Consider the following 56832-nt stretch of genomic DNA (forward strand, 5'->3'; position numbering starts at 1 on the left):
ATATATGCTTTTTTGTTCTTCGTTTCCAGTTTGATAATATCGTTCGACCGTTTCAAAATAGTGAAGCGGGAACAGGAGCCTTGCAAATAATAAACGCCAACCAAATGAGGACAGCGAGTAATTCCGTTCATAATCTGTAACAAATTGAACGATTGTTTGATCCCAGTCTTTCTTTTTTTCAATCATCATATAGCGAATCCATTCTGCTATATCTCGAGTTGGGTGATCATACACCCAATCAAAAGGAAGTTTGAGACGCTTCGTTTGATGCCATAATAAAGGTGTGAATCGTTCTTGGCAAATTGTCGCTGCATCCGTTAGTTGCGGCGTATCATCCATTTCTGTATCAACAACATATTGAATGGCATTTTCTGCAACTCCTAAGTAATACGGGAAGGATTCAATAAACAATTGATCGAATACGTCTGTAGGGTGGTTCATCACTTGTGATTGCCAAAACTTTTCTAACTGATCGAGTCTCTTTTCCCATAACGCTTTCCATTCACCAATGCGGCTTAATTGCTCGATTTCTTCTGGAAAGAATGCACCTCTTTTATGGAATATAGAAAGTTCACTTCCTAATGACGTAGCATGTCGTTCTAACGCTCGCATACCTTTTAATAAGCAGTAATTTTGTTCTTCTATCTCACTTACATAGTAGCCGTGTATAGTTGGAACGAAAGTCGCTACAGTTATATCCCCTTGCTGGTTCATATAGTCACTGAGCTTTTTCATCTCTACAAGTACTTCTTCCTCCATTTCTCCAATTGGAACAAGTACATAAATTTTGTTGCGAATCCAAAAGCTTTTATAGGGGCCAAGGGGGATTAATTCTTTAACATGCATGTGATAATGCTCATAAATATGCTGAATCATCGCAGTCGCCACCTATGGTTTTTCTTTATATATATGAGCTTGTGCTCGCCTTTCATTCCTATGCACATGATAAAGCAACGAAACGTATACAAATACTAAAAAGAAAAAAAGGTGATAAACATGAAAGAATCAAATCAACTACAAGAAAGAGCATTACAACTATTACAAGAACGTGGTGTAACAATTGACGATATTGCTGAACTTGTTCATTTTCTTCAAAAAAAATATCATCCAAATTTAGAGATGTCAGAATGCCGTTACAATGTAGAACGTGTACTATCAAAACGTGAAGTACAAAACGCACTGATTACTGGTATCGAGCTTGATGTCCTTGCTGAAAAGGGAATGCTAAGTGAACCGTTACAAGATATTGTAAAACGTGATGAAGGCTTATACGGAATTGATGAAGTTATCGCACTTTCTATCGTGAACGTGTACGGCTCTATCGGTTTCACGAACTTTGGATATATTGATAAATTAAAACCTGGTATTTTAGAATACTTAAATGATAAATCAACTGGAAAGGTGCACACGTTCCTTGATGATATCGTTGGCGGAATCGCTGCCGCTGCTTCAAGCCGTTTAGCGCACCGAGCTGAGCACTCAGAATAATAATGTTTTCTAGGCCGTCAGTTTCATTCTGACGGCCTTTCGTATTCCATAAGCATAAATTCTCTTCCGCGACTCAAAAAAATAGTCCCTTGTTTAAATCCGATATTTTTATATAACGTAATCGCTCTTGTATTAAATGTCGCTACGCTTAATCGAAACATTTTTGCATTAAACTCTTTCGTGGCAAATGCTATTCCAGCTTGGAAAAATTCTTTCCCCATTCCTTTCCCAGTTAACGCCGGTTTCATACCAAGTCCGATATCAATCAAATCTTCTCCATCATATAAATTAGCATCTCTTCCACCTGGTACTTGTGCATTTTCTCCAAAACAAAAATAGCCGATGAACTCTCCTTGATCGTCACAACAGCCATAATACGTTCCATCTAATAGCTCTTCTATTACTTCTTTCTCGCCTGAAAAACTATATAAACTATAAGGTTCCTCGTACGTCCACGTATTTATCTTCTTTGCTTCTTCTATCGTTAACTTATGTATATCCACTTTCTCTTTCCCCCTATTATATTTCTATTAACAATATTCGATATTCATCTTATAATTCATCTTTCTCAATATATTTTTTAAATTTATCGCTTCATTTTTATGGAAGATTTTTCTTATTATGTTACGATTAAACAGAATCATTACAAATAAGGTGGTGACAATTTGAATTACTTTTCTTATCTCTCCTCGGAAGAACGGCAAAATTTTTTCTATAAAGAACCTCTTAGTTTTTCAAAAAATATAGGGAAAGAACAACTAGCTTACGCACTAGGCGCCACACTATATACTCCTGGCACGAAAGAAACAATTGCGGAAGATATAATTAGAAAGAAACATGTGGATGCTACCTCAATTATTCTTTGTCTAGAGGACGCTATCAGCGATGAGGAAGTAAAACTTGCAGAGCAAAACATCGTCGTTCAAATACAGCAAATCGCTAACTTAGTCAGTGCCAACATACTAAATCAAGCAGACATCCCGCTTCTTTTTATTAGAGTTCGACAGCCAAGTCAACTGAAGACAATTGTTACTGAATTAGGTAGTGCTGTTCATTGTTTATGTGGTTTTGTCTTTCCAAAATTCACACCGATTAACGGAAAGACTTATATCGATCAGCTTGCATATATAAACGAGTTATACTCATTATCGCTATATGGCATGCCGATTTTAGAATCCCCCGAAATTATGTATAAGGAAACACGGGCAGAATCATTATTACAAATAAAGGATTTACTAGATTCTTATCACGATTACATCTTAAATGTACGTATTGGTGCTACTGATTTTTCAAGTCTATTTAGTATTCGGCGCAATAAATACACACCTATCTATCATATTACCGTTGTCCGTGATTGTATTTCAGACATTATTAACGTTTTCTCAAGGGCAACAAATGAATATATTATTTCAGGATGTGTATGGGAATATTTTTCTAATGATCATGAAGAAGGGCTTATTCAAGAGGTATCACTTGACCATGCAAATGGCTTAATCGGAAAGACAGTTATTCACCCATCTCATATTAAAGTTGTACAGGCAATGCACATTGTCACAATGGAAGATTATTTAGATGCGAGATCAATTTTACAAAATGCAGATACGTATAATGGAGTGCTAAAAAGCAGTTTTTCTAACAAAATGAATGAAGTAAAACCTCATTATGGCTGGGCTCGCAAAACCATTTTAAAATCTAATATTTACGGGGTGCTACATGAAAACAAACAATTCACCGATCTCCTTATTACAAACGCAAAGCAATACGTATAACGTTTTAAATAATATACAAGTCCATGTAGAAGTACGTGATAATCCATATAATTTAGCGCTAGACAATCTTTTTCAAATGGCTGCGAGAATAAATAAGAAACGTAGTTTTTTATTTGTGAGTACAATCCTTGGAAAGCATCTTCCTATTAAACCTGCAGTCTCTCTATCAAGTGGAGTTGCTCTCGCTGCAAGATATTTGGAAATACTACATAATATTTCTCATCCATTTCAAAAAGAAATTTTAAATCTCATTTCATTAGAAATTGATGAAATCCCAGAGGAAGTATTTCGTTATCAATATCCTCTGCAAGAAGAAGTTGTGTTCATCGGATTCGCTGAAACAGCGACAGCACTTGGTCATTCTATGTTTCAATGCTTTCAAAATGCAAAGTATGTGCATACAACTAGGGAATCGATACCCCACCTAGAATCTGTCATTACATTTGAGGAAGAACATTCTCATGCAACATCGCACCGTTGTTATGTAGATGAAAGCTTTTTTCAAAACAACAACCCGATTGTTCTCGTAGATGATGAGATGACAACAGGAAAAACAGCATTAAATATTATTAGATCTATTCAAAATAAATTCCCACGAGAAGAATATATAATTGCTTCTTTATTAGACTGGCGTTCTCATACTAATAGAAAACAATTTAAACAATTAGAAGAAGAACTTCAAATTAAGATTCATGTTATTTCTTTATTAGAAGGCAGTATTCATACAACTGGCCAACCATTAAATATTGCAAAAACAGATATTCAAATTAAAGAAACAAAACCTGATTTCAAAAAGCATACCCTTACCTGTCCAAAATCACCCTATACATCAAATTATATAAAATATACTGGGCGATTTGGCATTTCAGCATATGAACAAAAGCACATTCATTCTTTCGCTCAAGAAGCAGGAAAAACTTTAAAAAGAGAAAGAATGGGAAAACGAACACTCTGTCTCGGAACGGGTGAATTTATGTATATCCCAATGAAAATTGCTGCTGAAATGGGTGAAAATATTTTATATCAATCTACAACAAGAAGCCCTATCCATCCTGTTTCAAATGATGTAAACTACGCCATTCATAATCATTTCTCATATCCAAGTCCTGAAAATTCTACTATTACAAATTACTTTTATAATATTTCACCTCATGATTACGATGAAGTATTTGTTTTTATTGAGCGTGATTTAGGAGAAGAAGCCCTGTTTCCTCTTCTACAGCAGTTACAAACAGTTATTCCTTTTATTCATATCGTCTCATTTTCAAATAGCATAGAAAAGGAAGGTTGATAATTATGGTAAAAGTAAATTCTCATATTAGTAGTTACAATCCAAATGATGCTATTTTTCTATTAACAGATATTAGTGATTTAATGAAAGAAAGTTCCACGGAAACTAGAGAACAAGCAATTCAAGCTGGCACACATTATTCCGAAATGTTACCAATGGAATATAAACCATCTAAAGCGTATATGGATTTATTCTTTTCTTCCCTGCAACAATATAAACACAAACTAGCCATCGCTGTTGGAGTTGTCGCCGAACAGATTATACAAACTAAAGGAACTAACCTTGTCCTCGTTTCATTAGCTCGTGCTGGTACACCTATTGGCATTCTTATCAAACGCTACATACGCTATCAATACAACCTTGATGTACCTCACTATTGTATTTCTATTGTTCGCGGACGCGGTATTGATGAAAATGCACTCCATTATATTTTGGAACATCACCCTAAAGAAACAATTCAATTCATTGATGGGTGGACTGGAAAAGGTGCAATAAAAAAAGAATTAGAATATGCAGTACACACATTTAACGAACGAAATAATACACACATTTCTCATTGTATGGCTGTGCTTGCTGATCCCGGTTACTGTACTTCAATTTACGGTACACGTGAAGATTTTCTTATTCCTAGCGCTTGCTTAAATGCAACAGTCTCTGGACTAATTAGTCGCACTGTACTAAATGACACCTATATCGGTCCAAATGATTTTCATGGTGTTAAATATTATAAAGATCTAGAACAAGAAGACTTATCAAATTTCTTCGTTGATGAGGTAACAGAGTTATTCCCTTCTGTTCATTCTCATATAGATAATCAATTACGTTATATTACTTCAACTTACACTGATCCCTCTTGGCAAGGATTAAAAGATATACAGTCTATCCAAAATCACTTTGAAATTGACGATATTAACTTAATTAAACCAGGAGTCGGTGAAACAACTCGTGTATTACTCCGGAGAATACCGTGGAAAATTTTAATACGTAAGCAAAACAATCCCGATTTAAAGCATATTTTACTTCTCGCTAAAGAAAAGAATGTCCCAATTGAAATCTATGAGAATATGGCTTATTCATGTTGCGGGCTCATTAAGCCTCTTAGGAAGGAAACAAGATGATTTTCGCCAGTGATCTTGATCAGACGCTTATTTATTCCCGGAAATCGTTTCGTGCCCCTATAGAAGATGAATCAATTCAACTCATTGAAACTATAGATGGGAAAGAAATTTCTTTCATATCACATAAAACCATTTCACTACTAAAAAAATTACAACTGCACTCACATTTCATCCCAGTTACAACAAGAACTATTAAGCAGTTTCAGCGTATTGCTTTATTCCAAAACGAAATCATTCCCGAATACGCCATTACAAGTAACGGCGGCAATATCCTTCATAACGGGAAACAAGATGGTACTTGGAACAGGAAAGTAAAAGAAAGACTATCGGTTGAATGTATAGAGAGAAACGACATACTAAAGGAATTTGGACAAATAGCTCATAAGGATTGGGTTATATCGCAAAAAACAGCTGATGATCTATTCCATTATTGCATTATTAAACGGGAGAACATTCCTTATGATGAATTATCATCCTTCACTTCCTGGTTAGACAAACAAGGCTGGAATCATTCACTTCAAGGTAGAAAGCTATACTTTGTACCAAAACCAATTAATAAATGGGACGCCGTGCAATATATAAAAGAAATTTTGCAAATAGATACGATTATTACAGCTGGGGATTCTTTACTTGATTTATGCATGCTTGAAAAGGCGAACCATGCCTTCGCACCACTTCATGGTGAGTTAGGGGCAATGCATGATAACTTACAACCCCATATTTTAAAAACAGACGCAATCGGCATATATGCCGCAGAAGAAATCGTAAATAAATCACTTCAAATTATTCACAGTTCATTACCTACCTCATGATCATCATATGCACAATTGCATACGCACCGCGGTTAAACAGATGGTACAATTTATTTGAATCGCTGTTGCTACACTTCTTGATTAGAGAAAAGGCGTTAACACGGAAATTAGCGTCTTATCAACCTCAAGCAATTGGCACATTTTGTCATCTTACAAGACACTCGAACGAGTGTCTTTTTTCTATATCCAACAAGGACTTACTCATTTCAAAGTATAAATACATAAAATAATGTAAATCATGACACTCATGAATCACTTTCTAAAAGTTATAAAGTAGATTCAAAATAAAAAAGCACTCTTAACTAGAGTGCTTTTTACTTTCAAACAAGGAGGCTACATATATGGATAGTACTCTCGTATTTAACTTCGGCATTGGTATTGTTATCATTTTATTCGTCTTCTTTGTACTTTGTATGAGCGGGGTATAAAAAGGCGATTTTCGAGCGTCTTTTTATACATACATATGTATTACTTGACTTCTATAAAAGTAGTAACCATAATAGTTACAGAAATACAAATAGCTATTCACATATCCACAAATAGGAGGAAGAAAAATGAAACATGTAATCGTTTATGCACACCCGAATACAGAAAGCTTCAACCATGCGATTTTAGAAACGGTAAAAAGTGAATTAGAAGGAAAAGGTCACGAAGTACGCGTTCGCGATCTATACGAATTAAACTTTAATCCAGTATTAGGCGCTTCCGATTTCATCTCATTTTCTCAAGGAAACACACCAGAAGATATTAAAGAAGAACAAGAATATATCTCTTGGGCTGACAGCATTACATTCATTTATCCAGTGTGGTGGGCGGGACTTCCTGCTATTTTAAAAGGATACGTTGACCGTGTATTTAGCCATGGATTTGCTTATGCTTACAGTGAAAACGGCATTGAAAAGTTATTAAGCGGTAAAAAAGGATTGTTATTATCTACAATGGGCAATACGAAAGAGGCATACACAGCAGGCGGCATGTTTGATGCAATGAAGAAAACAGCGGATGTTGGTATTTTTGAATTTACAGGCATTGAAACAATTGAGCATACATTCTATACAAGTGTCCCTTCTGTGGATGACAGTGTGCGTAAGCAATATCTTGAAGAGGTTAAAAACGTTGTGAATCGTGCATTCTAATAAAAAAACTCCGGCTTTAACAACCGGAGTTTTTTTATTTCATCATTAATTTCGGAATATATCTTTGAAGAATGCTTTCTAATTCATTCATATCTTCCTGTCTAATAAGTAAATTCACATTGTCATTCATTTTTTCTCGCCCGCGATATAAAAATATATTTTCTTTTGGATTTTCCCATGTTGATGTTTTATAGCCTTTCAATTCTTCATATGAATAAAAGTTTAATCCATCTATTACACCTTTTTCATATATTTGTACACTTTTAATAAGATGTATAGCTATTAAAGTCATAAAACAACTTGCTACAGCATGAATACCTAGCTGAATAAAAAACTGTTCAACTGTATCAATATCGCCACTTACGTACTGAGCATATATATACATACATTGTCCAATGAAATATGCTGGTCCAAGTAATGCAATCCAACGTCTTTTCACCCGAGGATACATTGCAATAAGTTTTCCTGCGCTTTTTTTCATTTCATTTATTTTATATATTTTCCATAGAACAAAGAACAAAACGCATAATGTAAAAACAAGCATAATACATGACATCCAGTACATTCTTATTCCTCCCTTATATCAATACATTTAAATTTTACATTCCGCATACCTATAGTACATATGCAATTATGCATAAAAAATGCAGGTAACCTCTTCCGGCTACCTGCATTTCATTACATCTTCTCAATCCACTCCGTCAAGTTATGCACAACTTGCGTTGGTTGTACTTCGTATTCTGTTAACTTCTCCACAGTTGTGACTCCAGTGTGGACAAGAAGGGTATGCATACCAGCATTTATTCCTGCTAAAATGTCTGTATCGTAGTTATCCCCAACCATTAATGCTTCATTCTTTTCTATGCCAAGCACTTTCAAAGCTTGTTCCATAATGATTGATTCTGGTTTTCCGATAAAGATTGGATCCACACCTGTTGATACTGCTACAACTGATGTTAATGAACCATTACCTGGTAATAATCCTCGCTCAGTTGGGATGGCAATATCCCCATTTGTAGAAATAAACGTCGCGCCATTACGCACAGCAAGACACGCTTTTGCTAATTTTTCATATGTGATGTCACGATCTAAACCCACAACAACGAAATCAGGATTTTCATCCACAAGTTCAAATCCTTTTTCCACAAGTGCATCGTGTAAGCCTTCTTCACCAATCATATATACAGTTGCGTCTTGTTTACGTTCATAAATGAAGTTCGCAGTCGCCATACTCGTTGTGAATACTTGCTCTGCTTTCGCTGGAATATCGAAACGAACAAGCTTTTCTGCTACCTGTTCCGGTTTGCGAGTTGAGTTATTCGTAACGAATAAATATGGAATGCCGCGCTCTCCTAATGCTTTTACGAAGTCGCTTGCTTCTTCAATTTGTTCTTCTCCGCGATACATCGTACCGTCTAAGTCAATTAAGTAACCTTTATACATCGATTATGTCTCTCCTTCTATGCTAACGTTCTCACCTTATCATACCACTCTTATATTACCCGCTTTTCCAAAAGAAAAAAACGCTTTACCTTAAAGCGCCCCATAACGTTCATTTTTTCTCTTTTATTTGGTAAGAACAACTACAATCGCCCTCGCACATATTTGCTAGCGTTTTCACTTCTGCGTTCGTAAATAAACGCTTATACATTTCTTTTTCATCTTCACACACTTGCGGGAATCTCTCGGCAATTTCCTTTAACGGACAGTTTTGTTTTTCAATTACGAAGGATTTCTCTCCATCTCTCTTTATTTGAACCATATAGCCATTTTTCTCTTGCATAGCTGCTATCTCTTGCACTTTATATGCTAAATTCTTTTGATTACTCACTCTCTTTTGTAACTGTTCTTCCATTCGCTTCGTTCTCTCTTTTAAAACGTAACGAAGTATTTTTTCATCGCCCATTCGAGCTAAATCTTCTAGCATATCAATCGCAAATTGCTTATACTCTTTCGGGAATGTATCTTCTCCCTTTTCGCTTAATCCATACAAATAAGTTGGTCTTCCGACATGTTGCCTTACCATCTTAGAATAAATGAGTCCGTCTTTCTCAAGATTACTTAAATGTCTTCGAATCGCCATTTCTGTAATCTCTAAAACGTCAGCTAGTTCCGCTACCGTGTGCTCTCCCTTTACTTTCAACAATTGTACAATCTCGTCTTTCGTAGTACGTGCTTCCCCCATACTTCACCCTTCTCCCTTTTCTTTCTCACATACAATATAAGATCCCCAAAAGGCATTCTCTGGGGATCTTATAAGCATAATTATTCTGGTACAAATGCAGATACAGGTCCTAATTCCTTTTCTAAATAACTGCGAATATTTGCTGGGTACCTTTCTACCACTGCAATATGTTTTTGAATCGTCTTATATAATTCATCATGATTCATTTGAATATAATCTTGCGTAAGCATTTTTCGAAGAAGGATAATTTCTTTCATCCCTTGTCCATCTTCTTCACTTATCACTCGCTCGTCCATTAAAATATCAATAATATCTTCATAGCTTCCTGGATCGCGCATAATAAATCCATCAATCATCGCATTTCCTACATCTAATACACAATCAATAATAAGATGGGCTATGCGCTCTAATGCGTAAAATTCAAACTCGGTTTCATATATCTTTTTCTCTTGAAATGTACTTGTTGCTCGTTCTAAACATACTAGCATTTGTTCTATTTTCTTTCTGTCTACAAAATACATGAATGTCACCTACCTGGAAATTAAAGCATTTACATTTTAATTGTAACGCTTTCTTCTGAAAAAATCGACAATTTTTCGAATTCACCTTTTCTCCGTTATTTGTTATAGTTATATTTGTATGATTTTTGAAATTGGAGGAATGGAATCTTGGAACGTGAACTCGCACTAGAAATTGTCCGTGTAACAGAAGCAGCTGCCTTAGCATCCGCACAGTGGATGGGCCGCGGAAAGAAAAATGAAGCAGATGATGCAGCAACTACAGCAATGCGTGATATGTTCGATTCAGTAAACATGGCAGGTACAGTTGTAATTGGTGAAGGAGAACTTGATGAAGCACCGATGTTGTATATTGGTGAAGAACTAGGAACAGGTAACGGTCCAGAAGTAGACATCGCCGTTGATCCATTAGAAGGTACAAACATCGTTGCAAAAGGTCTTGCAAATGCAATGGCAGTTATTGCAATCGCAGACAAAGGGAACCTTCTTCATGCTCCTGATATGTACATGGAAAAAATCGCGGTTGGTCCAAAAGCAGCTGGTAAAATTAGCTTAGATGATCCAATTGAAAAAACAATTGAAATTGTAGCAGAAGCTAACAATAAAAAGATTCGCGATCTAACAGTTATCGTTCAAGAACGTGAACGTCATCAAGATATTATTGACCGTGTTCGTGCAAAAGGTGCACGCGTAAAATTATTTGGTGACGGTGATGTTGGTGCGTCAATCGCAACAGCACTACCTGGAACGGGTATCGACTTATTCGTAGGTATTGGCGGAGCTCCAGAAGGTGTTATTTCTGCAGCAGCATTAAAGTGCCTTGAAGGTGAAATGCAAGCTCGCTTAGTTCCAATGAACGAAGAAGAAGAAGCTCGTTGTCGTGAAATGGGATTAGAAGATCCTCGTCAACTTCTTATGTTAGATGACTTAGTATCTGGGGATGATGCAATCTTCTCAGCAACTGGTGTATCTGCTGGTGAGTTATTAGACGGTGTTAAATTCCTTGGCGGAGATTTAGCTGAAACATACTCTATCGTAATGCGTTACAAAACAAGAACAGTACGATTCATTAAAACGCATCACCATTTAGATCATAAACCACACTTAAACTTAGATATTTAATAAAGGAGCCATGTGTATGGAAGAACGTTTCTTTCTGTACGACGATACTGTCGCTACAAAAACTCGTTTCGTTAGCTTTATGGGAGAAAATGAGCGTCACGATTTAGCGCTATTATACTCCGATCGTCATTACGGTAAAACAATTGTCCTTGATATGCAACGCAATAAATTTGCAATCATCGGTGCTGACGATTTAAACGAACCAGGCTACTTAGAGCATGCATTTTCTATGACTGAAGAAATTGCAGAAGAACTACGCTCATTTTTATTTGAACTTATATAATTTATCGTATGCACCAGCTATTTTAGCTGGTGTTTTTTCATCACGAGTATTTAGAATTTTCAATCTTTTGTGTTATAATTAAGAATAAATCTATTTGGATAGAAAGGACGTTATCTACGTATGCCAACAACTACTTTGTAATGGACCAGCAATTGGATAGCATTACTCTCAAAAAAGCACCGTGCTTTTTCAAGGGAGTAGTCTGCCCATTCCCATTACAAAGGAGCGTATTGCATCTGTAGTATGATGTTTACGGAGGTTCCTCTTTGGGGACCTCCTTTTATTCTTGTCTTTTTCTCATGCCTTCATACTACAAGACATCCAAATAGCTGTATTACGTTCCTTTACCACTACTATAAGAGGTGAAGGAAAATGCAGAAAGTACAACTTTCTTGGAGTTTATATGAAAACGAGCAAAACACAATCGAAAAATATTGTAAAAATTGCAGACGTACTACCCTATTTACCGACACAAATATTCGTAGGCATAACGCCAACGGAAAAAACATATACCGCTTTGCCATTTATAAATGTCCGAAAGACCATACGTGGAATCAAAAACTTCGTATTTATAAAGCATTTACTGATCACGTTGAAACAGTCGATATGACGCAGCAGGATCAGCCAGAAACAACTACTACCATTTCCATTACGCAACATCAAGAAAGCGGCATAACCGAAATCACGATCGTATTAGATATTGTTTTCGGTTCCCACCGCATTGATAAAGCCTTATCCACATATATTTCCGACTGGAGCCGTACACGCATTGTGGATAAAATTAAAAATGGGGATATTCAATTAAACGGACAACAAATGAAACCAAATACAATACTTTCTGAAGGCGATTCTATTTCAATTTGTTTATAAGGGGGAGTCTCATGCTAAATGTGAGAAAAGGTACGATGAATTTATTAGACGAATTAGATGCAATGTATACAGAATGTAAAAAAGCGCTCTTACAAAAGAAAATTTATCAATGGGATGATTCATATCCGACTCGAGAACATATTGCCTATCACTTAGAACAAGGTGAACTCTGCTGCCTATTTGAGCATGATTCGCTCGTTGGTGCTGTTGTGTTGAATGAGTGGCAATCTCCAGAATATGAGCTAATTGATTGGTCAGAAACACACGGTCGCTTTCTTATCGTCCATTCTTTCGTCATCCATCCTTTCGCCCAAGGAAAAGGATATAGCAAAGTACTTTTATCCTTTTGGGAAAATGAAGCAAAACGAAAAGACTATACGGGCATACGATTAGATGCTTTCACTGGCAATCCCGTTTCATTGCATTTGTATGAAAAGAATCATTATATTTGTCGAGGTGCTGTTTATTTTTCAAGTAAACAGCCTCCTCACAATTGGTATAACTGCTATGAAAAAATCCTCTTACAATTGTAAGAGGATTTTTTTATTTCTTCACTTTTCGTAATACAAAATGTGCGCAACCGAAGTTACAGTACTCGTATAAATACTCCGTTAACGTACTAATTTTCGTATCATATGTCGCACGTTGGTTACTATCATCAAAGAATCCGCGCAATCTAAGTTGCTCATATCCCCAGTCCCCAACGATGTAATCATATTTATTTAAAATTTCTGCATAGCGCTCTTTAAATGCTTCTTCACTAAAACCGTCACGAAAGTTTTTAATTACTTCGTACTGAACATTATTAATGCTCACCGTAGCATGAATCTCTTGCTTTTGCTCCATCATTAACTTCCTCTCTAAGCATTCTTCTTTTTATCGTATCACAAAGCATAACAACCAACAATTTCAAATACAAAAAATTGCAAATTAGTACATGCTATGGAGAAGGAGGTGATACATCGTGAAAAAACAAATTTTACTTTCCCTTCTCACTCTTTCCTTATTTGCAGGCTGCCAATCAGCGAACAAAGCTGAAATGGAACGTGAAGAAGGAAGCCGTGTTCTTGTTTCCAATAAAAACGACATGTATCATACGGAAAATACAAATACAAGACTCACAAGAGTCGGTTATTCTTCTAAACAAAAGCATGAAGTATCTAACAAACAAGTAGGGGCCATTAATCGCGAGAAGGTCGCTGAAATGATTACAAGCATGACAGTCAAACTTCCTGACGTTACAAACGCTGCTACACTCGTTACTGATGATGAAGTGTTCGTTGTATACCGTGCAAACACAACGGATCCAAAACTCGTAGCGGATCAAGTATATAGAGCTGCTTTGTCCATCGTTCCTCGCTATTATAAAGCATATGTATCAACAGACCAAAAGTTGATTTCTCAAATTCAAGGGCTTCAATCTGGCGCATTAAATGATACAGAATATACACAAAGCCTCGATATGTTAAAACGAGAAATGAGTAAAAATCCTCATTTGAACAATACGGGAGATCAGACTTTGAATGATATGATTAAAAAGTAAAACAGGTGGAGAAAATCTCCACCTGTTTTACTTTTTATTTTTTATTACGATCCGCATAAACCTCCATCGCATCACACATAAACTGCGCTAATCCCTCACCAAACTTATCGATATTTTTCGTAAAGCGCTCATCAGCGACGTACATTTGACCGAGTCCTTTAAAAGCATCTAACGAATATTCACCGAAGTTTTGCAAGTAATCGTACCATACTTTAATAGCTGCCTGCGCCTCTTTAGAATCTGGTGCATCGTGTCTAAGCGTTGCTAAATTTCTATAAATAGCATTAAACTCCTCTTGGTTCTCTTTTGACATACCTTTTGCATATTCGTTCGCTTTATCTACAGCTGCGTCTCCCCATTTTTCACGTGCTTCTTCTTCATATGGGTTATGGCTGAAATCGAATCCTTCAAATTTCTCTTTATTCGTCATTTCAATCTCTCCTTTTGTATGCTGAATTGTTTTATCAATCGTCGCAATCACCTTATCTAATCTGGCACGCTTTTCAAGAAGCATCTTCTTATGAAGCTGTAGTGCCTCTTCGCGATCAAATGATGGACTCATGATAATCTCTTTAATTTTCTTCAAAGGGAAGCCAAGCTCTTTAAAAAACAAAATTTGCTGCAATGTCTCTAAATTTTCATTGGAATACAGACGATATCCAGACTCTGTCGTCTCGTCTGGGGTTAACAACCCAATTTCATCGTAATGATGCAGTGTGCGCACACTAATTCCAACTAAATCAGCTACTTCTTTTACTCTCATTGTCATTTGTATCTCCCCCTTAGTACATACGATAAAGTATGACGCAACGTTAGAGTCAATAAGTAAATTCATTTTCTTTCTAAAAGTTTCATCTCTCCCCTATTTCATGCATAATAGATATGTACATATATTAGAAAGCGGTGAAAGTATGGTTTCAAATACTGTAATTGCCAGCATCATTTTTCAACTCATTGTCTCGATTCTGGTCCCAATTATCGTACTCGTTTATTTCCGTAAAAAATATAATATGAATTGGAAAGTGGTCGGCGTTGGTGTTCTTATCTTTATCGGATTCACCCAAATTCTTGAAACACCATTCCACCTATTTATGCGGGGTAATCCAACAATCGCTCCATTTTTAGAAAATCCGTTTGTCTTCGCAATTTATGGCGGATTGACTGCTGGTATTTTTGAAGAATTAGGACGCTTCGTTGCCTTCTTCTTCTTACTAAAAAAATATCTAGAATATAAAGATGGCTTCGCTTATGGAATTGGTCACGGCGGAATTGAATCTATTTTAATTGGCGGTTTTTCTGCATTACAAGCATTAATCTTTGCTAATTCTATTAACGATGGTAGCTTCGCTCGACTGATTGAACAAAAACCCGAGCTTAGCATTTTACAGGACATGTTAATTCAGCAACCTGCCTACTTATACTTCCTTGGTAGCTTAGAAAGAATTATGGCACTCGTGCTTCAAATCGCCTTTACAATGCTTGTTTTATACGCAGTCAAACAGAAGAAATATATCTTCCTAGTATACGCTATACTATTCCACGCATTTGTAGACTTTTTCGCGGCACTTTACCAAACAAAAACAATCAACATCTTCGTTGCCGAAGGAATTACACTTCTGTGTACAATTGGCGCTGTCGTTCTTATTCGCAAAATGAAAGAGAAATTAATGAGTGTACCGGAGTAAAAAATAAACCACCAAAATTGGTGGTTTATTTTTTATATGGATGATAACTTTTGCCCTCTTGCAGCTCCCTCTTTGTTTCTGCATCTATAACGATATATTTATGAAACTCTCCTACTTCATTTTGAATAAAAGAAGCGAAAAAGTATACTTGGCGATCAGAGTGAACAAAAAAATCTTGAAGTACCACTCTACCTCGACAACCGACAGCTGTTTTTTGTAGGAAAGAAAATTCTTCATCAGGCACTTCTTTAAATAAGATTTTTTTCCGAACACTATATGCTGCATTTTTGTATTCTTTATAGATCTTCTTATCTAACTGTTTATAAAAAACATCCTCACTCACAAATGACTTATTTCGATTGCTTGGATAATTTAGTTTTTGATTCGACTCTGCATAAGTTGTGGACAAGTGTATAAAAAAACAAAGACTAAATACAATACATATCATTTTATTCATGATTGCACCTCAAATGTTCATTATCCACATTACTTTTCCACATATTTAAATCAATATACTGTTTCCAATAAAAAGGAATTATTTCTACATTTGTCGAAGTATATAGCGTCAACTTGAAAGATGGGGATGAATTATGAAGAAAATTATTATAATACGACATTGTTCAGCAATTGGGCAAAAACGTGATGATGAATTAACGACCGATGGAAAAGACCAAGCAAACACCCTTGCTACATTCCTCTTAGAAAATCATCTACAAATCGATCATATTATTTCAAGCCCATTTGTCCGAGCTATCGATTCCATTCGGCCCTATGCGCTCCAAGCTAACTTATCTATCCAAGAAGATGAACGATTAACTGAACGCATATTGAGCAACATTCCAATGGATGATTGGATGCAAAAACTAGAATCTACTTTTACAAATATAGATATTGCCTTTTCAGGCGGAGAGTCAACAAAACAAGCAACAGACCGGGCCCTATCGCTTATTCAAGACGTTTTACAATTAAACCATACGACAACACTACTTGTTACACATGGCAATTTACTTACGCTCATTTTAAAGCATTTTGATCATACAATTGGCTTTAATGAATGGAGAACTTTAACGAATCCTGATATTTACGAAATTACAATCGACGAACAATGTATCATAAAACGCTTATGGGAAGCATCGTCCAAGTAATATCCCTTTCCAAAACATTCAGTTGACGCCACGAGAAGAGACTGTTCTAACAATAGAAAGGGGTATCATTTCATATGTACGAAGACGTACTTGCTTTACTACATAAAACAAATGTTTCTTATGAAAAATTCGAACACGAACCAGTACTCGATTATGAGACCGATCGGATCGTACGCGAGAGACTTGGCTTACAAGGCACCCCAAGTAAAAGCTTATTTTTAAAATCAAAGTCTGGAGATTATTACGTATTTTTTACGTTAGAGGGCACAAGGCTCAACCGGGGAGAGATGAAAGAACTATCAGGAGAACGCTTATCTCTCTGTTCTCCTGATGAACTGCGAGACAAAACTGGTTGTACGCCGGGATGTGTGGCTCCTTTCGGATATTCACACGATGTAACAATTATTGTGGATAACGCTATTTATACGTACGATAAAATTTTAATTACACCTGGTGTTCCTGAATTTACAATTGAATTATCCACAGAAGAATTAAAAAAGATTTTATTAACATGTCCAAATACCGTTTTAGAGTACAAACAAAAAGAGAGCTAATCATTAGCTCTCTTTTTTTCATTATTTAGCTTCTGCTGTTTTTTCTTTTGCAGAACGTACTTGCTCGTCCGCATGGTAAGAAGAACGCACAAGTGGGCCAGCTTCACAGTGGCTAAATCCTTTGCTAAGTGCAATTTCTTTAAGCTCTGCAAATTCTGCTGGTGGGTAATATTTAAGAACTGGTAAATGCTTCTTAGATGGTTGTAGGTATTGCCCAAGAGTTAAAATATCCACATTGTTTGCACGTAAGTCATCCATTGCTTCAATTAAATCTTCTCTCGTTTCACCTAAGCCCACCATAATGCTCGATTTAGTTGGAATATCAGGCTGCATTTCTTTCGCTCGACGTAAAAACTCTAATGAACGTTCATATTTTGCTCTAGCGCGAACTCGGTCAGATAATCGACGTACTGTTTCAATGTTATGGTTTAAAATATCTGGTTTTGCATCCATTAACATTTTTAAGTTTTCTTCTACTCCACCCATATCAGATGGTAATACTTCAATAGACGTGAATGGGTTTTTACGACGTACTGCGCGTACTGTTTCAGCAAAAACAGCTGCTCCCCCGTCCTTTAAATCATCACGTGCAACCGCTGTTATAACAACGTGCTTTAAGCCCATTTGTACTACTGAATCTGCTACGCGTTCTGGTTCTTGTAAATCAAGCTCAGTTGGTAAGCCTGTTTTAACCGCACAAAAACGACAAGCACGTGTACAAACCGCACCTAAAATCATAAATGTTGCTGTTTTTCTTACAGCCCAGCATTCATGAATATTCGGACATTTTGCCTCTTCACAAACGGTATGAAGATTCTTAGAACGCATCATTTTCTTTAAGCCTGTATAGTTTTCATTCGTGTTTAACTTAATTTTCAACCATTCGGGCTTGCGCTTATATTCTGTTTGTTTTGTCATGGTTATCAACTCCGCACAATATGAAATAGTTTACCGTGTTCGCTTCTTTCAATGTAACATATCTATTCTAACGTATGAAAGCGATTTGCTCAAATGAAGATTCTAAGATTTTTTCCAATCGTTCCCTATAATGAAATACTCCGTATATCCCACACTAAAAAGAGTGATGTTGTGAAAGGAGTCTATTTCATGCTTCGAAAAATTTCTCTTTTGCTTTCTATTTGTTTTCTTCTCCACCAAAACATCGCTTACGGTGAAGATAATCAGCAAAGCATATACGAAAAGCGCATGGCACTATATAAAGAAACCGAGCAGTCTTCAGGCATTCCATGGTATTACTTAGCTGCAATGGATCAATATGAAAGAAATATACGGAGCGTAAGAAAAGATATTCCGAAAAAACCAGATGCCATCATTTCCCTTTATTTCAAACCAGAAATATGGGCTGGACCTATTAATAGTAACGATACTCTCCCCCATACAATTTCTCTATTTGGCGGAATAGGTTTAGATGGTGACAAAGATGGATTTGCAAATGCAAATAGCGACCGTGATCTTCTGCATACCGCAGCGACTATTTTAAGGAAACAAGGAACGTCAGAAGACCGTATTAAAATTATGCTCTGGGAATATTATAGACGTGCAAAAACAGTTGATTTAATTAGCGAATATGCCCAAATTTATAAACATTATGGACGTATTAATTTAGAGGGAAATGCTTTTCCTCTTCCGATCCGTAGTGACCATAGCTACCGTAGTACTTTCGGCGCTGGAAGAAGTTTTGGCGGCAGAAGGATTCATGAAGGAACAGATATTTTCGCCGGATATGGCGTGCCAGTAAGATCGACTTGCTATGGCATTATTGAAACGAAAGGTTGGAACCGCCTTGGTGGATGGCGCATTGGTATTCGCGACCTTCATAACAATTACCATTATTACGCTCATTTAGGCGGGTTCTCAAAAGAAATACAGCTTGGACAAATTGTTGAGCCAGGGAAAGTAATCGGATTTGTTGGTAGCACTGGTTATGGACCTCCTGGTACAGCCGGAAAATTTCCGCCCCACTTACATTTTGGCATGTATAAAGACAATGGCTATACAGAATGGGCCTTCGATCCATACATGCATTTAAGCCTTTGGGAACGCAAAGAACGAGCAAATACAAAACGATAACCGTAGCTGCATTGCTACGGTTATTTTTTATCCATTAAAAGCCTGGCTGAGCCGGATTTCACTTTATTTACAACTAACTATCTGTTTTCTTTTATCAGGTACAGCAACACTTCCGCTTCCATAATACGTAGGCACTTCCCCTTGAACGATACGCGTCGCAATCGGAACATTTTGTTTCACCGTTATCTCTTTCGTATGAAATGGAATAATTACTTGCAATGTTACTTCCATTTCCATAACAATTTGAATTGCTGTAGTATTAATCCCATGCGGCTCAATTTTTTGTTTAATATCTGTATTCACATGCCCAATTGGCGTGAAATGAATCGGAATATCCGGTCCTATATTACCAAGAAGTGCATTATCAGTTACACGCCCAAAAGGAACTGCCATAGTCGCCCCGTTTTTTTCAGAAATACCTAGCTCCTTCAACTTCCCTTGTTCTACTTGCTGCAAATATTTTTCTATGTACGTGGTCGTTGACGTTACGATTTCATTTACTTGCTTTGTATTTAAATTAATTGTAGATACTTTTCCGTTTTTATCATTCTGTACTTTCATTAATGAATCTACATCGAATCCTTCATTAATTCGATCCTTTACCGCCTTCGTCATAATTGCCGTCGCCATTTTATGCGTCTCTACTTCCCCATATTTAATTAAGGTCGGCTGAATATTATTATTCACAATCCACAACCCTTGCGTAAGTAATATAACAAAAAGAATAAACGACATAAGCAGTATATACCGAAAGGCAATAGGTCCCCTTCGAAACCGCGAGTTTTTCGAGCGAAATATACTCATAAAAAAACCTCCTTCTTATATCATTTCTATGCAAGAAGGAGGGACGATATATGCTTATCTCATTTTTAATAATGCTTCTTTTCCAATCGTTCCTGCTGGAATGCCTAATGCTTCAGCTCCAGTCGTTACCGATTCTAGCGGCGCTTCAAGAAGTTGTTCAATCGTTCTTACACCAACCGCACGGCCAGCAATAATTCCTCGATCACCTAACTTCTCATTTAAAAGACCTACATCTAATGCACCACACATAATATATCCTTTATCGCTCATTACAGCTAGCAAATTTGTCTTTGGAAGTTTCACGCTAACCGCAATAAACGTATAATTATCAATTATAATTGGCTCCACATTAACCATAGTTCACACTCCTCTCTTTCTTATCTGTATGACAAGAGAAAAATGAGTGTTACAAGTTAACTAGCCTATAGTTTAACGGAAGATTTATAAGTTATTAACATATCTGTTAACACATCTCTAAGTAGTTCTGGCATATAATATTGTTTGTCAGAAAGTGTGGATAGCTCTGGGTATAAGTAGCCAAATGTAAACATATCAATTGTTCCTACTGTATATATACGCTCTAATTCCAGCGATTCCCCGTTAATTAATACATCTTCGAGTAAAATTTTATTCCCAGGAATCGTATCTGGAATTACTTCTACACCCGCGTAAATCATTTTCCCCATCACTTTCCCACGAAATCCGAATCCTTTCACCTCAAGATTCTCCATATTCGGCTTACGTGCTTTCAAAATAACTTCTCTTAATATCTTTCCTGGAACTTTCAAAGCACACGGATTAATTGGATGTGGACAAATTCTGTGAATATCTCCGCGCGTTACGACACCCTCTTCTAACCCTTCAAGAAGTACACCAGCATTCACCATGCCAATTTCTGCACCGCACCATGTTTTCAGCGCACTTGCTAACATATGAGAAAACGGCGTCTCATGAAACCAATCAACCTGTAATGACTCTTTTAAATGAACGACAGGCTCTGCCATTATATGCTTACTTTCTTCCTGCAGTATTTCAATTGTGGATAACGGCTCGCTATAAGCACCTAACCGTTCCGTCTTAATCGCTCTACCGTCCTTTTTCAACAGCTTCTTCGTCTCTTTATCCACAGTAAGCTGCACGTGCCCAACGTAACGTCCCCACTTTTCACAGCAACAAAGTAAAGTATCATTCATTAGAACACCACGCTCAAATAAATGATGCGTATGTGCCCCTAAAATAACATCTATATCATAATGCTCTGCCATATACTCATCCATACTTTTTCCAAGGTGAGAAAGGACAACTGTAATATGTGCCTCATCTCTCACTTCTTCTAAAATAGACTCTAAATGGATAAGCGGATCTTCAATATGCCAATCGAGCATTTGATAAAACTCTGGATACGCAACAGTTAACCCGATAAAAGCAATCGTAATCCCATCTGTCGTTGTATGTAATTTATAAGGCTTTGCCCATGATGGACGTACACCTTCTTTTTCAAATAAATTTGCGACAAGTACTTCAAATCCAGCATCATCATAGAGCCGATTTAAATGCTCTTTCGCTAACGTAATTCCTTCATTATTTCCGATCGTTACATAATCATATAACGCCTCATTTAAAAGCTTCGTATTCCCAAGCCCATTTGTCGCTTCCGAAATACTATGAAAACGATCCACATGATCGCCGATATCAATCGTCAAAACCGTCTCTCCCGCTTCCTGTCTTCGCTTTTTCTCCCCTAGAACAAACCGAGAAATTTGCGGCCAATTTTCAAAATGACTATGTATATCGTTTGTATGATAAAGGTGGATGATTGTTTCTTTATTTGTATTCAGAGAAAAAACCTCCTCTCAGTTCCTTACTGCCATTTACGCTATGCGCACACAATAATCCTGTAAATACTTTTCGTCTTTTCTTGCTATTTTACATTGTACTCGCATTGTGAGAAAAAGCAAAAGATTGTCCTTTTTATATGAGAAACTTTTGCTAATGCAGGAAATAATTCCAGATAGTGGAGGGAGGGGTGGATTTGTCAAAAAGTTTAATAGAGAATTCAGTGGGTGGTTGTTCAAGTGGATTTGTCTTAAACCTAGTCGTTCTCTGTTCTTATAAAATGTTTGGGGTATATGAGGATTTTCTTTTGTCTTATCTTGTCGACAGATCGATATTCCTTGTCGAAACGTTGATATATTGAAATAATCGTTGATATATTCCCGTTTATGATCGATATATTTGAAAAATCGTTGATATATTTAGCTGAACACCCACCCGGGTATCCTCTCCCAAGCCAAGACAAATCCGCAAAACAAAAAAGCGCCCTGCACAGCAGGACGCTTTCTTCATACATATATTATCCAGTTCCAGCGGCTAGAATGTTCGGTGGCTTCACTTCTTCCTATGAGGCAAAAAGCGCCTCTACGTCAGAAGCTCCATCCCCCTCACATTCTGAACGAGCCGCTTCCACTTTAAATATGTCCAGCTTCGCCTCCTAGACCCTCATGTCTAAGAACCTTCCGCACGAGAAGATAAAAAGCATCTTCTGTGCGAAAGAACCTTAGCCAACGGGTCTGAACAGTCGGCTCCGCATTTCTATTTAACCGATAGAACCTTCCATCTCAAACTTGATTAGGCGGTTCATTTCAACTGCGTATTCCATTGGAAGTTCGCGAGTGAATGGCTCGATGAAGCCCATTACGATCATTTCTGTAGCTTCTTGCTCAGAAATACCGCGGCTCATTAGGTAGAATAATTGTTCTTCTGATACTTTCGATACTTTCGCTTCGTGCTCAAGTGAAACGTAATCGTTTTTGATTTCGTTGTAAGGAATTGTATCAGATGTAGATTGGTTATCCATGATTAACGTGTCACACTCGATGTTAGAGCGAGAGTTTTTCGCTTTTGGTCCGAAGTGTACGATACCACGGTAAGTTACTTTACCACCATGCTTCGCAATCGATTTAGAAACGATTGTTGAAGACGTGTTTGGTGCTAAGTGAATCATTTTCGCACCAGCATCTTGGTGTTGGCCTTTACCAGCAATCGCGATAGATAATGTTAAACCACGAGCGCCTTCGCCTTTTAAGATAACTGCTGGGTATTTCATTGTTAATTTAGATCCGATGTTACCGTCAATCCATTCCATCGTTGCGTTTTCTTCACAAACCGCACGTTTTGTAACTAGGTTGTATACGTTGTTCGCCCAGTTTTGGATTGTTGTATAACGACAATATGCATCTTTCTTAATGATGATTTCTACTACCGCACTGTGAAGTGAGTTAGTCGTGTAAACAGGTGCTGTACAACCTTCTACGTAGTGTACGTGTGCGCCTTCGTCTACGATGATAAGCGTACGCTCGAATTGTCCCATATTTTCAGAGTTAATACGGAAATACGCTTGAAGTGGTGTATCAACTTTAACACCTTTTGGAACGTAGATGAATGATCCACCAGACCAAACTGCAGAGTTTAATGCAGAGAATTTGTTGTCTGTTGGTGGGATTACTTTTCCGAAATGCTCACGGAAAATATCTTCGTTCTCTTTTAATGCGCTATCTGTATCTTTGAAGACGATTCCTAGAGCTTCTAGGTCTTCTTTCATGTTGTGGTATACAACTTCAGATTCGTACTGTGCAGATACACCAGCTAAATATTTTTGCTCAGCTTCTGGAATACCTAATTTATCAAATGTTGCTTTAATTTCATCAGGTACTTCATCCCAAGACTTCTCAGATTTCTCAGATGGTTTTACGTAGTACGTAATTTCATCGAAATCTAAGTCGTTTAAGTCGCCGCCCCATTGTGGCATTGGCATTTCGTAGAACTTATCCAGTGATTTTAAACGGAAGTCTAACATCCACTGTGGTTCTTCTTTCATACGTGAAATTTCTTCAACGATCTCTTTTGTTAAACCGCGTCCAGCACGGAAAATCGAAACGTCTTTGTCTTTGAAACCATATTTATAATCGCCGATATCTGGCAGTTGCTTCGCCATGTTGGTGTGTCCCTCCTTAGATAACCTCGTTTTTAGGAACCTTTAACATTACTTATCTTCGTTTAAGCCCTTTTCTAACGCTTTCCACGCTAATGTTGCACATTTAATACGTGCAGGGAACTTGCATACGCCTTGTAATGCTTCAATATCTCCTAAATCGATGCTGTCATCGTACTCTTTTCCTAGCATCATGTCAGAGAAAATTTTCGAAAGCTGAAGTGCTTCTTCAATTTTCTTACCTTTTACTGCTTGTGTCATCATTGAAGCTGAAGACATTGAGATTGAACATCCTTCACCTTCAAACTTCGCCTCTTGCACAATACCTTCTTCTACTTTCATCGTAAGTTGAATACGATCGCCGCAAGTTGGATTGTTCAAGTTAACGGTAACACTATCTTCTAACACGCCATGGTTACGAGGATTTTTGTAATGATCCATAATAACTTGACGATATAACGTATCTAAATTATTAAATGACATTTGTGAAATACTCCTTTGTCTTGATTAGCGATTCAACAAATGTATCAATTTCTTCTTTTGTATTATATAAATAGAAGCTCGCACGTGCTGTTGAAGAAGCTTTTAGCCACTTCATAAGCGGTTGTGCACAGTGATGTCCTGCGCGAACTGCAATGCCTTCTACATCTAATACAGTCGCTACATCGTGAGGATGTACGTCTTCAATATTAAATGTAACAAGACCAGCGCGATGCTTTGGACCATAAATTGTAACGCCATCTACTTCTGATAGTCTTTCTAAAGCGTATTGCGCTAATTCATGCTCATGCTTTTCAATATTATCAAGACCGATTTCTTCTAGGAAATCAATTGCCGCACCAAGTCCGATTGCATTACCGATAATCGGTGTACCTGCTTCAAACTTCCACGGAAGCTCTTTCCACGTAGATTCTTGTAAATCTACGAAATCAATCATTTCACCGCCAAATTCAATTGGCTCCATATTGTTCAGCAATTCTTTTTTACCATATAATACGCCGATACCTGTAGGTCCGCACATCTTATGAGCAGATAATGCGTAGAAATCACAGTTTAAATCTTGTACATCCACTTTCATGTGAGGTGTACTTTGTGCACCATCAACGACCATAATTGCGCCATTTTCGTGTGCGATTGCTCCGATTTCTTTTACAGGGTTAATCGTTCCAAGTACGTTTGATACTTGCATAATAGAAACGATTTTTGTATTCGGTGTAACTGTTTGACGAACATCTTCTAAAGAAATTGTACCGTCTGGTTGAAGCGGAAGATATTTTAAAGTTGCACCAGTTTTCTTCGCAACTTGTTGCCACGGAATGATATTACTATGGTGCTCCATGTAAGAAATAACGATTTCATCGCCCTCTTTTACATTTTCAAGACCATAGCTAGCTGCTACTGTATTTAATGCAGTTGTCGTTCCGCGTGTGAAAATAATCTCTTCCATTGATTTCGCGTTAATAAACTTGCGAACTTTCTCACGTGCACCTTCATACGCGTCGGTAGCTTTCGTACCGAGCGTATGAACACCGCGATGCACGTTAGAATTATATTCTTTATAGTAACGTTCTAACGTTTCAATGACTTGAATTGGTTTTTGAGAAGTTGCTGCACTATCGAAATAAACAAGTTGTTTGCCGTTCACTTTTTGATCAAGAATTGGAAACTGTTTGCGTATTTCATGAATATTCATTAGCGAACTTTCCTTTCAATTACCTCAACAAGCTGTGCCTTTACTCCTTCAATTGGAAGCTCATTAACTACAGGTGCTAAGAATCCATGGATGACTAAACGTTCTGCTTCGCGTTTTGGAATACCACGGCTCATCAAGTAGTATAGTTGGACTGGATCTACGCGACCTACTGAAGCTGCGTGACCTGCCATTACATCATCTTCGTCGATTAAAAGAATTGGGTTTGCATCACCGCGTGCTTTTTCATCTAACATAAGAACGCGAGAAGATTGTTGTGCATTTGATTTAGATGCACCGTGTTCAATCTTACCAATTCCGTTAAAGATAGATGTTGCACTATCTTTTTGTACACCGTGTTTTAAAATCCAACCTTCAGAGTGTTTACCGAAGTGAACAACTTTAGTTGTAAAGTTTTGTGTTTGGTTACCACGGCCAATTGTTACTGTTTTCGTATCAGCATATGAACCGTCGCCCATTAAGTTCGTAACGTTCTCTGAAATTGTGTTTCCGTCATTCATAAGGCCTAGAGCCCAATCAATACGGCCGTCGCGTCCTACAACGCCGCGGCGGTTAACGTAAGTTGTTACGTCTTTTGCTAATAGATCAACCGCACCGAATTTCACTTGTGCGCCTTGTTCCACGATTACTTCTGCCACGATATTTGCAATACCTTTAGCATTTTCATTTGCAACGTAGTTTTCTACATAAGTTGCAGTACTGTTCGCATCAGCTACGAATAGTACGTGATTATATACGTTAGCTTCTTCGCCATCTACTAAGAATACAGCTTGAAGTGGAGTTTCAAGAACAACGTTTTTCGGAACATATACGAATGCACCGCCGTTGATTAATGCAGCATGAAGTGCAGTTAGACGATGCTCGTCTACTTTCACGCCGTCTTTCATTAAGTACTTTTGTACTAGTTCAGCATGCTCAGTTGCAGCTGTTACGATGTCTGTGAAAATAACACCTTTTTCTTTTGCTTCGTCTGCTAAAGAAACGAACGCAGTTGTACCAGTGCGTTGTACTAATACGCTGTTATTTTCATCGATTAAGTTTTTCACTGCTTCTGGAAGTTCAGTTAAAGAACTTACAGGCTCTTGCTTAGCAGCGTCGCCTTTTCCGATAAAGTCCCATTTGTCAATTTTCGTTTTATCAGGCGTTGGCATTGGAAGTTCAGTTGCTTGTGCAAGAGCTTGTAAGCGGAACTCAGTCAACCAAGCTGCTTCGTTTACTTCGCTTGCGCGTTGACGGATTGTTTCTTGATCGAAAGGTAATGTACCGATTGTCATGTTTATGCTCCTCTCTTACGCTTCTTGCTCTGTTGTTTCGTCTTCAATACCTAATTCTTTTTTAATCCAGTCGTAACCTTCAGCTTCTAGACGTTGTGCAAGCTCAGGGCCACCAGATTTAACGATACGACCGTTCATCATAACGTGAACGAAGTCTGGAGTGATGTAGTTTAATAAACGTTGGTAATGCGTAATCATTAGGCAACCGAACTCTTCGCCGCGCATTTCGTTAATACCTTTAGATACAACTTTTAATGCATCGATATCAAGACCTGAGTCAATTTCATCTAAGATTGCGATTTTTGGCTCAATCATCATTAATTGAAGAATTTCGTTACGTTTTTTCTCTCCACCAGAGAAACCTTCGTTTAAGTAACGTTGTGCCATTTCTGGATCCATTTCTAGGAATTCCATGTTTTTATCTAATGTACGGATAAATTTCATAAGAGAAATTTCATCGCCTTCTTCACGACGTGCATTAATTGCAGAACGTAAGAAGTCAGCGTTTGTTACTCCGCTAATTTCACTTGGATATTGCATTGCTAGGAATAGACCCGCTTGTGCGCGCTCGTCTACTTCCATTTCTAATACATCTTCACCGTCGATGATGATGCTACCTTCTGTTACTTCATACTTTGGGTGACCCATAATTGCAGAAGATAAAGTTGATTTACCTGTTCCGTTAGGTCCCATAATTGCGTGGATTTCTCCACCTTTTACTTCAAGGTTTACACCCTTTAAAATTTCTTTGCCATCAATTGATACGTGTAAGTCTTTAACCGTTAATGTAGAACCAGCCATCTCAATACCTCCATTAATCCTATATATACATTTTAAAAATTCCTAAAACGTTCATATTCTCATTTTATTCTCATTCTAATTTTATATCAAATAAAATGATATCGCAAACGACGAAAAAAAGTAACCGTTTTTTCACAAATGTATATAAGTATTTCCTTCACATCTTTCTATGATACACCTTTCTTCTTATTTATATAAAGAAAAAAGGACTGGTGATTTTCCAGCCCTTTCCTTATATTTATTCACTTACCGGAAGTACAGCACCTTTATATTCTTTATTAATAAAATCTTGAATTTCTTTTGAATGTAGCACTTCTACTAGCTCTTTAATTTCTTTTTTCTTCTCATCACCTTTACGAACTGCAATGATGTTTGCATACGGAGAGTCTGATCCTTCAATCGCAATTGCATCCTTTGTTGGATTTAATTTTGCATCAATTGCATAGTTTGAATTAATAAATAAAGCATCTCCCTCATTATTTTCATACAATTTCGGTGAAAGTCCAGGTTCAACATCTGTTTTAAATTTTAAGTTTTTCGGGTTTTCTACAACATCTTTTACTGTTGCTTTAACAACATCTACTCCGTCTTTTAATTTAATAACGCCACCTTTTTGTAACAATGCTAACATACGGCCTCGCTCCGCTACGTTATTACTCATAATCACTGTTCCGCCATCTGGTAAGTCTTTTAAGCTTTTATATTTCTTAGAATAAATGCCCATAGGTTCTAAATGGATTTTTCCTGCGTTTACAATTTTATATCCCTTTTCTTGAATTTCTTTATCTAAGTAAGGAATGTGCTGGAAGTAGTTCGCATCAATTTCTTTATCCGCTAAAGCCTTATTCGGCAACACATAATCTTGGAATTTTTTAATTTCTAATTTAATACCCTTTTTCTCTAAAATCGGCTGTGCCTTTTCTAAAATAACAGCGTGTGGCACGTTAGAAGCTCCCACAACAAGCTTATTCTCCTCTTTTCCTCCGCAAGCAGCTAATGTAAATACAGACAACGCTGTAACAATTGACAGTAGAACCTTTTTCATATGCTTTCCCCTTCTCCCCAATAGTTATATAGTTATAAAAAGAGCCGGCATACACCAGCCCTTTTCAGCAATTATTCTTTTACAGGAACAACCGCCCCTTTATATTCTTTATTAATGAAGTCTTCAATTTCTTTAGAATGCAATACTTCTACAAGAGCTTTAATCTCTTTCTTATCTTTATCGCCTTTACGAACAGCTACTATGTTTGCGTATGGTGAATCATTTCCTTCAATTGCAATTGCATCTTTTTCCGGATTTAACTTTGCATCAATTGCATAGTTAGAGTTAATTAAAACAGCGTCGCCTTCTTTATTGTTATACACTTGTGGCAATAAACCAGGCTCGATATCCGTTTTGAATTTTAGATTTTTCGGATTATCTGCAATATCTTTTGGAGTTGCTTTAACTGGATCTATTCCGTCTTTAATTTTTAAAATACCTTCTTTTTGTAAAATTGCTAAACCACGTCCATGGTCAGCAACTGAATTACTCATAATAATTGTCGCTCCGTCCGGAAGCTCTTTTAAGCTCTTATACTTTTGAGAGTACACACCAATTGGTTCTAAATGAATTTTTCCTGCTACTTCAAAGTCATACTTTTTATCTTTAATTTCTTTTTCTAAATACGGAATATGCTGGAAGTAGTTTGCATCTAATTCCTTATCCGCTAACGATTTATTTGGCAATACGTAATCTTGGAATTTTTTAATTTCTAACTCAATTCCTTTTTTCTCAAGTAACGGTTTTGCCTTTTCTAAAATAACAGCGTGCGGTACGTTAGAAGCACCAACAACAAGTTTCTTTTCATCTTTATCTTTCCCGCCACAAGCAGCTAATCCAAAAATTGAAGTTGAAATAAGTGCCGTAAGTAATAATTTTTTCATTTGAAACATCCTCCCGTTTTTTATTATCGTTTATCTATTCGAGTCGTTAAACTATCACCAATCCACTGAATTAAAAATACAACTAGTAATACACAAATTGTCGCAACGATTGTTACATCGTTATTCCCTCTTTGGAATCCTTCTAAGTAAGCAAGTGTTCCAAGGCCACCAGCACCAACAACTCCTGCCATTGCTGTATAGCCTACTAAAGCAATTGTCGTAACCGTAATACCAGATACTAATGCTGGTAACGATTCTGGAATTAACACTTTCAAAATAATTGTGCTTGTTTTTGCTCCCATTGCTTTTGAAGCTTCAATTACACCTTTATCAATTTCGCGAAGTGCGATTTCAACCATTCTCGCGTAGAATGGTGCCGCTCCAATAATTAAAGCCGGCAAAGCTGCACTTGCTCCAAGAATTGTTCCAAGAAGAATCTTTGTGAATGGGATTAATAAAATAATTAAAATGATGAATGGTATAGAACGGAATATATTTACGAATGCTCCAATCACCGTATTAATTGATTTGTTTTCCCATAAATTATCTTTTGCTGTCATGAAGAGTAACAATCCTAAAATGAGTCCTAAAACAAATGTCGCAAGAGCTGCGATTGCCGTCATATATAACGTTTCACCAGTTGCTTCTAACATTTGATTCCAATCAACATTTGTGAGTAACTTATCCATGTGCAATCACCTCCAGCTCTACTTGATCTTGATGAATTCCTTCTATTGCTTGCTGGATCGCTGTTTCCTCACCATTTAAATGAACAACTAAACTACCGTAAGAACCGTTATTCGTTTGTGCGATATTTCCTTGCAAAATGCTAACTTCTATATCACTGCGTTGCATCAATCGTTGAAGCACTGGTCTTTCTACAGCCTCACCGATAAACTGCAAACGAATTACTTTTCCATCTGGATATTTTTCAATTAAACTTTCAATCGTTTCATTTGTATCTTCAGAATCCGTTAACTGCTGTACAAATCGTTTCGTAATATCTTGCTTCGGATTACGGAATACATCAAGTACTGGACCTGTTTCTACAATCTTTCCTTTCTCCATTACCGCAACACGATTACAAATCTTTCGAATTACGTGCATCTCATGTGTAATGAGTACAATTGTTAAACCAAGGCGCTTATTAATGTCTAATAGTAAATCCAAAATTTGATCTGTCGTTTCCGGATCAAGAGCTGACGTTGCTTCGTCACATAAAAGCACTTGTGGATTGTTAGCTAATGCTCTTGCAATCCCAACGCGTTGCTTTTGTCCCCCGCTCAGCTGAGATGGGTACGCGTCTCCTCTTCCTTCTAATCCAACAAGATGAATTAATTCATCAACACGTTTTCTTCTCTTCGCTTTATCAACACCTGCAATTTCAAGTGGAAACTCTATATTTTCACGTACAGTTCGTGACCAAAGTAAGTTGAAGTGCTGAAAAATCATTCCGATTTCTTGCCTTGCCTTACGAAGTTCACTTCCTGTAATTGCTGAAATGACACGATTTGCAATTGTAATTTGGCCAGAAGTTGGTTTCTCCAACTGATTGAACAATCTAATTAAAGAACTTTTTCCAGCGCCACTATATCCGATAACACCAAATATTTCACCTTTATCTATTTTTAAATTGGCATTATCTACAGCAGTGACATCACCGCTTTTTGCTTTATATATTTTCTTTACATTCTCTAATAGAATCATGGTGTATCACCCCTTTTTTAAATAAAAAGCGCAAGCGGCTCGTTTAGAACAAGAGGGCGTTTGAATCCCTGACGTAGAGGCGCTTTTTGCCTCATAGGAAGGGATGAAACGACCGACTGTTCTAGCCGCTGGAGCTAGATTTCATAAAGATTTTAGGTCGACTCCGCAATTTTTTATTTTTAATGCGTGTAGTCCACTGTTATCATTACTTTTATTATTTGAATGTCCTCCACATTCAAACAATAAAAAAACCTTTCTGCTTTAGAGAAGCAGAAAGGTTTTTATGCGTATATAACAACATTATCCCTCTCTCTCATCTCTCAAAGCATTTGCTTTGCAGGAATTGGCACCATTTCAACATAAGTTGACGGTTGCCGGGCTTCACAGGGCACAGTCCCTCCACCTCTCTTGATAAGAGAAATCAGATTCAATTTTCGTCTGATTTGAAATTTATGAAATTGTCTATATTTTATGACTTGAATTGTATCAATATACACTCACCATGTCAACAGAAATTTTCGCAAAAAATGAAACTTCAGAATTTTAAGCACCTACTGACATCGGTTTACATATATGAAACATCGATTCCACTAATAACATCGTTCGGTACGTTCCCGAATATTGTACACGTCCATCATTCATTAGCATTTGCAATCGTACATTTCCATTCACCAATTGTTCTATATCCTTTTCATCTAAGCAAATGATTTGTTCCGTTCCTCTTTCCTCATGTACCAACTCTATATAATCTCTTGAAATTTGTAACGAACAACTTTCATCTCCAAAGCGAAAATTAACAGTTTTTTCTTCTTGTCTTAAAAGCGGTTCTAAATGATATTGACCATTAGCGTAATTTACAAATGATTGAAGCAAAGAATATAATCTCACCCTAAATCACATCCTTCATATCACTTTCTATTACATACCATTCCCTCTCACTAAAGAGCAATCCTGTTATTTTCGCTCGACAAATACTGTATCCATCCTGCATCTCGACATATTTCCCAAGAAATATGTCGAGGCGGCAAAAATTTTGCCGCCTACTTTAATTCCGTATATAAATATTCAACCGAATGAAATGCGTATATCTTCTTCATCAGTGTCCCATTTTCAAAAACAAGTAAACAAGGTACACTTTCAATCCCATACTCTTTCGCTAAATGCGGAGCATAATTTAAATCTAACATCCCAATTTTCAAATCTTCAATTGTCATCTCAACCACTGTTAACATCTTTTTTGCTAATTGGCATGTTCCACACATTGGAGTATATACATATAATACTGTTTTTTCTTCGTTCTCTATTAGGGCTGTAGCTTCGGCTCCTGTCCAATCAATCACTTCTATCATTCCTTACCGTAAATATTCTGTATAAACGTCAATGTCGGCTCCCCATAATACATTTGCTAAGTGTGTAGATGGCGCAGTTGCCACTTCTCGGTACGAGCGATCAATATAGATATGCTCGGCTTGCGGGAATTCTTTTCGAAATTGTTTCCTTAACTTTTCTCCAGCATCATCAGCATCCACTAGCACATACACTTCCTTATCAAAAAACTGATCAACGAGCTCATCCATTTTCGACAAACCAATTGTACCATTTGTACAAACAATTTCCACCGGTTCACGAATAATAGATTCAATCTTTCTTCTATCTGATGTACCTTCTACAATAATGACTTTTTCTACATAAATCATATGTCATCACCCGATCACCATATACTATACAACCTTGAACTTAGTATATAGTATATTCGTTATTTTCATGTTGTTTCCTGTTTATTTTTGCAAAAGAAAAGCGCAAGCGGCTCGTTTAGATTGTGAGGGGGGATGAAGCTTCTGACGTAAAGGCGCTTTTGGCCTTGTAGGAAGAAGCGAAGCCACCGAACAATCTAGCCGCTGGAGCTGGATCATAAAGAAAAGCGGAACCCACTGTTTAGCCCTGTTGGCTAAGGTTCTTTCGCACAGAAGACGCTTTTTGTCTTCTCGTGCGGAAGGTTCTTAGACATGAAGGGCTAGGAGGTGGAGCTGGACAATGAAAAGCGCAAGCGGCTCGTTTAGATTGTGAAGACTTATGAAACCTTACCACAAAACAGTTTTTCTCATAATAGCTTATTTATTTACATATAACTTGAATTTCATTATTTCACAAAAAATAAAAAAGGACAGCACAAAGGCTGTCCTTTAGTCGACTATAATTAGTCTTGGTTTGTCATTTCTGCATATTTTTCTGCAGTTAATAACTTCTCAACTTGGCTTGCATCAGAAAGTTCAACTTTAACCATCCATGCACCCTCGTATGGAGATTCGTTAACAAGTTCTGGTTGGTCACTTAATTCTTCGTTTACTGCTACAACTTTACCGCTTACAGGTGCGTATAACTCAGAAACTGTTTTAACAGATTCTACGCTTCCGAATGGCTCGTTAGCTTCGATTGTTGCACCTACTTCAGGAAGTTCAACGAATACGATATCGCCTAGCTCACCTTGTGCAAAGTGAGTGATACCGATAACAACTTCATTACCTTCAGTTTTTACCCATTCGTGTTCTTCAGAGTAACGTAAATTATTTGGAATGCTCATGACTGTACCTCCAGTGAATGTATTAATTATGTAAAAATACCTTATTGGTACTTTTTCCACACACTTTCAAACTGCTCTTCGTTAAAACCAAGTGTTACATTCGTTCCATCTGTTACAATTGGACGTTTAATCAACATGCCATCAGATGCTAAAAGCTCATACATTTCGTCTTCGCTTGCATCTTTCAACTTATCTTTTAGACCAAGTTCACGGTAACGCATTCCACTTGTATTAAAGAATTTTTTTAATGGTAATTCACTTTTTTCATGTAAATTACGTAAATCTTCTTTTGATGGTGGATTTTCAACAATATGAATCATCTCATATGCTACATCGTTTGCCTCAAACCATTTCTTTGCCTTTTGACATGTGCCACACTTTGGATATGAATAAAATGTTACTGTCATAAATTCACCTACTTTTTTACTAACCTTTACCTTTATCATATAGAAAACGTTTTATTATTTCAAACCATTATTCGCTAAACTTTTACTTATTTCGTGATAATTTTTAATAATCCTGCGAATTTTTCTTATTTTTCCGCCATTTGTTAAGAAAAAAATAAATATATAAATTTTTTAGATTCTGCACCAAACATATATCTTAAACAAGCGTTTGATTAATTCTCCATTTTCTTTCTTAACCTTTGAACTACAGGAGTTTCTTTCTACCGAACATACAGCTTAAACAAACGTTTGATTAATTCTCTATTTTTCTTTGTTAACCCTTGAGTTACATCGGTTTCTTCCTACCGAACATACAGCTTAAACAAACGTTTGATTAAAAAAATAAGAAGCCTCTTTTGCAGGCTCCTTCATTATCTATTTAAATAATCTGCAATTGTTTGAAATACGACGATATACATATTATGAATACTTTCTTCTGTATTTCCACCATTCGATAAACCAACTGCCCATTGTTGTCCTTCACCACTTCCGATATTCGCAAACCCTTGCGTATACATAGCATTTACATCTTTTCGGGCACTGTTATACTCTATCCCTTTTGTAATAAAAATCGAATATGATTTATCTTGTAAACCGATAAAAAACACTGGTTTCTTTAGTGATGAAAATACATTTTTATATTGCTCTGTTGAGGCTTCTTGAAAGTGATCTTTCATTATTAGAAAACCATCTACTTCCTTAGATTTCTTTTCCAGTTCCTCTAACTTCATTTCCTCAAACTTTATATTCCTAAACGTATCTTTCGTTTTTTCTCCAACAACTCCAATTACGAGTGCTCTTCCGTTATATTCTAATTTCTCTCCTTCTTTATCCTTTGCACACCCAGCACCGACTAGGCATATCAATATAAAAAATAAGAAATACGATAAACGCTTCATTTAGCACCCTCCCCTTCTTTTTAGTCAAGTGACAAAAACGTAAGGTTAATTCAAGAAAATGTAAGTAAAATCGATAGCCCAATTCACGTTTCTATATTATAATCAATTGAATTTACTTACATTACTAAACATAGGAGATCAACATGAAGAAATTTAAACTTTCATCTTTTCTTCCGTTAAGTTATATACTTCTACTCGTGCTCGTAAGTCCCCTTTACGACGTATTAAATAAATCGACTGTTCACGCAGTAGACGTTACAACTGTAGTAGATGATTGGATTCCATTTGTAAAAGCATTTATTATTCCTTATTTACTTTGGTTTCCATACTTATACGGCGCACTTATTTATTACTGTTTTGCTGACCGAAAGCAATATTATGTTACTTTAAGTAGTGTTATTTTTGGAAAGCTTGCTTGTTTTTCTATTTATTATTTTTGGCAAACAACTGTACCACGTCCGACTGTCGTTGGAACAGATGTATTTTCTGAACTAGTTCGCTATATTTATAGTATCGACCAGCCAGTAAACTGTTTCCCTAGCATTCACGTTCTTACTACATTTGTAATTATGTTAGCTGCCTTTAAGCGTAGAGAACAGCATGTTTTTGAATATTACATCCTTACTTTCTTCGGTACACTTATTATTTTATCAACGCTATTTACGAAGCAGCACGCCTTTGTAGATGCCGTTTCTGGAATGACGCTTGCAAGCATACTTTACTTCGGCGTTCAGCTCTTATTGGCCAAAGAACCAATAAGAGTTCCAGTAAAACAAAATCATAGAATGTAGCATGACAAAAAAGCAGACTGTGGCTTCAGTCTGCTTTTATCTATTATTAAGGAGATTTTCAATTTAAGATTGCGGTACAGTCATATCACCAGAATGAATACGACCTGCTTTTTTAAGAGCAATGTAAAGTATATAAGAAACAGCTACTGGAATGACGATATAAGTAATTACCATCGCCGGGAGAACTTCCCATCCTTGGCTGGAAATTAAATTAATTGGTGCGATAAGAGAACTTAATCCAAGACCTGCAATTTCCTTTCCTGCTTCCAGTTGGAAAATTAATGCTGATACTGGACCGACTATAGCACTGGCGACGACAGTTGGGACGAGAATCATTGGATTTTTAGTGATATTTGGCAATTGTACTTTCGGAGTACAAAGTGCTTGAGCTAATATGCCACCTAAATTGTTTTCTTTTGCTGAGATGACAGAGAATCCGATAAACTGAGCAACGCATCCAGCAAGAGCAGCACCACCTGCAACACCGTCTAAGCTAAGTGCAATTGCTAACGCAGCTGATGAAGCTGGAGAGATAAGTAATAGTCCCCAAACTACTGCAATGACGATAGAAGCGATGAATGGGCTACCAGCTGAGCTATCTTTAATAAACGCTCCAACTGCATTTAAAACAGGAGTAATATTATGAGATAACCAAATGCCTACTAAACCAGAACCTAATATGGCCGCAAATGGAACGAGCATCATATCTAACGCAGTTTTTCCACTTAAACGTTTACCAATATATACAGCTAAAGTTGCTGTTAATAATGCACCGATTGGCTCACCTGTTTTAATAATTAGACCAGCTTCAGTAATCGAAATGGATCCGGCACCAATCGCTCCGGCTACCATCGCCGAGAAGATTACAAGACCGTTTGCACCGAGCATAAAAGCAATTCCAGCACCAATTGCCGGTGCCATTAGTGATTTTGCAACAACTCCGATTGTAATAAGTAATGGTATATCAACAATTCTTCCTATATTTTCGATCAGTAAACCAATTCCGAGGGATACGAAAATACCTTGTGCGATTCCAGCAGATGCTTTAAATACACGAGACATTATATATTCCTTCATTTGTTTCACCTTCTCCTATAAGTTAGTAACCAATTGTTTTCATATAATCACGTAAAATATCGTTTGATTTTGCGAATCGAGATTCTTCATCCTCTGTTAAATTGAGTTCTACAACTTCTCTTATACCGTCTCTAGTAATAATAGCTGGTACTCCTGTACAAATATCATATTCACCGTACTCACCATCTAAAATGGCTGATACAGCAATGACACGGTGATCATCATTAAAGATTGAACTCGCAATATATGCTAGAGAATTTCCAATCCCGTAATAAGTAGTTCCTTTACGTTTATAAATTTCCCAGCCAGCTTTTGCAGTCTTCTCAACAATTTCATCTAAATCTATTTCACCAAATCGTTCTTTTTGTTCTTCTAAAATTTGCAGAATTGGCTTTCCACCAACAGTTACATGAGACCAAGCAACCATTTGAGAATCACCATGTTCTCCTAATGAATACCCATGAATACTACGAGGATCTACATATAGCATTTCAGATAAAATTGTTCTTAAGCGAGAAGAATCTAGTGATGTACCAGTACCGATTACGCGATTTCTAGGTAATCCAGCTAATTTCCACACTTCATATGTAATAATATCAACTGGGTTCGATGCAAGTAAGAAAATACCATCAAATCCACTTGCCATTACACCACCAACAACACTTTCCATAATCTTCGCACTCGCTCCTAAAGTATCTAAGCGACTTTGTCCAGGTTTTGGTGCTGGCCCTGCTGTAATAATGACAATGTCCATATCTTTGCAGTCTTCATAGCTTCCTGCATATACTTTTGTTCTTGTATTTGTAAAGTTAATGCAATGTGATAAATCCATTGCTTCCCCAACTGCACGTTCATGATTTATATCAATTAATAATAGCTCTTCGCAAATCCCTTGATTTACAATGGAATACGCACAACTTGATCCAACTAATCCAGTACCGATAATTGCAATTTTTCTTGTATGTCTTTTCATAGCAATCTCTCCTAATTGATCATATAATCTATTTCTTTTGTTCTTTACATTCTTAATTATAGAGGTTCCCACGATAGAAACCATGGATACTTTGTGAAATATTGAACAAAGTTTTTGTCCTTTTTGTGAATTGTCATATTCCATTTTCGTCATATTTGTTACAACTGGAAAAATATTTATTATGTATTTATTGACACATACAAAAAGAAAACGAGCGAATAAATTCGCTCGTTTTCTTTTTCCTGTTATTCCGCACTTAATTGACTTTTTAATTGCTGTACAATCATTGGATTAGCAGGTGCTGCCGGTTTGTAATAACTCTTTTGCTTTGCGTACTCATACATATTACGTTGGCGCGCCTCGTCTTGATTACGAATTTGAATTAACGTTTGATGTAACTGTTCATTATCAGACTGAGCAATATAATTTGCATAGCTTGTTAAACTCGCATTTAATCCTGCTAAATAATCATTTACCATATCTTTTTCATTCATCTTTCTCTTCCTCCTATCCTAGGAAAGTCATTAATTGCTGTTTCGTATTTCGTGCATCTTGCGCATCTTTTTGTAGCATTTGTTTCAGTTGTGTATCTGTACACGTCTGTGCATACTGCTCCAACTTGTTAATAATTGTTGCGTGTCCACCAATTAAATGACGTAAGTTTTCTACTTCAAGCTCTGTTAAGTTTTGCATATAACATACCCGCCTTTCTTTGTTCATTCATCATTAGTATTTGGTTCTTTTTGGATTGTATTCATCAACTTTTCCCACATATAAAAAAAATAAAAGATGAATAGCTAAGCCATTCATCTTTTATACTGGTTATGTATTTATTTTTATAGAGATACAATCATACTTATACTCACAAGTAAGTTCCATATAATGTGTAAAATAATACTAGGTATAATAGATTGCGTCTTTTTGTATAACATAGCAAATACAATCCCCATAATCATTGCCGTAACCGGAAAACCACCATGAAGAATCCCAAAGATGAAGGAAGAAATAATGATACCAACTAGAAAACTATATTTCTTTTCAAAAAATCGATACAAAATACCTCTATATAAAATTTCTTCTTTAATTGGTGTAATTATAGCAACACTTAACACATATATAATACTTTGTAGACTATTTTGAAGTCCTAAGCTCCCTAATTGTTCTCGCTGCTGCCCTGCACTTTCAAAGCTAAACAACTCTAACATTACATACTGAGTTAATGCAATGATGATAAAACCTATTAATAAATACAAGTAGGTTTTCCCATTTTTTAAAACAGATACATCCCATATGTTCTTAATAAAATGAAGCACTGGTTTATAAGCAAATAAAACAATAGTAACAACAGCTGCATCAAATAGAAGTAAATAATATCCCTCTAAATTAGCACGTAATACCTCTTCTCCAAAAATTCCAAGGGCTAAAGCAAGGAATAATCCCCCTAAGAGTGAGAACCCTAGAATGCTTGCAATCGTTACAACTAGATTTTTATATGTTATGTTATCTACTTCTCTTTCTGCATTATACGCGTCTAATACTGTTTTTCTCATACTATTCCTCCATTTGTTTTCATTACCTTAACAAAAATCCTTTAATACAAATATATAGATAATATAACAATTTTTTCAAAAAGAATAATATGCAATTTTACATATTATGAAAACTTTATATTTTATAGTTTTAGGAATAGAATTGCTATGCAATAATTATTATATGAAATTTTAAAAAATACTTCCTATCCACTATAACCCTCGCATCATATAAAACTTATTAGTTAAAGGAGCAATGAACATGAAAACACATGACTTCCTTACAGAAATCCAGAAGGGCTCTGAGCCTAGTCCATATCAAGATTCTATTGCTTTTATTTTCGTTTGCCTTTCCGTAGTCATATACACATTTTTCAAACCTGTAAAATAATATCATGTAATGAGAAAAAGCCTACCGCTCTTTTCGAATTATATGTACTAAAAAACCTAAGAATCACTTCTAAGGTTTTTGTTTGCCTCGCTTCTTATTCACGTAACCCTTTAATAAACGTTTCCAACAATACATGTAAACTTATATCTAAATCTAACGGCAAACCAAATCCGCCCTGTTGTTCAATCGAAGCAAATCCATGACAAATACTTCTGAATCCGCGTGTCGCATGAAGTGCATTCTCTCCTTCTAAGCCATACTGTTGTAAAACCTGAAGACAAAGCTTTACAATTCCGTCACCTGCTTTTCTTACTTCTTCATCTCGTAAAAAAGTTGCTTCATATAGTCCAGGATGTTTTCGGACAAATGCTACATACGCTTCTCCTAAAGCATGAATTGCTTCATCCATCCGTTTATCCTCGGCAGCTTCTTCCAGTCTGTTATGCAGCTTTTTGATTCCGTAAATGCCAAGATTTTTCCGTACATCTTGTAACCCTTTTACATGATTATATAGTGAGGGCGAACGTACCCCTAACGTTTGCGCTAATGAAGCTAACGTTACTTCTTGTACTCCATTTGCATCTGCAATTTCTGCTGCTGTTTCTACAATTTTTTGTAATGTAAGTCCGATTCTCGGTGACATCAATTAACCCTCTTTTCTACTTTCTATATTCCGCTTCGCTTCTTTAATAGCAAGCTCTATGAAAGCCACTGGATCGTTTATCATTTTTCCATGTCCTGCCGCAAGCAAGGAAGGCTCATATTCTCTTAACTTCTCTGCACTTTGTAATGATATTTCTTTGCTCCACGTTGCCATCGCCGGAAACGGAAACCAAAATTTCATTTGTCCTGAAACAGCCATACCTCCTCTTGTTTGGAATGCATCTCCGACAATAAGAGCTTTATTTCTTACATCAAGAAACGACATGGAGCCTGGCGTATGTCCCGGTGTCATAATCGCAAGAAGCGATCCAACTCGGTCGCCATCTTCTAATAAAATATCAGGTACCGTTTTTAATTTTTTAGGTACACCGCCTTTTATCGGTATATTCGGTTCATCCTTTTGTAACGTCATATCTCCTTCTAACAGCTTTGCGTCCCGCTTAGAAATATAGACTGGAACATGAGGAAGTACTTCCTTTAATGCATCTAATGCACCGATGTGATCATCATGCGCATGTGTTAATACAATCTTAGTAATTGGTTTTCCTATTTTCTCAGCCACCTGTAAAATACCTTTTGCGCTATATGGCAAAGCCGCGTCAATTAAAGTTAAACCATCATCTTCCTCTACAAAGTAACAATTTACAGGAAACGCTCTTGGCAAAAATGACAATTGATATACCGTTTTTTCATGTATCATCCTCATAGTCCCATCTCCCTTTTCACGAAAACTAATACTATTAGTTTTATTATACTAATGGTATTAGTTTTATGTCACTAAAAAAATTTTTTTCAAAAAAAGAACAGTAGCCGTATAAACGACTACTGTTCTTTAAAGATATTAAACTGTGTAACGCTCATCTTCTAAAATTTTCGCAGCGATTTCACGTTTCTTCGGAATTACGTTAAGTGGTGTGTGGCGAGTTAATTTACGTAATGATGATAACATCATGCGCAGCATGTCGCCGTTTTCAACTGCGATAAGTGTTTCTTTCGCATCTGCTTCGATTTCGTTAAATGCTTCTTGGCAGAATACTTCAGTGTATAACACTTTTTGTTTATTCTTTTCAAGACCAGTTGTTTTGATCGCTTTTTCTGTACGAAGAACAGCTGATTCCATTGCGTATAGATTGCTTACGATGTCAGCGATATTCACAAGAATTTCTTGCTCTTTATCTAATGCTTTACCGTATTTTTGAGCCGCTAATCCAGCTACCATTAAGCCGATTTTCTTCGCATTAGTTACTAAATACTTTTGAAGTGCTAATGGCTCATCGCCTACTTCTTCTGGCATCATCATCATTAACTCTTCTTGTAATTTTTGTGCTTTTTGAAGAAGTGGTAATTCACCTTTCATCGCTTTACGTAAGAACGTACCTGGTACGATTAGGCGGTTAATTTCGTTCGTTCCTTCGAAAATACGGTTAATACGAGAATCACGGTACATTCTTTCAATCTCGTACTCTGCCATAAATCCGTAACCACCGTGAATTTGAACACCTTCATCTACTGTATAGTCTAATACTTCAGAACCGAATACTTTGTTTAAAGAGCACTCGATTGCATATTCAGCGATAGAAGCTGCTACTGCTTTACCGTCTTTTACTTCTTCTTCAGATAATGTGCTCATGCGGCTTTCGAATAAACCTACTGTACGATATACAGAGCTTTCAGCTGCATATGTTTTTGCTGCCATATTCGCAAGTTTCTCTTGAATTAATGGGAAGCGAGCGATTGGTTGTTTGAACTGTTGACGTTGGTTTGCATATTGTGCTGAAATTTCTACTGCACGTTTCGCAGATCCAACTGTACCAACACCTAATTTATAACGACCGATATTTAAAATGTTGAATGCGATAATATGACCTTTACCGATTTCACCAAGTAAGTTTTCTTTCGGTACTAACGCATCTTCTAAAATTAACGTACGAGTTGAAGAACATTTAATACCCATTTTCTTTTCTTCTGGGCTTGTAGATACGCCAGCGTAGTCTTTCTCTACGATAAATGCTGAGAAGTGCTCTCCATCGATTTTTGCATATACAACGAATACGTCAGCGAATGCAGAGTTTGTAATCCACTGTTTTTCACCATTTAATACGTAATGTGTACCTTCTGCATTTAAACGTGCAGTTGTTTTTGCACCTAATGCGTCAGATCCTGAACCTGGCTCTGTTAATGCGTATGCAGCTAATTTTTCACCAGTTGCAAGTAATGGTAAATACTTTTTCTTTTGCTCTTCGTTACCGAATAATACGATTGGTAAAGATCCGATACCTACGTGAGCACCGTGAGTAATTGCAAAGCCACCAGCGCGAGAGAATTTCTCTGCGATTAACGCTGAGCTTACTTTATCAAGACCAATTCCACCGTACTCTTCTGGTACGTCAGCGCCTAATAAACCAAGTTCCCCAGCTTCTTTTAAAAGACGAACTGAACGATCAAATTCATGTTGCTCTAAATATTCAAGCTCTGGAAGAACTTCATTTACGATAAAGTCCTCTGTCGTTTTTGCAATCATTTTATGCTCAGATGAAAAATCTTCTGGCGTAAACACTTGATCAATCGTAATCTCATCTACTAAAAAGCTACCGCCTTTAACCGCATTTCCTACTGTTTTTTCCATGAAAATTTCCTCCTTCATATTTTCATGAGCCGCTTCTCTCTTTTTGAAAGAAGCTGGCTCTCCCTTTTTTTATAAACCTTTGTTGCTTCCATTCTTTGCTTTAGCGTCGTCTCGTTCTGAGCGAACCGCTTCCACTTTTTTTTATAATCCAGTTCCAGTGGCTAAAACAGTCGGTCGTTTCCCCCCTTCCTTTGAGGCAAAAAGCGCCTCTTCGTCAGGGCTTCCAACGCCCTCCTGTTCTAAACGAGCCACCTGCACTTTTTTATAATCCAGTTCCAGCGGCTAGAATGTTCGGTGGCTTCGCTTCTTCCTGCGAGGCAGAGAACGCCTCTACGTCTGAAGCTCCATCCCCCTCACATTCTGAACGAGCCGCTTCCACTTTTTATAGTAATTCAAATACTCCCGCTGCTCCCATTCCGCCGCCGATACACATTGTTACGATACCGAATTGTTCGTTGCGGCGTTTCATTTCGTGAATAAGAGATAGTGTTAGTTTTGCCCCTGTACAGCCAAGTGGATGTCCAAGTGCGATTGCACCACCGTTTACGTTTACTTTTTCTTCATCTAAACCAAGTTCACGAATAACTTGAATTGATTGAGAAGCGAATGCTTCATTTAGTTCAAATAAGCCAATATCAGATAGCTCTAAGCCAGCTAGTTTTAGCGCTTTTGGAATTGCAGCGATTGGGCCGATTCCCATTATTTCTGGTGGTACGCCAGCTACTGCAAATGAACGGAATTTCGCAAGTGGCTTCATGCCATCGCTCACTGCTTTTTCGCGATCCATTAATAGTACAGATGCTGCACCGTCACTCATTTGTGAAGAGTTACCAGCTGTTACAGAACCGCGAACGTTAAATGCTGGACGTAATTTCCCTAAAATGTCTAGCGTCGTCTCTGCTCTTACACCTTCGTCTTGTGCGAAAGTGATTGTTTCTTCTTGCAGTTTATTGTTTGATCCAACCGAGCGTAACGTCACATCTACAGGTACTGTTTCATCAGCAAAGTTTCCTGCAGCTAATGCTTTTGCAGCACGTTGATGACTTCTTACTGCAAATGCATCTTGCTCTTCACGAGAAATTCCATATTTCACAGCAACTTGCTCTGCTGTATGTCCCATACCCATATAATATTCTGGAGCCGCTTCTACAAGGCGACTATTCGGACGAACAACGTGTCCCATCATTGGAACTAAACTCATTGATTCTGCTCCGCCTGATAATACAGCTTCAGAGTGACCAAGCATAATACGCTCTGCTCCGTAAGCGATACTTTGTAAACCTGAAGAACAGTAACGGTTAATCGTAATAGCTGGAACATCGTAAGAAAGTCCTGCTAATCCGCCGATATTACGAGCCATATTTAAACCTTGCTCTGCTTCTGGCATCGCACAACCGAAAATTAAATCATCGATTGGTCCTTCATAATTCGCACGCTTTAACGTTTCCTTTACTACTAACGCCCCTAGATCGTCAGGACGAACTGTTTTTAATGAACCCCTCTTTGCTTTTCCAATTGGTGTTCTTGCTCCCGCAACAATGACAGCTTCTCTCATGAACGATATCTCCCCTCGTTATTAGTTACGTAATGGCTTTCCTTTTACAAGCATGTGCTGCATTCTTGCTTGTGATTTCATCTCACTTACTAAGCTAATAAATGCTTCACGTTCTACATCTAATAAATATTGCTCATCAACTTCTGTTCCGTACGGTACTTTTCCGCCCGCAATGACATATGCAAGTTTCTTCGCAATGTGAAGATCGTACTCTGAAATGTAACCAGATAAATGCATTGCTTCCGCACCAAGTGCAAGAGTTGCATATCCTGTTTCCCCAACAACTGGTATCTTTTTGCGGATCGGCGCTTTATAACCAGCTTCATATAAAGCAAGTGCTTTCTGTTTCGCATCGTATAGTAAGTGATCACCATTCACACTAATACCATCTTTATCACCTAAGAAGTTATGAGAAACTGCTTCTTGTCCTGAAGTTGAAACTTTCGCCATTGCGACTGTTTCGAACACTTTATTTGCAACTTTTTGCAGATCAAACTCTACACCGTTTGCCATTTTGTTTAAGTGTTTAATGTATAGCTCTTTATTACCGCCTCCGCCAGGGATTAAGCCAACACCAACTTCTACTAAGCCCATATACGTTTCACTAGAAGCTTGAATGCTCGCTGCTGGTAAGCAAACTTCTGTACCTCCGCCAAGCGTCATACCATATGGTGCTGCTACAACTGGCTTAGAAGAGTACTTAATTTTCGTCATTGCATCTTGGAAGTTTTTCACAACTAACTCAATTTCAAAGTAGTTGTCGTCTTGTGCTTCCATTAAGATCATTGCTAGGTTCGCACCAACGCAGAAGTTCTTCGATTGGTTACCGATAACAAGACCTTTATAATTCTTTTCTACTTCATCAACAGCGTAGTTAATCATTTGCGTAATATCCATACCGATTGCATTGCTCTTCGAATGGAACTCTAAGCAAAGGATGCCGTCGCCTAAATCAATTAAGCTCGCTCCGCTATTTTTCTTTAATACGCCATTTTTCGCTTTTAATTGCTTAAGAGAAATTGCTTTTTTATTACGCTCGATTAGCTTATATTCGCCATTATCGTAATAGTAGCTATCGCCGTTATCATGTTTATAGAAAGTAGTGAAACCTTTCTCTAACATTTCTTTCACCCAAGTAGGAACAACTACGCCGTTTTCTTCCATCTTTTGAACAGATTTTTCAACGCCGATTGCATCCCACACTTCAAATGGCCCTTGCTCCCATCCAAAGCCCCACTTCATCGCTTGGTCAATTGCAACGATATCGTCAGCAATTTCTTTATGAAGTTTTGCAGAGTATAAAAGAGTTGGTGTAATGATGTTCCATAATAACTCTCCTGCACGGTCTTTTGCGTATACAAGCGCTTTCAATTTATTCGCTAATCCTTTTTCTTGTTTACTTAACTCTACGGATGCAGCTTTTAATTTTTTACGCGCTTCGTATTCCATCGTTTCAGGATTTAATTCTAAAATTTCTTTTCCTTGTTTTAAGAAGAAGCCTTGACCCGTTTTACTTCCAAGCCATTTTTTCTCCAGCATGTCATGCATGAAAGCTGGTACTTTAAATACATCACGCTCTTCTTCTTGCACATTTTCATATACGTTATTTGCAACGTGTACGAATGTATCTAAACCGACAACATCTAATGTGCGGAACGTTGCGCTCTTCGGACGACCAATAAGTGGGCCTGTTACAGAATCAACTTCCCCAATGCTATAGCCGCGTTTTACCATCTCTTGAAGAGTAACAAGTAAGCCGTACGTACCGATGCGGTTTCCAATAAAGTTTGGTGTATCTTTTGCGATAACAACGCCTTTTCCAAGAACGTCTTCGCCAAATAGTTTCATGAAGCTTAATACTTGTGGATCTGTTTCTTTCGTCGGTATTACCTCTAGAAGTTTTAAATATCGTGGTGGGTTAAAAAAGTGTGTGCCTAAGAAGTGTTTCTGGAAGTCGTCTGAACGACCTTCTGCCATTTTTTCAACTGAAATACCTGACGTATTCGAGCTTACGATAGAACCCGGTTTACGAACCGCATCTACTTTTTCAAATAGTTTCTTTTTAATATCTAAGTTTTCAACTACTACTTCAATAATCCAATCTACATCAGCTAGACGCTCAAGGTCATCTTCTAAGTTACCTGCTTCAATCAGTGCTAAATTTCCTTTCACTGTCAGAGGAGCTGGTTTTTGCTTTAATAGTTTTTGCACAGCCGTATTACTAAAACGATTTCTCACACTTTTATGTTCTAATGTAAGTCCCTTCGCTTCTTCTTCTTTCGTAAGCGCAGGTGGTACAATATCAAGCAATAATGTCGGAATACCAATATTAGCTAAGTGTGCCGCAATTCCCGAACCCATTACGCCTGAACCTAGAACAGCAGCCTTTTTAATTTGGAACATCCAATTCTCCCCCTATTCTTGAATGAATGCTCATTCAATTTTTCGACATAAGTCGCAATCAATGAGTGAGCCTCTACTAATAAATATATGATACTGTTTAAATTTTCGCAATATATTTATTGATAAAATTTTCTGAAATAAATATTTTTCTTTTATTTGCCCATGCTATATATGTATTTTCTTCACTAAAATACACTTTCCCTTTTTATAATCTGACGAAACTGGAGGAATATATATGGCAAAACTTAAGAAGAACCCTTCAAAGGCTGGAATTAGTGCAGCTAGTGTAACTGGAAACGCAGGTCCGCATAACCACGGTGTTGAAAAAGGACGCCAAGGTAATAACCAACAATATAAAAAGCATAATATGGGCGAAAAATAACGCTATATTTTTGGGCAGAGAACGTGGCATAATGATTAATGGCTGCTTTTTCTGCCCAATTTATTTGTAACAAATGAGGGAATTATAATGAAACGAACAATAGTTATGATTGTAATGATTGCCACACTATTTACAGGGATGATTTTCTTCTCTTATGCACAAAGGCAACAAGCTGTAAGAGCTGATCAACCTAATATTACTGGGCAATATGGAGTTACAATCGATGCAGACACAGGTGAAGTTTTGTATGGAAAACGCGAAGACGAACGCTCTTATCCGGCTAGTATAGCCAAAATGATGACAACCCTTCTTTTACTAGAGAATGTAAAAGAGGATGAGGAAATTACAGTTACAGAAAACGCAATTAAAACAGAAAGTCAAAGTAAGAAAATTAAACTTCGTGCTGGGGAAAAGTTAAAACGTGATGAGGCATTAAAACTGATGCTTATTATTAGTGCAGATCCAATAGCTGAATCCATCGCAGAACATATTGCAGGATCAAAAAATGAATTTGTGAAAATGATGAATGCTAGAGCGAAGGAACTCGGTACAAAGCATGCGACTTTCAAGAACGCAAGTGGTGCTGATGCACTTGGAAATAAAGTATCGCCATATGACATTGCTATTATTACGAAAGAAGCATTAAAGTATCCAGTTGTTTTAGAATATATGAATTCAACACGTACAACTCTACATACTTCAGAACGCTCTCCAAACATCGCAAACTACGGACGAGAAGAACTATATGACGATCCATATGCGATTGGAAGTAAAAGCGGTCTATCAGCACTCGGAAAATATACAGTCGTAACAGTGGATGAAAAAGACGGTAAACGCGTCATTAACGTCGTATTATCTTCTACTCGCGCGCAACTATATCCTGATACGAAGAAAATGGCACATTATGCATTTCAGCAATTAAAATAACCAAGGAGTATTTTCTCCTTGGTTATTTTTTAACCATACCTTTTAATACGAACGCAACGTTTGCTGGACGCTCTGCTAGACGGCGCATGAAATATCCATACCAATCGTTTCCATAAGGTACGTAAACACGCATTTTGTAACCTTCTTTTACTAGCTCAAGTTGACGCTCATTACGAATACCATATAACATTTGGAATTCAAATTGATCCCTTGGAATATTATGTTCTTCAGCAAGTTTTTTTGTATATTCAATAATCGCTTCGTCATGTGAAGCGATTGCAGTATAATTTCCATTTAATAAGTGCATTTTAATAATCTTTTTATAATTGTCATCTACATCTTTCTTGTCCGGGAACGCCACTTCTTCAGGTTCTTTATAAGCTCCTTTTACAAGACGTAAATTAGGTTTATAAGCATTTAAATCCTCAATATCTTTTTCTGTACGATATAGGTAAGCTTGAATAACAGTACCAATATTATCGTACTCAGATTTTAATTGTTTAAAGATATCAATTGTTTTACCGCAGCGTGTATAATCTTCCATATCAATTGTAACGAACACACCATTTTCTTTTGCAGCTTCTAAAATACGGCGCATATTGTTCATTACGATTTCATCAGAGATATCTAATCCCATAGAAGTCATCTTTAAAGAAAGCTGCGAATCAAGACCTTCTCTTCCAATTGCACGGATCGCTTCAATCGATTGGTTAGCCATTTCATTTGCTTCCGCTTCATTATCAACGAATTCACCTAAATAATCGATTGTTACACAAAGACCTTGCTTATTTAATTGTTGAATGGCAGCTGTCGCTAATTCAATCGTCTCCCCTGCGACGAAGCGACCTGCACCAAAGCGTAAACCGTACTTTTTAGCCAGTTTTGTTAGCGCTTTATTTTTAGATAAGAAAAGAAACGAATTTCGCATTAATTGTTCCATGTAATTCACCCCTATGACTGTAATTTATCTGTTTTTTACCCCTCTTCAAAATTATATCATTGTTTAAAATTATTGGATACAAATAATTATTTAGATAATTTATAAAATACTATAAAAACATTTAAAAACCTATATTTCTGCTTATAAATATACCTGAAATATTTTTCGACATTTAGAAAAATGGAGTTTAATAGGTATAAAATAGGCATGTCGAAAATATTCGACATGCCTATAAAATCCTTTATATTCCATGTAAATTATATAAGGATATTAATACAGAAAACTTGCGATTATATTTACCTCAAGTTTTTTTATTGCTCATTTCGCTTCTCTTCATTCAGCCTTTTAATATCTGTAATTAACTGTACCATCTCTTCTTTCGCATCTGGATAAGTTTCATTCCAATGCTTTACTAAAGCTGGCATCGTCTTAGCTATGTAAGAATACAGTGCCCACTTCTGTACCTGTTCTTTTCTCTCTTCATTGCTCTCTCCAAGTAACAGCTCAGTATATTTCTCCAGTAAACCATCAAACTGCTCGTTAAACTTTTCACTCATTTTATTTACCTCCTATATGAAAAAAGCAGCGAAGATCGCTGCTTTTTCTTATAATTTTGATCGAACAGAGTTTAATTTTTTCTCCATTGTGCTTACTTTATCACGACGATCATCAATACGAATAGTTGTTGCAACACGCTGTGCACCTTTCGTATATGGAACTTCATGCATTTGTTGTATTACTTCTAGAATGACAGGAAGATCTCCTTCAATAATTGTATTCATCGGTGTTAATTGATACTTCACGCGATCCGCATTTTTCTCTAGCACCTTTTGTACTTCTGCTACATATTCACTAACACTTGGATTACCTGTTCCTACTGGAATAATCGATACATCAACAATTGCCATAGTAGTCTTCCTCCTATAATCGTTTCTTATATATCCATTGTCTATTTTACCGAAATCCTCATCATTTTACTAATATGTTACTCTTCCACTTTAAACTGCTCGACTAATCTTTCTAAATCTCTCATATGTTCTGTCAAACTTTCCATCGTGTGAGCTACCTTTTCTAAATGATTCACCTGTGATTCCGTTGCAGCATGTACCTCTTCAGAAACAGCTGCACTTTCTTGACTCGTACCAGCAATTGTATGCATTACCGCTGTAATTTCCCCTTGCTCATAACCTATGTTATGTACCTCTTCTACAATTTTTTCAACTGAAGTACTAATCGTATTTACAACTGACATAATTGTACGGAACTCCATTTCCGCCTCTGTCGTCACTTTATTTTGCACATCTGCAATGTCTTTCAATTTACTTACAACTTCTACAACCCTTTTTACTTCTAATTGTACATCACCAATCATCATTGTAATTTCTCCGGTTGCCTCTTTTGATTGTTCCGCTAATTTCCGAACCTCTTCAGCAACAACCGCAAATCCCTTACCTTGCTCACCTGCACGGGCAGCTTCAATCGATGCATTTAAAGCAAGTAAATTTGTTTGATCCGAAATACCTTTTATAAGCTCAACAACATTTTGAATCGATCCAACTCTTTGTTCTAACTTATCCGATGCTTCTTCTGTATGAACAACAATCGAAGATGATTGTCCCCTCGTACGGATTAAATTCCTCATTGTATTTAATCCTTGCTTAGATGCCTCTTCCGCTTTGCCAGCCACTCCTTTTATTTCACCAACGGAGCTATTCATTTGTTCTACTGACTCCGCCATATTCTCGAGCTGAGCTGAAACTTCATCCACACTATTCGCAAGAGTAGAAGCTCCTCCGCTCACATCATCCATCGCTCCTGAAACTTCTCTACTAGCCGCTACTGTTTCGTTCGTTAAATAATGTAAACTATTCGTTGATTGTTGCACCGTTGATACGCTGTTTTTAATTTTACTTACCATTTCATTCATTTGTTCAACCATATCATTAAAGTGCTTAGTCAACTCTCCAACTTCATCTTTACTTGTCACTTTCATTCGCAGCGTTAAATCGCCTTCTGCTACTTTTTGCACGTGATTCTTTAATAGTTGCAGTGGTCTTGCTAATCTTCTTGAGAACAAGTAGGAAGCTACGATTCCAACTAATAAACTAATACATGCCATTATAATAACTGTATTTCTCGTACTATTTAATAGCCCATCGATCGTTTCTTTCGGATAAAAGATTCCTATCGTCCATTTCATCGTATCAAATGATTGACTGTAAACAACTACATCTTCACCTTTTATTGTAGTGACCGCATATTTTGTTACCTCTTTATTTAAGCTCTTTATAAGTGGTTCTTTAGAAACATCTTTTCCTATCTTTTCTGGATAAACAAGAGCCATATTTTTATCATTTATAATAAACATTTCTCCGTCATTATTGTATTGAATATTGTGAAGCAACTTCTGAATCGTCCCAAGCGATACATCCATCGCAACAACGCCTAATACAGACCCATCTTGAGCTGTAATTGCTTTAGAAACACCTACACTTAACTTTCCTGTTGCAATTTCATAAGAAGGTTGTCCCCAATGGACCTTTTTTACATCAGCCTCTGAATCTTTATACCATGGTCTTGTCGTTGGATCATATCCTTCTGGCACTTGCCCACCTTCAGCAAGATTGGCACTTAATGTTTTTTTATCTTTCGTACCAATATATAAATCTAAAATACCAGGATGATTCTTTTTATACTCCGCAAACTCTTTCGTTAAAAACGCTTCCTCTTCTGGAGTAACCCCACCTTGAAGTATATTACGAATCATCTCACTGTTCGCGTAATACCCCATATCTTCATCCGTTCTTTGAACAAATGTCGTAAGTTGCTCTGTCACAAGATCCATCGCATTTTGAGAATACTCGTCTAAGGAACGCACTTCCTTTTCTTTCTGTAATTGATACACAGCTGTACCCAATATTACGAACATCATAGAAATAAGTACTGAAAACACTACCGCAATTTTTAAACGTAAACTTCTTAACATCTTCCCCCCAGCATCCCCTTCGTATTAAATTAAAAAACTTATTAATCATTATATTAAGTATAATAGATAAAATTAAAAAATTGAAATTAATTCTCACCTTAATACAATTAGAAAAAGGACTACCACTTGTGCAAAAACAAATAGTTCATTATCCTTAAAATATAATCTCATTCGTTCGGAGGGAACTATGTTACAAAAATTCGGTTTCTCACAATATGAAAGCCAGGCTTATGAAGTTGTCGTATCAAGCAATGAACCATTAGATGCTACAACGATTGTGAAGCATTCAGGTGTTCCAAAAGCAAAAATATATGAAGTGCTAGCACGCCTAATCGATAAAGGAATGGTAATGGATTCTGTTTCAGAAAAGAAAAAATTGTATACAGCATTACCACTAAAGCTAGCAATTGAAAAATTAACGACAGAATTCCAATCAAATATTAAAGAACTGGAAACAAATATATCAAAAAAATCATTTACAGATGACCGTGTGTGGAGCTTAAAGATGCAATCTTCTATTCGAGTTCAAAGTAAAGAACTCATTGAAAGTGCACAAGAATCAATCCGTATTTCAGCTTGGAATGATACTCTTTTAGAATATCTTCCTTTACTAGAACAAAAAGCAAAACAAGGTGTTCAAATTGAGTCCCTTATTGTTGGAGAAGTAGAAACAGACTTAGAAAACATGCATTTTCTAATCCCAGCTGAAGAACCTAATGCATTAGAGCGCTACTTGCTACTCATCGTTGACGATCGTGAAATTTTATTTGCTGGCGTAGAACAAGAGTCATGGCAAGCGATGAAAACAATGTCACAACCTTTCGTAAAGTTCTTTACAGAATTTTTCTATCACGACGTTGCACTTGCAAAGATTACCCAGAAGCACCACGATCTCTTTATGGAAGATGAGGAAATTAAGAGTTTGTTGATGAAATTGAGGTACTAATTAAATAATAAAAAGGAGTCTAATTTTTCACTTAGACTCCTTTTCGTTTTGTTCCTTTATCTCTATCAACAGCTCAATGATTTTTTCATTTTGCTCTACTTGCTTCTCTGAATTTTGATAGATGAAACGAACCCATCTAAGTGCAAGAATAATAAGAAACAACGGAAGCATTGAAATTAGAAGACCAATAATTGAAAAATTCGTATACATATACCTCACCTCGCTATATAAACCTTCTCCATCTTTCTACTAAAACCTGCAATTTTTTACAAATTAAAAAAGAACCTATCAAACGATAGATTCTTCTTTCACGAACTGAGTAGAGCGTCCTCTCGTAATTGAGAAAATCGCGCAAAGCAGTGCTAATATAATAAAGCCACCGCCTACCCAAGCATTATATATAACAGATGATTTTTCAATAACAACTCCGCCTACTGTTGAACCGAGTGCAATTCCTAAATGAAGCGCAGAGTTATTTAAACCTTGCTGAATACCAGCTGATTCCGGTGCAATTTCAATTAAATAATTTTGCTGTGCTGGTGAAATCGCCCAGCTCAGCATACTCCAAAGTCCCATCATAATGATGAAGAGCGGGAATGAGAATGTCATTATTGGCAGTATGAAGATTGCACATGCAAATACGATAATAATCGAGATAATACTTTTCTTCGATCCCCATTTATCAGCAAGCCAGCCACCGAATCCGCCACCAATTACTGCTGCGATTCCGAAAATAAAGTAAAACACACTAATCCAGTTTGCTTCAACATGCATGACATCTTTTAAAAACGGTGTTAAATATGCATACAATGTTAAATGCCCCGTTAAAAACAAAAATGATGTTAACTGTGCACTTACAATTTTTTTATCTTTTAAAGTAGCAAGTTGTTCTTTTATTGATAATACCGATGTCGGTGGTACTTTCGTTAAGAACAATGAAATACAAGCTATTGCCATAACTGTTAATACAGAAATTAATACAAATGGTGCACGCCATCCGTATGCATTTCCGAGTACAAGACCGAGCGGTACTCCAAGTACAAGTGATCCACTAATCCCCATAAAAATGATTCCAATTGCACGCGCACGAAAATGCGGTTCTACTACACTAGAAGCAAGTGTTACCGATAGTGCAATAATTAATGAACCACTCGCCGCACAAATAACCCTTGAGAACATTAGCATTCCGTAATTCACACTAAACGCGGAAATAATATTTCCGATTAAGAAAATCGATAATGCTCCAACATACAATGTTTTTCTTTCAAACTTCCCTGTCACAGCTAATAAAACTGGACCTGACAAAGCAAATACTACCGAAAATATTGTTATAAGCTGACCAGCTGCACTAATAGATACTCCTAAATCATTGGCAACTAAATCGAGTGTTCCTCCTATAATTAACTCAACCGTTCCGACTACGAAAGCCGCGATAGCTAAAATATAAACACGAAAATTCAAGTCTTTCCCCACGCTTTCTATTTTGGTTACTACGACTATAGTAACCAAAATAGAAAGTGGACGCAAGTATAATTTTTTTACAGTAAAAAAGGTAGGCGTATTATACGCCTACCCTTCCATCATTCTGCTTCTTTCTTCTTATTTAAATACCAGTACACCGGAAGTCCCGTAAAGACAATTCCAATTGATAAGAAACAACTTACCGGATCATTGATAATTGCACTACCAATTACAAAGAGCGAACCTAAAATCGCTACGATTGGTACGATTGGGAATAACGGCACACTATATGCACGCTCTTTATTCTTATTACGTTTTCTTAAAATGAAGACACCAATAAACGTCATTACATAGAAAATATAAATAATGAATACGGAAATCTCAGATAGCTTATTTGGATCACTAATAATCATTAAAATAATTCCTAGAATGATTTCAACAGTAATCGCATTTGCTGGTGTTTTAAATCTCGGACTTTCCTTTGCAATAAACTTAGAAAATGGAAGTTGTCCACGCTCTGCCATAGACATTGGAATACGTGGGAACGTTAAAATCTTTCCATTTAAACAGCCGAAAATGGAAACGATAATACCGATACTAATAATTTTCCCGCCATATTCTCCAAGTAACATGCCTGCAGCTGTTGCTGTTGCATTTTCTCCAAGGTCTACAATTTTCGCTGCTGGTAATACATTTAATAACGCCAAGTTAATTAATACGTAAGCAGCCGTTACGATTAAAATCCCTACTGTCATTGCTTTCGGTAATAACTTTGTTGGATTCTTCATTTCTCCACCAATCGAAGCAAGTAAAATCCAGCCGTCATAAGCAAATAACGTTGCTAAAATTGCCATACCGATACTTTGATTTTCCGATATCGGCACAACTACGTTAAAGATATCGCTATTCCCTTTCCAGAAACCTAGCACAACAATTAACACAATCGGAATCATCTTCCCAATTGTCGTGATTGTTTGAACGATACCTCCGTATTTTGTTCCCATACTATTTACAACGCCAAGGAACACAACCGTTCCAATTGCGATTGGTAAATTCCACACTTTATCTAAATAGAAAAAATTAATCATTAAAGAACTAAAGTATAAACCTAATGTTCCGATAATAGCAGGTCCATAAACAATTGTTTGCATCCAACCTGATAAATATCCCCAAAAACTTCCGTAAATCTCCTCTAAATACGTATACAACCCACCATTTTTCGGGATTTGCGCTCCAATTTCAGCTACTGTTAAACCACTTGCTAGCGTCAACAGACCACCAATTACCCAAGCAAGAATGGCCATATTAGAACTCCCCGAGTAATCTAATACGCTCCCTGGTTTCATAAACACACCAGATCCAATAATCGTTCCTACTACGATAGAAAGTGCTACTGTTAAACCAATTTTGTTCTTCTCATCATGATGCA

At 36.9% G+C, this 56832-nt stretch carries 64 protein-coding genes and 1 riboswitch (2 of these 65 only partly in view); of the genes, 19 read left to right on the top strand and 45 right to left on the bottom strand.

Translation table 11 applies throughout. From position 1 onward, the window contains the following. Window positions 1-876, bottom strand: partial view of a spore coat putative kinase YutH gene (gene yutH / locus V7S45_RS24575; protein ID WP_000614215.1) — the 5' portion only. 126 nt of this gene lie to the left of the window's left edge; only the first 876 of its 1002 coding nucleotides appear in the window; its start codon is at window positions 874-876; its stop codon lies off the left edge, out of view. Window positions 877-996: 120 nt separating this feature from the next. On the opposite strand from yutH, the gene V7S45_RS24580 reads away from it, so the two are divergent. Next, window positions 997-1488, top strand: coding sequence for a phosphatidylglycerophosphatase A (locus V7S45_RS24580; RefSeq protein WP_000665103.1), 492 nt, complete (start codon window positions 997-999; stop codon window positions 1486-1488). A 23-nt stretch (window positions 1489-1511) separates the two neighbouring features. Here the strand turns inward: V7S45_RS24580 and V7S45_RS24585 are convergent, their stop codons facing one another. Continuing rightward, the gene (locus V7S45_RS24585; protein ID WP_025686783.1) at window positions 1512-1991 is read right to left on the bottom strand and encodes a GNAT family protein; all 480 of its coding nucleotides are present in this window, start codon (window positions 1989-1991) and stop codon (window positions 1512-1514) included. A gap of 162 nt (window positions 1992-2153) precedes the next feature. Between V7S45_RS24585 and V7S45_RS24590 the strand changes: the two genes are divergently transcribed. The 5 genes from V7S45_RS24590 (at window position 2154) to V7S45_RS24610 (ending at window position 7614) form a co-directional block, all read left to right on the top strand. Continuing rightward, window positions 2154-3257, top strand: a complete 1104-nt coding sequence (locus tag V7S45_RS24590; protein WP_342761532.1) for an HpcH/HpaI aldolase/citrate lyase family protein — start codon at window positions 2154-2156, stop codon at window positions 3255-3257. After that, window positions 3202-4548: a phosphoribosyltransferase family protein gene (locus V7S45_RS24595; protein ID WP_000856298.1), complete on the top strand. Its 1347-nt coding sequence runs from the start codon at window positions 3202-3204 to the stop codon at window positions 4546-4548. Before V7S45_RS24590 ends, V7S45_RS24595 begins: the two co-directional genes overlap by 56 nt. A gap of 5 nt (window positions 4549-4553) precedes the next feature. Next, on the top strand, window positions 4554-5666 hold the full coding sequence (locus V7S45_RS24600) for a cysteine protease StiP family protein (RefSeq protein ID WP_342761533.1): 1113 nt from the start codon (window positions 4554-4556) through the stop codon (window positions 5664-5666). Then, window positions 5663-6478: an HAD hydrolase family protein gene (locus V7S45_RS24605; protein ID WP_025686787.1), complete on the top strand. Its 816-nt coding sequence runs from the start codon at window positions 5663-5665 to the stop codon at window positions 6476-6478. Before V7S45_RS24600 ends, V7S45_RS24605 begins: the two co-directional genes overlap by 4 nt. 554 nt (window positions 6479-7032) lie before the next feature. Beyond that, a complete protein-coding gene (locus V7S45_RS24610; protein WP_025686789.1) occupies window positions 7033-7614 on the top strand; it encodes an NAD(P)H-dependent oxidoreductase in 582 nt (193 codons plus the stop codon). A 34-nt stretch (window positions 7615-7648) separates the two neighbouring features. Here V7S45_RS24610 and V7S45_RS24615 read toward each other — a convergent pair whose 3' ends face one another. The 4 genes from V7S45_RS24615 to V7S45_RS24630 form a co-directional block, all read right to left on the bottom strand. Then, the gene (locus tag V7S45_RS24615; RefSeq protein WP_000289910.1) at window positions 7649-8179 is read right to left on the bottom strand and encodes a hypothetical protein; all 531 of its coding nucleotides are present in this window, start codon (window positions 8177-8179) and stop codon (window positions 7649-7651) included. Window positions 8180-8292: 113 nt separating this feature from the next. Continuing rightward, window positions 8293-9057, bottom strand: a complete 765-nt coding sequence (locus tag V7S45_RS24620; protein WP_000276467.1) for a TIGR01457 family HAD-type hydrolase — start codon at window positions 9055-9057, stop codon at window positions 8293-8295. A gap of 109 nt (window positions 9058-9166) precedes the next feature. Then, window positions 9167-9799 (bottom strand): metalloregulator ArsR/SmtB family transcription factor, encoded by a 633-nt coding sequence (locus V7S45_RS24625; RefSeq protein ID WP_000503345.1) that lies wholly within the window; start codon window positions 9797-9799, stop codon window positions 9167-9169. 80 nt (window positions 9800-9879) lie between these two features. Further along, window positions 9880-10320: a DUF86 domain-containing protein gene (locus V7S45_RS24630; RefSeq protein ID WP_025686790.1), complete on the bottom strand. Its 441-nt coding sequence runs from the start codon at window positions 10318-10320 to the stop codon at window positions 9880-9882. A gap of 147 nt (window positions 10321-10467) precedes the next feature. Between V7S45_RS24630 and glpX the strand changes: the two genes are divergently transcribed. The 4 genes from glpX (at window position 10468) to V7S45_RS24650 (ending at window position 13125) form a co-directional block, all read left to right on the top strand. Then, window positions 10468-11439 (top strand): class II fructose-bisphosphatase, encoded by a 972-nt coding sequence (gene glpX, locus V7S45_RS24635; RefSeq protein WP_000439090.1) that lies wholly within the window; start codon window positions 10468-10470, stop codon window positions 11437-11439. Window positions 11440-11455: 16 nt separating this feature from the next. Then, the gene (locus tag V7S45_RS24640; RefSeq protein ID WP_000392606.1) at window positions 11456-11722 is read left to right on the top strand and encodes a DUF3055 domain-containing protein; all 267 of its coding nucleotides are present in this window, start codon (window positions 11456-11458) and stop codon (window positions 11720-11722) included. A 372-nt stretch (window positions 11723-12094) separates the two neighbouring features. Then, a complete protein-coding gene (locus V7S45_RS24645; protein WP_086385640.1) occupies window positions 12095-12592 on the top strand; it encodes a cytoplasmic protein in 498 nt (165 codons plus the stop codon). A gap of 11 nt (window positions 12593-12603) precedes the next feature. Beyond that, complete coding sequence (locus V7S45_RS24650; protein WP_342761534.1) at window positions 12604-13125, top strand: GNAT family N-acetyltransferase; 522 nt, start codon at window positions 12604-12606, stop codon at window positions 13123-13125. 10 nt (window positions 13126-13135) lie between these two features. Here V7S45_RS24650 and V7S45_RS24655 read toward each other — a convergent pair whose 3' ends face one another. Next, entirely contained in the window at window positions 13136-13438 is a 303-nt protein-coding gene (locus V7S45_RS24655; RefSeq protein ID WP_000435943.1) for a YutD family protein, read from the bottom strand. A 118-nt stretch (window positions 13439-13556) separates the two neighbouring features. On the opposite strand from V7S45_RS24655, the gene V7S45_RS24660 reads away from it, so the two are divergent. Continuing rightward, window positions 13557-14135, top strand: coding sequence for a YhcN/YlaJ family sporulation lipoprotein (locus V7S45_RS24660; RefSeq protein WP_000744132.1), 579 nt, complete (start codon window positions 13557-13559; stop codon window positions 14133-14135). Window positions 14136-14169: 34 nt separating this feature from the next. Here V7S45_RS24660 and V7S45_RS24665 read toward each other — a convergent pair whose 3' ends face one another. Beyond that, entirely contained in the window at window positions 14170-14904 is a 735-nt protein-coding gene (locus tag V7S45_RS24665) for a MerR family transcriptional regulator (RefSeq protein ID WP_000178775.1), read from the bottom strand. 100 nt (window positions 14905-15004) lie between these two features. On the opposite strand from V7S45_RS24665, the gene V7S45_RS24670 reads away from it, so the two are divergent. Then, a complete protein-coding gene (locus tag V7S45_RS24670) occupies window positions 15005-15820 on the top strand; it encodes a YhfC family intramembrane metalloprotease (protein WP_002204855.1) in 816 nt (271 codons plus the stop codon). A 25-nt stretch (window positions 15821-15845) separates the two neighbouring features. Here V7S45_RS24670 and V7S45_RS24675 read toward each other — a convergent pair whose 3' ends face one another. After that, a complete protein-coding gene (locus V7S45_RS24675; protein WP_025686793.1) occupies window positions 15846-16277 on the bottom strand; it encodes a hypothetical protein in 432 nt (143 codons plus the stop codon). 133 nt (window positions 16278-16410) lie between these two features. Between V7S45_RS24675 and V7S45_RS24680 the strand changes: the two genes are divergently transcribed. After that, window positions 16411-16965: a histidine phosphatase family protein gene (locus tag V7S45_RS24680; RefSeq protein WP_000720176.1), complete on the top strand. Its 555-nt coding sequence runs from the start codon at window positions 16411-16413 to the stop codon at window positions 16963-16965. A gap of 74 nt (window positions 16966-17039) precedes the next feature. Further along, window positions 17040-17519: a YbaK/EbsC family protein gene (locus V7S45_RS24685; protein ID WP_000272746.1), complete on the top strand. Its 480-nt coding sequence runs from the start codon at window positions 17040-17042 to the stop codon at window positions 17517-17519. A 21-nt stretch (window positions 17520-17540) separates the two neighbouring features. Here V7S45_RS24685 and lipA read toward each other — a convergent pair whose 3' ends face one another. Continuing rightward, entirely contained in the window at window positions 17541-18437 is an 897-nt protein-coding gene (gene lipA / locus V7S45_RS24690) for a lipoyl synthase (RefSeq protein WP_000166372.1), read from the bottom strand. A 189-nt stretch (window positions 18438-18626) separates the two neighbouring features. On the opposite strand from lipA, the gene V7S45_RS24695 reads away from it, so the two are divergent. Next, window positions 18627-19610 (top strand): M23 family metallopeptidase, encoded by a 984-nt coding sequence (locus V7S45_RS24695; protein WP_000944665.1) that lies wholly within the window; start codon window positions 18627-18629, stop codon window positions 19608-19610. 63 nt (window positions 19611-19673) lie between these two features. Here V7S45_RS24695 and yunB read toward each other — a convergent pair whose 3' ends face one another. The 18 genes from yunB to V7S45_RS24785 form a co-directional block, all read right to left on the bottom strand. Further along, window positions 19674-20414, bottom strand: a complete 741-nt coding sequence (yunB, locus tag V7S45_RS24700) for a sporulation protein YunB (protein ID WP_342761535.1) — start codon at window positions 20412-20414, stop codon at window positions 19674-19676. A 54-nt stretch (window positions 20415-20468) separates the two neighbouring features. Then, window positions 20469-20771, bottom strand: a complete 303-nt coding sequence (locus tag V7S45_RS24705; RefSeq protein ID WP_000248466.1) for a DUF1805 domain-containing protein — start codon at window positions 20769-20771, stop codon at window positions 20469-20471. A gap of 65 nt (window positions 20772-20836) precedes the next feature. Then, entirely contained in the window at window positions 20837-22252 is a 1416-nt protein-coding gene (locus V7S45_RS24710; protein ID WP_342761917.1) for a bifunctional UDP-sugar hydrolase/5'-nucleotidase, read from the bottom strand. A gap of 758 nt (window positions 22253-23010) precedes the next feature. Beyond that, window positions 23011-24408 carry a Fe-S cluster assembly protein SufB gene (sufB, locus tag V7S45_RS24715; RefSeq protein ID WP_001118827.1) on the bottom strand — a complete coding sequence of 466 codons (1398 nt, stop codon included), beginning with the start codon at window positions 24406-24408 and terminating at the stop codon, window positions 23011-23013. 48 nt (window positions 24409-24456) lie between these two features. Next, window positions 24457-24888: a Fe-S cluster assembly sulfur transfer protein SufU gene (gene sufU / locus V7S45_RS24720; RefSeq protein ID WP_000009523.1), complete on the bottom strand. Its 432-nt coding sequence runs from the start codon at window positions 24886-24888 to the stop codon at window positions 24457-24459. After that, on the bottom strand, window positions 24878-26098 hold the full coding sequence (gene sufS, locus V7S45_RS24725; RefSeq protein WP_001020767.1) for a cysteine desulfurase SufS: 1221 nt from the start codon (window positions 26096-26098) through the stop codon (window positions 24878-24880). The genes sufU and sufS overlap by 11 nt, the downstream gene beginning before the upstream one ends. Beyond that, window positions 26098-27390 (bottom strand): Fe-S cluster assembly protein SufD, encoded by a 1293-nt coding sequence (sufD, locus tag V7S45_RS24730; protein WP_000152167.1) that lies wholly within the window; start codon window positions 27388-27390, stop codon window positions 26098-26100. The genes sufS and sufD overlap by 1 nt, the downstream gene beginning before the upstream one ends. A 15-nt stretch (window positions 27391-27405) precedes the next feature. Further along, window positions 27406-28191 (bottom strand): Fe-S cluster assembly ATPase SufC, encoded by a 786-nt coding sequence (gene sufC / locus V7S45_RS24735; RefSeq protein WP_000929160.1) that lies wholly within the window; start codon window positions 28189-28191, stop codon window positions 27406-27408. A gap of 238 nt (window positions 28192-28429) precedes the next feature. Next, a complete protein-coding gene (metQ, locus tag V7S45_RS24740; protein ID WP_000757005.1) occupies window positions 28430-29236 on the bottom strand; it encodes a methionine ABC transporter substrate-binding lipoprotein MetQ in 807 nt (268 codons plus the stop codon). 71 nt (window positions 29237-29307) lie between these two features. After that, window positions 29308-30120: a methionine ABC transporter substrate-binding lipoprotein MetQ gene (metQ, locus tag V7S45_RS24745; protein WP_063537946.1), complete on the bottom strand. Its 813-nt coding sequence runs from the start codon at window positions 30118-30120 to the stop codon at window positions 29308-29310. Window positions 30121-30143: 23 nt separating this feature from the next. Then, on the bottom strand, window positions 30144-30809 hold the full coding sequence (locus tag V7S45_RS24750) for a methionine ABC transporter permease (protein WP_000359557.1): 666 nt from the start codon (window positions 30807-30809) through the stop codon (window positions 30144-30146). Further along, the gene (locus tag V7S45_RS24755) at window positions 30802-31827 is read right to left on the bottom strand and encodes a methionine ABC transporter ATP-binding protein (protein ID WP_000601754.1); all 1026 of its coding nucleotides are present in this window, start codon (window positions 31825-31827) and stop codon (window positions 30802-30804) included. Before V7S45_RS24755 ends, V7S45_RS24750 begins: the two co-directional genes overlap by 8 nt. A 310-nt stretch (window positions 31828-32137) precedes the next feature. Continuing rightward, window positions 32138-32245: riboswitch (SAM riboswitch) on the bottom strand. A gap of 125 nt (window positions 32246-32370) precedes the next feature. Next, window positions 32371-32715, bottom strand: coding sequence for a hypothetical protein (locus V7S45_RS24760; protein ID WP_001242139.1), 345 nt, complete (start codon window positions 32713-32715; stop codon window positions 32371-32373). Between the two features lie 152 nt (window positions 32716-32867). Then, the gene (locus tag V7S45_RS24765; RefSeq protein WP_002008881.1) at window positions 32868-33176 is read right to left on the bottom strand and encodes a thioredoxin family protein; all 309 of its coding nucleotides are present in this window, start codon (window positions 33174-33176) and stop codon (window positions 32868-32870) included. A gap of 3 nt (window positions 33177-33179) precedes the next feature. Beyond that, window positions 33180-33524 (bottom strand): toprim domain-containing protein, encoded by a 345-nt coding sequence (locus V7S45_RS24770; RefSeq protein WP_000640870.1) that lies wholly within the window; start codon window positions 33522-33524, stop codon window positions 33180-33182. A gap of 500 nt (window positions 33525-34024) precedes the next feature. Next, window positions 34025-34408: a glycine cleavage system protein GcvH gene (gene gcvH, locus V7S45_RS24775; RefSeq protein WP_000026897.1), complete on the bottom strand. Its 384-nt coding sequence runs from the start codon at window positions 34406-34408 to the stop codon at window positions 34025-34027. 41 nt (window positions 34409-34449) lie between these two features. Further along, window positions 34450-34815 (bottom strand): Spx/MgsR family RNA polymerase-binding regulatory protein, encoded by a 366-nt coding sequence (locus tag V7S45_RS24780; protein ID WP_000218968.1) that lies wholly within the window; start codon window positions 34813-34815, stop codon window positions 34450-34452. A gap of 410 nt (window positions 34816-35225) precedes the next feature. After that, window positions 35226-35753, bottom strand: coding sequence for a hypothetical protein (locus V7S45_RS24785; protein ID WP_283748274.1), 528 nt, complete (start codon window positions 35751-35753; stop codon window positions 35226-35228). A gap of 143 nt (window positions 35754-35896) precedes the next feature. Here V7S45_RS24785 and V7S45_RS24790 point away from each other — a divergent pair, with 143 nt between their 5' ends. After that, the gene (locus tag V7S45_RS24790) at window positions 35897-36544 is read left to right on the top strand and encodes a phosphatase PAP2 family protein (protein WP_000713775.1); all 648 of its coding nucleotides are present in this window, start codon (window positions 35897-35899) and stop codon (window positions 36542-36544) included. A 63-nt stretch (window positions 36545-36607) separates the two neighbouring features. Here the strand turns inward: V7S45_RS24790 and V7S45_RS24795 are convergent, their stop codons facing one another. The 10 genes from V7S45_RS24795 to V7S45_RS24840 all read right to left on the bottom strand — a co-directional run bounded on the left by V7S45_RS24795 (window position 36608) and on the right by V7S45_RS24840 (window position 47761). Then, the gene (locus V7S45_RS24795) at window positions 36608-37621 is read right to left on the bottom strand and encodes a PTS sugar transporter subunit IIC (protein ID WP_000666172.1); all 1014 of its coding nucleotides are present in this window, start codon (window positions 37619-37621) and stop codon (window positions 36608-36610) included. Window positions 37622-37643: 22 nt separating this feature from the next. Continuing rightward, a complete protein-coding gene (locus tag V7S45_RS24800) occupies window positions 37644-38747 on the bottom strand; it encodes an L-lactate dehydrogenase (protein WP_342761536.1) in 1104 nt (367 codons plus the stop codon). A 92-nt stretch (window positions 38748-38839) separates the two neighbouring features. Further along, a complete protein-coding gene (locus V7S45_RS24805) occupies window positions 38840-39088 on the bottom strand; it encodes a spore coat protein (protein ID WP_001002981.1) in 249 nt (82 codons plus the stop codon). Between the two features lie 13 nt (window positions 39089-39101). Next, window positions 39102-39287 (bottom strand): hypothetical protein, encoded by a 186-nt coding sequence (locus V7S45_RS24810; RefSeq protein ID WP_242278364.1) that lies wholly within the window; start codon window positions 39285-39287, stop codon window positions 39102-39104. 143 nt (window positions 39288-39430) lie between these two features. After that, window positions 39431-40144, bottom strand: coding sequence for a type II CAAX endopeptidase family protein (locus V7S45_RS24815; protein ID WP_001232993.1), 714 nt, complete (start codon window positions 40142-40144; stop codon window positions 39431-39433). A 464-nt stretch (window positions 40145-40608) separates the two neighbouring features. Next, window positions 40609-41157 (bottom strand): TetR/AcrR family transcriptional regulator, encoded by a 549-nt coding sequence (locus V7S45_RS24820; RefSeq protein WP_000074925.1) that lies wholly within the window; start codon window positions 41155-41157, stop codon window positions 40609-40611. 3 nt (window positions 41158-41160) lie between these two features. After that, on the bottom strand, window positions 41161-41883 hold the full coding sequence (locus V7S45_RS24825) for an MBL fold metallo-hydrolase (protein WP_001242329.1): 723 nt from the start codon (window positions 41881-41883) through the stop codon (window positions 41161-41163). Between the two features lie 135 nt (window positions 41884-42018). Then, on the bottom strand, window positions 42019-43803 hold the full coding sequence (locus tag V7S45_RS24830) for an acyl-CoA dehydrogenase family protein (protein ID WP_000416291.1): 1785 nt from the start codon (window positions 43801-43803) through the stop codon (window positions 42019-42021). A gap of 382 nt (window positions 43804-44185) precedes the next feature. Next, on the bottom strand, window positions 44186-45358 hold the full coding sequence (locus V7S45_RS24835; RefSeq protein ID WP_342761537.1) for an acetyl-CoA C-acetyltransferase: 1173 nt from the start codon (window positions 45356-45358) through the stop codon (window positions 44186-44188). A gap of 21 nt (window positions 45359-45379) precedes the next feature. Next, window positions 45380-47761, bottom strand: a complete 2382-nt coding sequence (locus tag V7S45_RS24840) for a 3-hydroxyacyl-CoA dehydrogenase/enoyl-CoA hydratase family protein (protein WP_000486377.1) — start codon at window positions 47759-47761, stop codon at window positions 45380-45382. A gap of 235 nt (window positions 47762-47996) precedes the next feature. Here V7S45_RS24840 and V7S45_RS24845 point away from each other — a divergent pair, with 235 nt between their 5' ends. Together V7S45_RS24845 and V7S45_RS24850 are read left to right on the top strand one after the other, a co-directional pair. Beyond that, window positions 47997-48143, top strand: a complete 147-nt coding sequence (locus tag V7S45_RS24845) for a YuzL family protein (RefSeq protein ID WP_001096344.1) — start codon at window positions 47997-47999, stop codon at window positions 48141-48143. Window positions 48144-48230: 87 nt separating this feature from the next. Next, window positions 48231-49070 (top strand): serine hydrolase, encoded by an 840-nt coding sequence (locus V7S45_RS24850; protein ID WP_000831462.1) that lies wholly within the window; start codon window positions 48231-48233, stop codon window positions 49068-49070. Between the two features lie 22 nt (window positions 49071-49092). Here the strand turns inward: V7S45_RS24850 and V7S45_RS24855 are convergent, their stop codons facing one another. The 4 genes from V7S45_RS24855 to V7S45_RS24870 all read right to left on the bottom strand — a co-directional run bounded on the left by V7S45_RS24855 (window position 49093) and on the right by V7S45_RS24870 (window position 52996). Continuing rightward, window positions 49093-50010, bottom strand: a complete 918-nt coding sequence (locus V7S45_RS24855) for a proline dehydrogenase (protein ID WP_000436783.1) — start codon at window positions 50008-50010, stop codon at window positions 49093-49095. A gap of 311 nt (window positions 50011-50321) precedes the next feature. Beyond that, window positions 50322-50567, bottom strand: coding sequence for a YusU family protein (locus V7S45_RS24860; RefSeq protein WP_001290594.1), 246 nt, complete (start codon window positions 50565-50567; stop codon window positions 50322-50324). Window positions 50568-50615: 48 nt separating this feature from the next. Next, on the bottom strand, window positions 50616-50918 hold the full coding sequence (locus V7S45_RS24865; RefSeq protein WP_001018860.1) for an MTH1187 family thiamine-binding protein: 303 nt from the start codon (window positions 50916-50918) through the stop codon (window positions 50616-50618). Between the two features lie 77 nt (window positions 50919-50995). Then, complete coding sequence (locus V7S45_RS24870) at window positions 50996-52996, bottom strand: methyl-accepting chemotaxis protein (protein WP_061666026.1); 2001 nt, start codon at window positions 52994-52996, stop codon at window positions 50996-50998. 187 nt (window positions 52997-53183) lie between these two features. Here V7S45_RS24870 and V7S45_RS24875 point away from each other — a divergent pair, with 187 nt between their 5' ends. Then, a complete protein-coding gene (locus V7S45_RS24875; protein ID WP_000939481.1) occupies window positions 53184-53942 on the top strand; it encodes a TrmB family transcriptional regulator in 759 nt (252 codons plus the stop codon). A gap of 27 nt (window positions 53943-53969) precedes the next feature. Here V7S45_RS24875 and V7S45_RS24880 read toward each other — a convergent pair whose 3' ends face one another. The 3 genes from V7S45_RS24880 to V7S45_RS24890 all read right to left on the bottom strand — a co-directional run. Continuing rightward, window positions 53970-54152 (bottom strand): hypothetical protein, encoded by a 183-nt coding sequence (locus V7S45_RS24880; protein ID WP_006918814.1) that lies wholly within the window; start codon window positions 54150-54152, stop codon window positions 53970-53972. Window positions 54153-54230: 78 nt separating this feature from the next. Beyond that, window positions 54231-55469 (bottom strand): MFS transporter, encoded by a 1239-nt coding sequence (locus tag V7S45_RS24885; protein WP_100249637.1) that lies wholly within the window; start codon window positions 55467-55469, stop codon window positions 54231-54233. Between the two features lie 53 nt (window positions 55470-55522). Then, window positions 55523-56832 carry the 3' portion of an amino acid permease gene (locus tag V7S45_RS24890; protein WP_088346134.1) on the bottom strand. 1 nt of this gene lie beyond the right edge of the window, so the window shows 1310 of its 1311 coding nt (coding positions 2-1311); only part of the start codon is in view: it crosses the right edge, with 2 bases visible at window positions 56831-56832; it ends in the stop codon at window positions 55523-55525.

It is taken from the genome of Bacillus sp. BR3(2024) (genome assembly GCF_039134555.1).
Lineage (GTDB): Bacteria > Bacillota > Bacilli > Bacillales > Bacillaceae_G > Bacillus_A > Bacillus_A cereus.

What these genes read in the sequence shown, in the direction of transcription:
- V7S45_RS24805 (WP_001002981.1), bottom strand. Translation starts at nt 39,088, where the DNA reads ATGAATGAAAAAGATATGGTAAATGATTATTTAGCAGGATTAAATGCG.
- V7S45_RS24650 (WP_342761534.1), top strand. Translation starts at nt 12,604, where the DNA reads ATGCTAAATGTGAGAAAAGGTACGATGAATTTATTAGACGAATTAGAT.
- V7S45_RS24755 (WP_000601754.1), bottom strand. Translation starts at nt 31,827, where the DNA reads ATGATTCTATTAGAGAATGTAAAGAAAATATATAAAGCAAAAAGCGGT.
- gcvH (WP_000026897.1), bottom strand. Translation starts at nt 34,408, where the DNA reads ATGAGCATTCCAAATAATTTACGTTACTCTGAAGAACACGAATGGGTA.
- V7S45_RS24625 (WP_000503345.1), bottom strand. Translation starts at nt 9,799, where the DNA reads ATGGGGGAAGCACGTACTACGAAAGACGAGATTGTACAATTGTTGAAA.
- V7S45_RS24785 (WP_283748274.1), bottom strand. Translation starts at nt 35,753, where the DNA reads ATGAAGCGTTTATCGTATTTCTTATTTTTTATATTGATATGCCTAGTC.
- V7S45_RS24835 (WP_342761537.1), bottom strand. Translation starts at nt 45,358, where the DNA reads ATGAGAGAAGCTGTCATTGTTGCGGGAGCAAGAACACCAATTGGAAAA.
- V7S45_RS24820 (WP_000074925.1), bottom strand. Translation starts at nt 41,157, where the DNA reads ATGTCACCGAGAATCGGACTTACATTACAAAAAATTGTAGAAACAGCA.
- V7S45_RS24665 (WP_000178775.1), bottom strand. Translation starts at nt 14,904, where the DNA reads ATGACAATGAGAGTAAAAGAAGTAGCTGATTTAGTTGGAATTAGTGTG.
- V7S45_RS24850 (WP_000831462.1), top strand. Translation starts at nt 48,231, where the DNA reads ATGAAACGAACAATAGTTATGATTGTAATGATTGCCACACTATTTACA.
- V7S45_RS24815 (WP_001232993.1), bottom strand. Translation starts at nt 40,144, where the DNA reads ATGAGAAAAACAGTATTAGACGCGTATAATGCAGAAAGAGAAGTAGAT.
- V7S45_RS24875 (WP_000939481.1), top strand. Translation starts at nt 53,184, where the DNA reads ATGTTACAAAAATTCGGTTTCTCACAATATGAAAGCCAGGCTTATGAA.
- sufS (WP_001020767.1), bottom strand. Translation starts at nt 26,098, where the DNA reads ATGAATATTCATGAAATACGCAAACAGTTTCCAATTCTTGATCAAAAA.
- V7S45_RS24680 (WP_000720176.1), top strand. Translation starts at nt 16,411, where the DNA reads ATGAAGAAAATTATTATAATACGACATTGTTCAGCAATTGGGCAAAAA.
- V7S45_RS24580 (WP_000665103.1), top strand. Translation starts at nt 997, where the DNA reads ATGAAAGAATCAAATCAACTACAAGAAAGAGCATTACAACTATTACAA.
- V7S45_RS24795 (WP_000666172.1), bottom strand. Translation starts at nt 37,621, where the DNA reads ATGAAGGAATATATAATGTCTCGTGTATTTAAAGCATCTGCTGGAATC.
- V7S45_RS24685 (WP_000272746.1), top strand. Translation starts at nt 17,040, where the DNA reads ATGTACGAAGACGTACTTGCTTTACTACATAAAACAAATGTTTCTTAT.
- V7S45_RS24765 (WP_002008881.1), bottom strand. Translation starts at nt 33,176, where the DNA reads ATGATAGAAGTGATTGATTGGACAGGAGCCGAAGCTACAGCCCTAATA.
- lipA (WP_000166372.1), bottom strand. Translation starts at nt 18,437, where the DNA reads ATGACAAAACAAACAGAATATAAGCGCAAGCCCGAATGGTTGAAAATT.
- V7S45_RS24620 (WP_000276467.1), bottom strand. Translation starts at nt 9,057, where the DNA reads ATGTATAAAGGTTACTTAATTGACTTAGACGGTACGATGTATCGCGGA.
- V7S45_RS24790 (WP_000713775.1), top strand. Translation starts at nt 35,897, where the DNA reads ATGAAGAAATTTAAACTTTCATCTTTTCTTCCGTTAAGTTATATACTT.
- sufB (WP_001118827.1), bottom strand. Translation starts at nt 24,408, where the DNA reads ATGGCGAAGCAACTGCCAGATATCGGCGATTATAAATATGGTTTCAAA.
- V7S45_RS24640 (WP_000392606.1), top strand. Translation starts at nt 11,456, where the DNA reads ATGGAAGAACGTTTCTTTCTGTACGACGATACTGTCGCTACAAAAACT.
- V7S45_RS24655 (WP_000435943.1), bottom strand. Translation starts at nt 13,438, where the DNA reads ATGGAGCAAAAGCAAGAGATTCATGCTACGGTGAGCATTAATAATGTT.
- metQ (WP_063537946.1), bottom strand. Translation starts at nt 30,120, where the DNA reads ATGAAAAAATTATTACTTACGGCACTTATTTCAACTTCAATTTTTGGA.
- V7S45_RS24695 (WP_000944665.1), top strand. Translation starts at nt 18,627, where the DNA reads ATGCTTCGAAAAATTTCTCTTTTGCTTTCTATTTGTTTTCTTCTCCAC.
- V7S45_RS24600 (WP_342761533.1), top strand. Translation starts at nt 4,554, where the DNA reads ATGGTAAAAGTAAATTCTCATATTAGTAGTTACAATCCAAATGATGCT.
- V7S45_RS24630 (WP_025686790.1), bottom strand. Translation starts at nt 10,320, where the DNA reads ATGTATTTTGTAGACAGAAAGAAAATAGAACAAATGCTAGTATGTTTA.
- V7S45_RS24610 (WP_025686789.1), top strand. Translation starts at nt 7,033, where the DNA reads ATGAAACATGTAATCGTTTATGCACACCCGAATACAGAAAGCTTCAAC.
- V7S45_RS24865 (WP_001018860.1), bottom strand. Translation starts at nt 50,918, where the DNA reads ATGGCAATTGTTGATGTATCGATTATTCCAGTAGGAACAGGTAATCCA.
- sufC (WP_000929160.1), bottom strand. Translation starts at nt 28,191, where the DNA reads ATGGCTGGTTCTACATTAACGGTTAAAGACTTACACGTATCAATTGAT.
- V7S45_RS24880 (WP_006918814.1), bottom strand. Translation starts at nt 54,152, where the DNA reads ATGTATACGAATTTTTCAATTATTGGTCTTCTAATTTCAATGCTTCCG.
- V7S45_RS24870 (WP_061666026.1), bottom strand. Translation starts at nt 52,996, where the DNA reads ATGTTAAGAAGTTTACGTTTAAAAATTGCGGTAGTGTTTTCAGTACTT.
- metQ (WP_000757005.1), bottom strand. Translation starts at nt 29,236, where the DNA reads ATGAAAAAGGTTCTACTGTCAATTGTTACAGCGTTGTCTGTATTTACA.
- V7S45_RS24770 (WP_000640870.1), bottom strand. Translation starts at nt 33,524, where the DNA reads ATGATTTATGTAGAAAAAGTCATTATTGTAGAAGGTACATCAGATAGA.
- sufU (WP_000009523.1), bottom strand. Translation starts at nt 24,888, where the DNA reads ATGTCATTTAATAATTTAGATACGTTATATCGTCAAGTTATTATGGAT.
- V7S45_RS24780 (WP_000218968.1), bottom strand. Translation starts at nt 34,815, where the DNA reads ATGACAGTAACATTTTATTCATATCCAAAGTGTGGCACATGTCAAAAG.
- V7S45_RS24595 (WP_000856298.1), top strand. Translation starts at nt 3,202, where the DNA reads ATGAAAACAAACAATTCACCGATCTCCTTATTACAAACGCAAAGCAAT.
- V7S45_RS24840 (WP_000486377.1), bottom strand. Translation starts at nt 47,761, where the DNA reads ATGTTCCAAATTAAAAAGGCTGCTGTTCTAGGTTCAGGCGTAATGGGT.
- V7S45_RS24845 (WP_001096344.1), top strand. Translation starts at nt 47,997, where the DNA reads ATGGCAAAACTTAAGAAGAACCCTTCAAAGGCTGGAATTAGTGCAGCT.
- V7S45_RS24605 (WP_025686787.1), top strand. Translation starts at nt 5,663, where the DNA reads ATGATTTTCGCCAGTGATCTTGATCAGACGCTTATTTATTCCCGGAAA.
- V7S45_RS24855 (WP_000436783.1), bottom strand. Translation starts at nt 50,010, where the DNA reads ATGGAACAATTAATGCGAAATTCGTTTCTTTTCTTATCTAAAAATAAA.
- V7S45_RS24615 (WP_000289910.1), bottom strand. Translation starts at nt 8,179, where the DNA reads ATGTACTGGATGTCATGTATTATGCTTGTTTTTACATTATGCGTTTTG.
- V7S45_RS24750 (WP_000359557.1), bottom strand. Translation starts at nt 30,809, where the DNA reads ATGGATAAGTTACTCACAAATGTTGATTGGAATCAAATGTTAGAAGCA.
- V7S45_RS24830 (WP_000416291.1), bottom strand. Translation starts at nt 43,803, where the DNA reads ATGGAAAAAACAGTAGGAAATGCGGTTAAAGGCGGTAGCTTTTTAGTA.
- V7S45_RS24645 (WP_086385640.1), top strand. Translation starts at nt 12,095, where the DNA reads ATGCAGAAAGTACAACTTTCTTGGAGTTTATATGAAAACGAGCAAAAC.
- V7S45_RS24810 (WP_242278364.1), bottom strand. Translation starts at nt 39,287, where the DNA reads ATGCAAAACTTAACAGAGCTTGAAGTAGAAAACTTACGTCATTTAATT.
- sufD (WP_000152167.1), bottom strand. Translation starts at nt 27,390, where the DNA reads ATGACAATCGGTACATTACCTTTCGATCAAGAAACAATCCGTCAACGC.
- V7S45_RS24860 (WP_001290594.1), bottom strand. Translation starts at nt 50,567, where the DNA reads ATGAGTGAAAAGTTTAACGAGCAGTTTGATGGTTTACTGGAGAAATAT.
- V7S45_RS24825 (WP_001242329.1), bottom strand. Translation starts at nt 41,883, where the DNA reads ATGAGGATGATACATGAAAAAACGGTATATCAATTGTCATTTTTGCCA.
- V7S45_RS24670 (WP_002204855.1), top strand. Translation starts at nt 15,005, where the DNA reads ATGCATAATAGATATGTACATATATTAGAAAGCGGTGAAAGTATGGTT.
- yunB (WP_342761535.1), bottom strand. Translation starts at nt 20,414, where the DNA reads ATGAGTATATTTCGCTCGAAAAACTCGCGGTTTCGAAGGGGACCTATT.
- V7S45_RS24675 (WP_025686793.1), bottom strand. Translation starts at nt 16,277, where the DNA reads ATGAATAAAATGATATGTATTGTATTTAGTCTTTGTTTTTTTATACAC.
- V7S45_RS24800 (WP_342761536.1), bottom strand. Translation starts at nt 38,747, where the DNA reads ATGACGAAAATGGAATATGACAATTCACAAAAAGGACAAAAACTTTGT.
- V7S45_RS24705 (WP_000248466.1), bottom strand. Translation starts at nt 20,771, where the DNA reads ATGGTTAATGTGGAGCCAATTATAATTGATAATTATACGTTTATTGCG.